The organism is Rossellomorea sp. FM04394 (genome assembly GCF_041889765.1).
In the GTDB taxonomy this organism is placed as follows: Bacteria; Bacillota; Bacilli; order Bacillales; family Bacillaceae_B; genus Rossellomorea; species Rossellomorea aquimaris_B.
Window position 1 is genome coordinate 292,501 of the sequence record NZ_CP168654.1, and the last position, 57,671, is coordinate 350,171.

52 protein-coding genes, 2 rRNA genes and 1 riboswitch (1 of these 55 running past the window's edge) are annotated in these 57,671 nt (G+C 43.8%); of the genes, 46 read left to right on the forward strand and 8 right to left on the reverse strand.

Annotated features, from left to right (window positions below; all coding sequences use genetic code 11):
• The 17 genes from ACCB35_RS01605 to purD all read left to right on the forward strand — a co-directional run.
• Positions 1–2,142 (forward strand): 23S ribosomal RNA (locus tag ACCB35_RS01605); it begins 793 nt to the left of the window's first position.
• A gap of 101 nt (positions 2,143–2,243) precedes the next feature.
• A 5S ribosomal RNA gene (gene rrf / locus ACCB35_RS01610) occupies positions 2,244–2,360 on the forward strand.
• 542 nt (positions 2,361–2,902) lie between these two features.
• Positions 2,903–3,553: a peroxiredoxin-like family protein gene (locus tag ACCB35_RS01615; RefSeq protein ID WP_374055477.1), complete on the forward strand. Its 651-nt coding sequence runs from the start codon at positions 2,903–2,905 to the stop codon at positions 3,551–3,553.
• A 238-nt stretch (positions 3,554–3,791) separates the two neighbouring features.
• Complete coding sequence (locus ACCB35_RS01620) at positions 3,792–4,343, forward strand: DUF2179 domain-containing protein (protein ID WP_044339018.1); 552 nt, start codon at positions 3,792–3,794, stop codon at positions 4,341–4,343.
• The gene (locus ACCB35_RS01625) at positions 4,340–4,540 is read left to right on the forward strand and encodes an NETI motif-containing protein (RefSeq protein ID WP_374055478.1); all 201 of its coding nucleotides are present in this window, start codon (positions 4,340–4,342) and stop codon (positions 4,538–4,540) included. Before ACCB35_RS01620 ends, ACCB35_RS01625 begins: the two co-directional genes overlap by 4 nt.
• Positions 4,541–4,626: 86 nt before the next feature.
• Positions 4,627–4,728, forward strand: a riboswitch (purine riboswitch).
• A gap of 153 nt (positions 4,729–4,881) precedes the next feature.
• Complete coding sequence (gene purE, locus ACCB35_RS01630; protein ID WP_374055479.1) at positions 4,882–5,361, forward strand: 5-(carboxyamino)imidazole ribonucleotide mutase; 480 nt, start codon at positions 4,882–4,884, stop codon at positions 5,359–5,361.
• Positions 5,348–6,508, forward strand: coding sequence for a 5-(carboxyamino)imidazole ribonucleotide synthase (gene purK / locus ACCB35_RS01635; RefSeq protein WP_374055480.1), 1,161 nt, complete (start codon positions 5,348–5,350; stop codon positions 6,506–6,508). The genes purE and purK overlap by 14 nt, the downstream gene beginning before the upstream one ends.
• Entirely contained in the window at positions 6,505–7,803 is a 1,299-nt protein-coding gene (purB, locus tag ACCB35_RS01640; protein ID WP_258263399.1) for an adenylosuccinate lyase, read from the forward strand. The genes purK and purB overlap by 4 nt, the downstream gene beginning before the upstream one ends.
• Before the next feature lie 107 nt (positions 7,804–7,910).
• Entirely contained in the window at positions 7,911–8,636 is a 726-nt protein-coding gene (purC, locus tag ACCB35_RS01645) for a phosphoribosylaminoimidazolesuccinocarboxamide synthase (RefSeq protein WP_374055481.1), read from the forward strand.
• Positions 8,624–8,878, forward strand: coding sequence for a phosphoribosylformylglycinamidine synthase subunit PurS (purS, locus tag ACCB35_RS01650; protein WP_044339023.1), 255 nt, complete (start codon positions 8,624–8,626; stop codon positions 8,876–8,878). Before purC ends, purS begins: the two co-directional genes overlap by 13 nt.
• Positions 8,875–9,561 carry a phosphoribosylformylglycinamidine synthase subunit PurQ gene (purQ, locus tag ACCB35_RS01655; protein ID WP_374055482.1) on the forward strand — a complete coding sequence of 229 codons (687 nt, stop codon included), beginning with the start codon at positions 8,875–8,877 and terminating at the stop codon, positions 9,559–9,561. Before purS ends, purQ begins: the two co-directional genes overlap by 4 nt.
• Entirely contained in the window at positions 9,545–11,779 is a 2,235-nt protein-coding gene (gene purL / locus ACCB35_RS01660) for a phosphoribosylformylglycinamidine synthase subunit PurL (protein WP_374055483.1), read from the forward strand. The genes purQ and purL overlap by 17 nt, the downstream gene beginning before the upstream one ends.
• Positions 11,755–13,176 carry an amidophosphoribosyltransferase gene (gene purF, locus ACCB35_RS01665; RefSeq protein ID WP_044339026.1) on the forward strand — a complete coding sequence of 474 codons (1,422 nt, stop codon included), beginning with the start codon at positions 11,755–11,757 and terminating at the stop codon, positions 13,174–13,176. The genes purL and purF overlap by 25 nt, the downstream gene beginning before the upstream one ends.
• An 11-nt stretch (positions 13,177–13,187) precedes the next feature.
• On the forward strand, positions 13,188–14,216 hold the full coding sequence (gene purM / locus ACCB35_RS01670) for a phosphoribosylformylglycinamidine cyclo-ligase (RefSeq protein WP_374056924.1): 1,029 nt from the start codon (positions 13,188–13,190) through the stop codon (positions 14,214–14,216).
• Positions 14,217–14,252: 36 nt separating this feature from the next.
• Complete coding sequence (gene purN, locus ACCB35_RS01675; RefSeq protein WP_044339028.1) at positions 14,253–14,828, forward strand: phosphoribosylglycinamide formyltransferase; 576 nt, start codon at positions 14,253–14,255, stop codon at positions 14,826–14,828.
• Positions 14,829–15,183: 355 nt separating this feature from the next.
• On the forward strand, positions 15,184–16,719 hold the full coding sequence (purH, locus tag ACCB35_RS01680; RefSeq protein WP_374055484.1) for a bifunctional phosphoribosylaminoimidazolecarboxamide formyltransferase/IMP cyclohydrolase: 1,536 nt from the start codon (positions 15,184–15,186) through the stop codon (positions 16,717–16,719).
• 248 nt (positions 16,720–16,967) lie between these two features.
• Entirely contained in the window at positions 16,968–18,242 is a 1,275-nt protein-coding gene (purD, locus tag ACCB35_RS01685; RefSeq protein ID WP_374055485.1) for a phosphoribosylamine--glycine ligase, read from the forward strand.
• Here purD and ACCB35_RS01690 read toward each other — a convergent pair.
• Both ACCB35_RS01690 and ACCB35_RS01695 read right to left on the reverse strand, forming a co-directional pair.
• The gene (locus ACCB35_RS01690; protein WP_367379312.1) at positions 18,220–18,333 is read right to left on the reverse strand and encodes an EYxxD motif small membrane protein; all 114 of its coding nucleotides are present in this window, start codon (positions 18,331–18,333) and stop codon (positions 18,220–18,222) included. The genes purD and ACCB35_RS01690 overlap by 23 nt on opposite strands.
• 166 nt (positions 18,334–18,499) lie before the next feature.
• Positions 18,500–18,937, reverse strand: coding sequence for a DUF2892 domain-containing protein (locus ACCB35_RS01695; protein WP_374055486.1), 438 nt, complete (start codon positions 18,935–18,937; stop codon positions 18,500–18,502).
• A gap of 125 nt (positions 18,938–19,062) precedes the next feature.
• Between ACCB35_RS01695 and ACCB35_RS01700 the strand changes: the two genes are divergently transcribed.
• The 7 genes from ACCB35_RS01700 to ACCB35_RS01730 all read left to right on the forward strand — a co-directional run bounded on the left by ACCB35_RS01700 (position 19,063) and on the right by ACCB35_RS01730 (position 28,596).
• Positions 19,063–20,802: an adenine deaminase C-terminal domain-containing protein gene (locus tag ACCB35_RS01700; protein WP_374055487.1), complete on the forward strand. Its 1,740-nt coding sequence runs from the start codon at positions 19,063–19,065 to the stop codon at positions 20,800–20,802.
• A 52-nt stretch (positions 20,803–20,854) separates the two neighbouring features.
• Entirely contained in the window at positions 20,855–21,892 is a 1,038-nt protein-coding gene (locus ACCB35_RS01705; RefSeq protein ID WP_374055488.1) for a DUF3048 domain-containing protein, read from the forward strand.
• A 21-nt stretch (positions 21,893–21,913) separates the two neighbouring features.
• Complete coding sequence (locus ACCB35_RS01710; protein ID WP_034760840.1) at positions 21,914–22,213, forward strand: YerC/YecD family TrpR-related protein; 300 nt, start codon at positions 21,914–21,916, stop codon at positions 22,211–22,213.
• 141 nt (positions 22,214–22,354) lie between these two features.
• Positions 22,355–23,041, forward strand: a complete 687-nt coding sequence (locus tag ACCB35_RS01715) for a heptaprenylglyceryl phosphate synthase (RefSeq protein WP_374055489.1) — start codon at positions 22,355–22,357, stop codon at positions 23,039–23,041.
• Positions 23,042–23,125: 84 nt separating this feature from the next.
• Entirely contained in the window at positions 23,126–25,351 is a 2,226-nt protein-coding gene (gene pcrA / locus ACCB35_RS01720; RefSeq protein ID WP_374055490.1) for a DNA helicase PcrA, read from the forward strand.
• Between the two features lie 71 nt (positions 25,352–25,422).
• Positions 25,423–27,429: an NAD-dependent DNA ligase LigA gene (gene ligA, locus ACCB35_RS01725; protein ID WP_374055491.1), complete on the forward strand. Its 2,007-nt coding sequence runs from the start codon at positions 25,423–25,425 to the stop codon at positions 27,427–27,429.
• A 15-nt stretch (positions 27,430–27,444) separates the two neighbouring features.
• Positions 27,445–28,596 carry a CamS family sex pheromone protein gene (locus tag ACCB35_RS01730; protein ID WP_374055492.1) on the forward strand — a complete coding sequence of 384 codons (1,152 nt, stop codon included), beginning with the start codon at positions 27,445–27,447 and terminating at the stop codon, positions 28,594–28,596.
• A gap of 74 nt (positions 28,597–28,670) precedes the next feature.
• On the opposite strand, the gene ACCB35_RS01735 is transcribed toward ACCB35_RS01730, so the two are convergent.
• A complete protein-coding gene (locus ACCB35_RS01735; protein WP_374055493.1) occupies positions 28,671–28,892 on the reverse strand; it encodes a hypothetical protein in 222 nt (73 codons plus the stop codon).
• Positions 28,893–29,315: 423 nt separating this feature from the next.
• Between ACCB35_RS01735 and putP the strand changes: the two genes are divergently transcribed.
• The 11 genes from putP (at position 29,316) to ACCB35_RS01790 (ending at position 44,346) form a co-directional block, all read left to right on the forward strand.
• On the forward strand, positions 29,316–30,824 hold the full coding sequence (gene putP, locus ACCB35_RS01740) for a sodium/proline symporter PutP (RefSeq protein WP_044339037.1): 1,509 nt from the start codon (positions 29,316–29,318) through the stop codon (positions 30,822–30,824).
• Between the two features lie 263 nt (positions 30,825–31,087).
• A complete protein-coding gene (gene aceB, locus ACCB35_RS01745; protein ID WP_374055494.1) occupies positions 31,088–32,680 on the forward strand; it encodes a malate synthase A in 1,593 nt (530 codons plus the stop codon).
• A gap of 199 nt (positions 32,681–32,879) precedes the next feature.
• The gene (aceA, locus tag ACCB35_RS01750) at positions 32,880–34,160 is read left to right on the forward strand and encodes an isocitrate lyase (RefSeq protein WP_374055495.1); all 1,281 of its coding nucleotides are present in this window, start codon (positions 32,880–32,882) and stop codon (positions 34,158–34,160) included.
• 222 nt (positions 34,161–34,382) lie between these two features.
• Complete coding sequence (gene argC, locus ACCB35_RS01755) at positions 34,383–35,417, forward strand: N-acetyl-gamma-glutamyl-phosphate reductase (protein ID WP_374055496.1); 1,035 nt, start codon at positions 34,383–34,385, stop codon at positions 35,415–35,417.
• Between the two features lie 14 nt (positions 35,418–35,431).
• The gene (argJ, locus tag ACCB35_RS01760) at positions 35,432–36,661 is read left to right on the forward strand and encodes a bifunctional ornithine acetyltransferase/N-acetylglutamate synthase (protein ID WP_374055497.1); all 1,230 of its coding nucleotides are present in this window, start codon (positions 35,432–35,434) and stop codon (positions 36,659–36,661) included.
• Positions 36,642–37,433 (forward strand): acetylglutamate kinase, encoded by a 792-nt coding sequence (gene argB, locus ACCB35_RS01765; RefSeq protein WP_374055498.1) that lies wholly within the window; start codon positions 36,642–36,644, stop codon positions 37,431–37,433. Before argJ ends, argB begins: the two co-directional genes overlap by 20 nt.
• A complete protein-coding gene (locus ACCB35_RS01770) occupies positions 37,430–38,590 on the forward strand; it encodes an acetylornithine transaminase (RefSeq protein WP_374055499.1) in 1,161 nt (386 codons plus the stop codon). Before argB ends, ACCB35_RS01770 begins: the two co-directional genes overlap by 4 nt.
• A 71-nt stretch (positions 38,591–38,661) precedes the next feature.
• Entirely contained in the window at positions 38,662–39,726 is a 1,065-nt protein-coding gene (locus tag ACCB35_RS01775) for a carbamoyl phosphate synthase small subunit (protein ID WP_374055500.1), read from the forward strand.
• Positions 39,719–42,796: a carbamoyl phosphate synthase large subunit gene (locus ACCB35_RS01780; protein WP_374055501.1), complete on the forward strand. Its 3,078-nt coding sequence runs from the start codon at positions 39,719–39,721 to the stop codon at positions 42,794–42,796. Before ACCB35_RS01775 ends, ACCB35_RS01780 begins: the two co-directional genes overlap by 8 nt.
• Positions 42,796–43,746: an ornithine carbamoyltransferase gene (gene argF / locus ACCB35_RS01785; RefSeq protein WP_374056925.1), complete on the forward strand. Its 951-nt coding sequence runs from the start codon at positions 42,796–42,798 to the stop codon at positions 43,744–43,746. The genes ACCB35_RS01780 and argF overlap by 1 nt, the downstream gene beginning before the upstream one ends.
• Before the next feature lie 150 nt (positions 43,747–43,896).
• The gene (locus ACCB35_RS01790) at positions 43,897–44,346 is read left to right on the forward strand and encodes a YueI family protein (RefSeq protein WP_374055502.1); all 450 of its coding nucleotides are present in this window, start codon (positions 43,897–43,899) and stop codon (positions 44,344–44,346) included.
• Here the strand turns inward: ACCB35_RS01790 and ACCB35_RS01795 are convergent.
• The 3 genes from ACCB35_RS01795 to ACCB35_RS01805 form a co-directional block, all read right to left on the reverse strand.
• Positions 44,343–45,410 carry an AbrB family transcriptional regulator gene (locus tag ACCB35_RS01795; RefSeq protein ID WP_374055503.1) on the reverse strand — a complete coding sequence of 356 codons (1,068 nt, stop codon included), beginning with the start codon at positions 45,408–45,410 and terminating at the stop codon, positions 44,343–44,345. The two genes, ACCB35_RS01790 and ACCB35_RS01795, sit on opposite strands and share 4 nt — an antisense overlap.
• Before the next feature lie 73 nt (positions 45,411–45,483).
• Positions 45,484–45,840 carry a cupin domain-containing protein gene (locus tag ACCB35_RS01800; protein ID WP_374055504.1) on the reverse strand — a complete coding sequence of 119 codons (357 nt, stop codon included), beginning with the start codon at positions 45,838–45,840 and terminating at the stop codon, positions 45,484–45,486.
• A gap of 136 nt (positions 45,841–45,976) precedes the next feature.
• Positions 45,977–46,243 carry a hypothetical protein gene (locus ACCB35_RS01805; protein ID WP_374055505.1) on the reverse strand — a complete coding sequence of 89 codons (267 nt, stop codon included), beginning with the start codon at positions 46,241–46,243 and terminating at the stop codon, positions 45,977–45,979.
• Between the two features lie 96 nt (positions 46,244–46,339).
• Here ACCB35_RS01805 and gatC point away from each other — a divergent pair, with 96 nt between their 5' ends.
• From gatC to ACCB35_RS01825, 4 genes are all read left to right on the forward strand, one after another.
• On the forward strand, positions 46,340–46,630 hold the full coding sequence (gatC, locus tag ACCB35_RS01810; RefSeq protein WP_034760864.1) for an Asp-tRNA(Asn)/Glu-tRNA(Gln) amidotransferase subunit GatC: 291 nt from the start codon (positions 46,340–46,342) through the stop codon (positions 46,628–46,630).
• Between the two features lie 12 nt (positions 46,631–46,642).
• Positions 46,643–48,103 carry an Asp-tRNA(Asn)/Glu-tRNA(Gln) amidotransferase subunit GatA gene (gene gatA, locus ACCB35_RS01815; RefSeq protein ID WP_374055506.1) on the forward strand — a complete coding sequence of 487 codons (1,461 nt, stop codon included), beginning with the start codon at positions 46,643–46,645 and terminating at the stop codon, positions 48,101–48,103.
• Positions 48,104–48,115: 12 nt separating this feature from the next.
• Positions 48,116–49,546, forward strand: a complete 1,431-nt coding sequence (gene gatB, locus ACCB35_RS01820; protein ID WP_044339049.1) for an Asp-tRNA(Asn)/Glu-tRNA(Gln) amidotransferase subunit GatB — start codon at positions 48,116–48,118, stop codon at positions 49,544–49,546.
• Positions 49,547–49,818: 272 nt separating this feature from the next.
• The gene (locus ACCB35_RS01825; protein WP_374055507.1) at positions 49,819–51,489 is read left to right on the forward strand and encodes a M4 family metallopeptidase; all 1,671 of its coding nucleotides are present in this window, start codon (positions 49,819–49,821) and stop codon (positions 51,487–51,489) included.
• Positions 51,490–51,592: 103 nt separating this feature from the next.
• Here ACCB35_RS01825 and ACCB35_RS01830 read toward each other — a convergent pair whose 3' ends face one another.
• Positions 51,593–51,748: a hypothetical protein gene (locus ACCB35_RS01830; protein ID WP_156142417.1), complete on the reverse strand. Its 156-nt coding sequence runs from the start codon at positions 51,746–51,748 to the stop codon at positions 51,593–51,595.
• A 101-nt stretch (positions 51,749–51,849) separates the two neighbouring features.
• Here ACCB35_RS01830 and ACCB35_RS01835 point away from each other — a divergent pair, with 101 nt between their 5' ends.
• From ACCB35_RS01835 to ACCB35_RS01865, 7 genes are all read left to right on the forward strand, one after another.
• Complete coding sequence (locus tag ACCB35_RS01835; protein WP_374055508.1) at positions 51,850–52,278, forward strand: DUF4257 domain-containing protein; 429 nt, start codon at positions 51,850–51,852, stop codon at positions 52,276–52,278.
• Positions 52,244–52,408 carry a hypothetical protein gene (locus tag ACCB35_RS01840; protein ID WP_156142419.1) on the forward strand — a complete coding sequence of 55 codons (165 nt, stop codon included), beginning with the start codon at positions 52,244–52,246 and terminating at the stop codon, positions 52,406–52,408. Before ACCB35_RS01835 ends, ACCB35_RS01840 begins: the two co-directional genes overlap by 35 nt.
• A gap of 429 nt (positions 52,409–52,837) precedes the next feature.
• Positions 52,838–53,404, forward strand: a complete 567-nt coding sequence (locus ACCB35_RS01845) for a thioredoxin family protein (protein ID WP_374055509.1) — start codon at positions 52,838–52,840, stop codon at positions 53,402–53,404.
• Between the two features lie 183 nt (positions 53,405–53,587).
• Positions 53,588–53,968: a helix-turn-helix domain-containing protein gene (locus ACCB35_RS01850; RefSeq protein ID WP_374055510.1), complete on the forward strand. Its 381-nt coding sequence runs from the start codon at positions 53,588–53,590 to the stop codon at positions 53,966–53,968.
• Between the two features lie 363 nt (positions 53,969–54,331).
• Positions 54,332–55,111, forward strand: a complete 780-nt coding sequence (locus ACCB35_RS01855; protein WP_374055511.1) for a class I SAM-dependent methyltransferase — start codon at positions 54,332–54,334, stop codon at positions 55,109–55,111.
• A 50-nt stretch (positions 55,112–55,161) separates the two neighbouring features.
• On the forward strand, positions 55,162–55,923 hold the full coding sequence (locus ACCB35_RS01860) for an arylamine N-acetyltransferase (protein WP_374055512.1): 762 nt from the start codon (positions 55,162–55,164) through the stop codon (positions 55,921–55,923).
• A 350-nt stretch (positions 55,924–56,273) separates the two neighbouring features.
• Positions 56,274–57,188 carry a diacylglycerol kinase gene (locus ACCB35_RS01865; RefSeq protein ID WP_044339053.1) on the forward strand — a complete coding sequence of 305 codons (915 nt, stop codon included), beginning with the start codon at positions 56,274–56,276 and terminating at the stop codon, positions 57,186–57,188.
• Positions 57,189–57,243: 55 nt separating this feature from the next.
• Here ACCB35_RS01865 and ACCB35_RS01870 read toward each other — a convergent pair whose 3' ends face one another.
• Entirely contained in the window at positions 57,244–57,594 is a 351-nt protein-coding gene (locus ACCB35_RS01870; RefSeq protein WP_374055513.1) for a hypothetical protein, read from the reverse strand.
• Between the last annotated feature and the right edge of the window lie 77 nt (positions 57,595–57,671).

The window sequence follows — 57,671 nt, forward strand, 5'->3', positions numbered from 1 at the left end:
TGAAAAGTGCGGGGATGAGGTGTGGGTAGCGGAGAAATTCCAATCGAACTTGGAGATAGCTGGTTCTCTCCGAAATAGCTTTAGGGCTAGCCTCATGTGTAAGAGTCTTGGAGGTAGAGCACTGTTTGGACTAGGGGCCCTCATCGGGTTACCGAATTCAGACAAACTCCGAATGCCAAAGACTTATCCATGGGAGTCAGACTGCGAGTGATAAGATCCGTAGTCGAAAGGGAAACAGCCCAGACCACCAGCTAAGGTCCCAAAGTATACGTTAAGTGGAAAAGGATGTGGAGTTGCTTAGACAACCAGGATGTTGGCTTAGAAGCAGCCACCATTTAAAGAGTGCGTAATAGCTCACTGGTCGAGTGACTCTGCGCCGAAAATGTACCGGGGCTAAACGTATCACCGAAGCTGTGGATTGACACCTCTAGGTGTCAGTGGTAGGAGAGCGTTCTAAGGACTGCGAAGCTAGACCGTAAGGACTGGTGGAGTGCTTAGAAGTGAGAATGCCGGTATGAGTAGCGAAAGATGGGTGAGAATCCCATCCACCGAATGCCTAAGGTTTCCTGAGGAAGGCTCGTCCGCTCAGGGTTAGTCGGGACCTAAGTTGAGGCCGATAGGCGTAGACGATGGACAACAGGTTGATATTCCTGTACCACCTCTTTTCCGTTTGAGCAATGGGGGGACGCAGGAGGATAGGGTAAGCGCACTGCTGGATATGTGCGTCTAAGCAGTTAGGCTGATGATGAGGCAAATCCCATCATCGTGAAGGCTGAGCTGTGATAGCGAGCGAATTATAGTAGCGAAGTTCCTGATTCCACACTGCCAAGAAAAGCCTCTAGCGAGGAAAAAGGTGCCCGTACCGCAAACCGACACAGGTAGGCGAGGAGAGAATCCTAAGGTGAGCGAGAGAACTCTCGTTAAGGAACTCGGCAAAATGACCCCGTAACTTCGGGAGAAGGGGTGCTCTGGTAGGGTGCAAGCCCGAGAGAGCCGCAGTGAATAGGCCCAGGCGACTGTTTAGCAAAAACACAGGTCTCTGCGAAGCCGTAAGGCGAAGTATAGGGGCTGACGCCTGCCCGGTGCTGGAAGGTTAAGAGGAGTGCTTAGCGCAAGCGAAGGTGCGAATCGAAGCCCCAGTAAACGGCGGCCGTAACTATAACGGTCCTAAGGTAGCGAAATTCCTTGTCGGGTAAGTTCCGACCCGCACGAAAGGCGTAACGATCTGGGCACTGTCTCAACGAGAGACTCGGTGAAATTATAGTACCTGTGAAGATGCAGGTTACCCGCGACAGGACGGAAAGACCCCGTGGAGCTTTACTGTAGCCTGATATTGAATTTTGGTACAGCTTGTACAGGATAGGTAGGAGCCTTGGAAGCCGGAGCGCCAGCTTCGGTGGAGGCATCGGTGGGATACTACCCTGGCTGTATTGAAATTCTAACCCGCGCCCCTTATCGGGGTGGGAGACAGTGTCAGGTGGGCAGTTTGACTGGGGCGGTCGCCTCCTAAAGAGTAACGGAGGCGCCCAAAGGTTCCCTCAGAATGGTTGGAAATCATTCGCAGAGTGTAAAGGCACAAGGGAGCTTGACTGCGAGACCTACAAGTCGAGCAGGGACGAAAGTCGGGCTTAGTGATCCGGTGGTTCCGCATGGAAGGGCCATCGCTCAACGGATAAAAGCTACCCCGGGGATAACAGGCTTATCTCCCCCAAGAGTCCACATCGACGGGGAGGTTTGGCACCTCGATGTCGGCTCATCGCATCCTGGGGCTGTAGTCGGTCCCAAGGGTTGGGCTGTTCGCCCATTAAAGCGGTACGCGAGCTGGGTTCAGAACGTCGTGAGACAGTTCGGTCCCTATCCGTCGTGGGCGCAGGAAATTTGAGAGGAGCTGTCCTTAGTACGAGAGGACCGGGATGGACGCACCGCTGGTGTACCAGTTGTCTTGCCAAAGGCATCGCTGGGTAGCTATGTGCGGAAGGGATAAGTGCTGAAAGCATCTAAGCATGAAGCCCCCCTCGAGATGAGATTTCCCATCACGTAAGTGAGTAAGATCCCTAGAAGATGACTAGGTAGATAGGTCAGAGATGGAAGCATGGCGACATGTGGAGTTGACTGATACTAATCGATCGAGGACTTAACCACAAAGAGTCATTTTTAAATGAACAACATTGGTCGATATTCGGCTTTCTTGACATCAATTCTTTATCTAGTTTTGAAGGAACAACCCTTCAATTGAATATTCGTCTGGTGACAATGGCGAAGAGGTCACACCCGTTCCCATGCCGAACACGGAAGTTAAGCTCTTCAGCGCCGATGGTAGTTGGGGGATCTCCCCCTGTGAGAGTAGGACGTCGCCAGGCGAATGTGAAGAAAGAGTAGCTCTTAGGAGTTGCTCTTTTTTTGTTGTGTGTGGATGTGGATATGTGGTTTGCAATTTTCTCTCCACCTCTGTGTTAGAGTTAGGAGGTGTTTGGAAAAAGACGCATAAGTGAGTGTAACTGACGCATAAAATGAAAATTAGACGCAAAAACTGTCGGAGAAGACGCATAAATTTATAAAAATGACGCAATTCCTATCCATTTAGACGCAATTAGTTAAGTCAGCACAAAGAATCAACGAAATAAAGGGCATCATTGGAACCAAGAGGTACTAAATTTCCATAGACTCTAACTATATTTCATTCATTCTCAATTAAAACCTTAAAAAAAGCAATTCTACCATTTATCACATCCCTCTTTCACACCTTGCCAAAGTAATCCCTACATTCGAAAACAAACTAAACATCTAAGGTGTCACACCATCACCCATCCCTCTCCATCACCATACTCAACCAAGCACATCGCTTTTCTTTTGAATAACCTGCTTTTATACTATAAATAAATTCTAAAGGGAGGTTTTTCAAATGACAGCAACCAATATGCTAGAACAGTACAATGAATATATTTCTAAATTTAAGCAGAATGCATCACAGGAAGTACAGGATAAAATGGGAAAAGCAATCAACGAATTGGAGCGCTCTGATGATGGTAAAGGTCTTCGTGCAGGGGAGAAAGCACCGAATTTTACCTTACCGGATGCGACAGGCAAAGGAGTCACACTGGAAGATGTGCTAAAAAAAGGTCCGGTCATTCTTACGTTTTATCGTGGCGGATGGTGTCCATATTGCAATATGGAGCTGCGTGCATACCAACAGCTAATGGAAGACATTAAATCAGCAGGTGCCGAGCTGATTGCGATCAGTCCACAAACACCTGATGCATCCCTTTCTACAAAAGAGAAGAATGAATTGGATTATTTCGTGTTAAGCGATGAAGGAAATAAAGTGGCAGATGAATACAAGCTTGTTTATAAGCTTCCTCCTTACTTAGTAGAGATATATAAAGAGAAAGGTCTGGATCTGGAGAAAGCGAATGATAGTGATTCATGGACGCTTCCTGTTTCAGCGACATATATTATTAATCAGGACGGAACGATTGCTTATGAATATACCAAAGCAGATTACAAAGATCGTGTGGAACCTTCAGAAGTGGTTGAGAAGCTGAAATCTTTATAAATTGTACTATGAAAAAGGCTAAATGGTTGCGAGAGATGGCAACCATTTAGCCTTTTTGTGTTTTAAGATAGTGAAAATAGGAAAGACACAGAATAGGAAACCTGACTTTTTCTAGAAATTGTCACTGGTTCATCCACGTTTATTTTACTTGTAATGGTTCATATTCCGATTCTTTTCTAGTAAAATAGATACTTAATTTGAGCATACTACAAGTAGTAGTGGAGAGAGGAGCATCTCGGTGTTAGACAATAGCTTTGTGATGGTAGCGATTATTTTGATTATCAATGTTGTATATGTATCCTTTTTTACGATCAGAATGATTTTGACGTTGAAAGGTTATCGATATATTGCCGCTTTTGTAAGTACATTTGAAGTAGTGATTTATGTTGTGGGTCTTGGGCTGGTACTGGACAATTTGAATGAGATTCAGAATCTGATTGCGTATGCGGTCGGTTATGGTCTCGGTGTGATTGTGGGAATGAAGATCGAGGAGAAGCTTGCTCTTGGTTATATTACAGTCAATGTGATCACGAAAGAGTATGATAAGGCCCTTCCTAATGAACTCCGTGCAAGGGGTTACGGGGTGACGAACTGGGAAGCGAATGGATTGGAAGGGAACCGGATGGCTTTGCAGATCCTGACTCCTCGAAAGTATGAGATGAAGCTGTATGATACAATTAAAGAGCTGGATCCAAAAGCATTCATCATTGCCTATGAGCCGAAAGCGATTCACGGTGGATTCTGGGTGAAGACAGTCCGAAATATACGTAAAGGAAAGTTAAAACAATGAGTAAAAAGAAATTATTATTCGAAGTGCAGGAGAATGAGACGATTGCAGACTGCTTGGACCGTATGAAGGAAATGGGTTATATGCCGGTAAGACGGATGGAAAAGCCTGTATTTGAAGAGCAGAAAGAAGGCAATAAAACGGAATATGTCCCTATTAGACAGACAATTGTCTTTGAAGGGAAGAAGGTTGAGGAGTAAACGCTTCAAATCCGAACATTAATTTTCAGACTTTTATTATCGTTCGATTATTCGTTGACAGAGCCTCTATATCAGGTTATGATGGAGACAAATAAACCGAATACCCTCATATAATAATGGGAATAAGGCCCATGAGTCTCTACCTGACTACCGTAAATGGTCGGACTATGAGGGAAAGTAGCTGTCTGGATACGAGCTCGTTTGTGGACCTTATCGGATGAAACGGGACCATTCTCTGTAAAATACCCAGATCAATTGCTTTCTCTCAATAAGTAGAGAACAATTGATCTGGGTATTTTTTGTTAAGAGGGATTAAACTAGGGGAGGTGCCTGTCACCATTATGATATCAGTGATCATGGGAAGTACATCGGACTGGGAGACAATGAAGCATGCTTGTGAGGTATTGGAAGAGTTAGAGATTCCGTTTGAGAAACGAGTTGTATCGGCTCACAGGACACCCGATTATATGTTTGAGTTTGCGGAAGGTGCAAGAGATCGCGGAGTGAAGGTCATTATTGCAGGTGCAGGCGGGGCTGCTCATCTGCCGGGAATGGTGGCTGCGAAGACCACATTGCCTGTGATCGGGGTACCGGTTCAGTCTAAGGCCTTGAATGGATTGGATTCACTGTTGTCGATCGTGCAGATGCCGGGCGGCGTTCCGGTGGCGACTGTGGCGATCGGGAAGGCAGGAGCTACCAACGCAGGACTCCTTGCCGCACAGATTCTTTCGATAGAAAATACAGAGTTGGCTGCAACTTTGGAAAATAGAAGAGATGCACTACGGGAAAAAGTGATGGAAAGCAGTGATGACCTTGAATAAAAAAACGATTTTACCAGGACAGATGATCGGGATCATCGGCGGAGGACAGCTTGGACGAATGATGGCCCTTGCTGCGAAACAAAATGGCTTTCGTGTGGCCGTTTTAGATCCGGCACCACAATCACCATGTGCCCAAGTGGCAGATCTTGTGATCACGGCCGGCTTTGACCAATATGACGCCCTTTATAGATTGGCAGAAGAGTGTGACGTGATCACATATGAATTTGAAAACATCGATTATGAAGCACTTAAATGGTTGTCGGAGCGTGCCTTTTTACCTCAAGGAGCAGAGCTCATCCGAATTACACAGGATCGCATCATGGAAAAGGAAGCCCTTACACTTGCAGGGGTGAAAGTAGCTCCTTATGCTGTGATTAAACAACAACAGGATATCTATGATAATATAGAAAAGCTTGGCTATCCAGTGGTTCTGAAAACATCAAGAGGTGGTTATGACGGGAAAGGACAGTATGTGATCCGTGAAGAGAGCGGAATAGAAGAAGCCGCTGTTTTATTGGAGAACGGTCCATGTGTGTTAGAAAAATGGATACCTTTTAAAAAAGAGTTATCTGTCATTGTGACACGAAATCCCGATGGACAACAAACCAACTTCCCGGTAGTGGAAAATATTCATGTGGATAATATCTTACACGAAACGATTGCGCCGGCAAGGGTGAGTGAAGAAGTAGCAGATAAAGCGATCGAGATGGCGAAGAGAATCAGTGAGACTCTTGATCTAGTCGGGACGCTTGCAATTGAAATGTTCCTGACGGAGGATGGAGACATCTACATCAATGAGCTGGCTCCAAGACCTCATAATTCCGGTCACTACTCAATTGAAGCATGTGACTTCTCACAATTCTCCCAACATATCAAAGCTGTTTGTAACTGGCCTCTTGTTCAACCAACCTTATTAAAGGACGCTGTGATGGTTAACCTATTAGGAGAGCATATCGAGCCTATTATGAAGGCTGTTCCAAAACATCCAGACTGGTTCATTCATCTCTACGGCAAGGATGTACCAAAGCCGAAACGTAAGATGGGGCATGTCACTCTTTTAACAAATGATATTGAAGAGACATTGACAACTATAAACGAAGCTGGAATTTGGAAGGTGCAAGAAAAGATCGGAGGACGACTGGTATGATAGAACGTTATACACGCCCTGAAATGGGTGCAATTTGGACAGAGGAAAATCGTTTTCAAGCATGGCTTGAAGTAGAAATTTTGGCTTGTGAAGCGTGGGCTGAAATCGGGGACATTCCGAAAGAGGATGTTGCGAAGATTCGTGAGAACGCGGGATTCAATGTAGATCGCATTAAGGAGATCGAAGAAGAAACGCGACACGATGTTGTAGCTTTCACCAGAGCGGTTTCTGAAACCCTCGGAGAAGAAAGAAAATGGGTTCATTACGGATTGACTTCTACAGACGTAGTGGATACGGCACTTTCTTATCAATTAAAGCAGGCTAACGAGATCATTCTAAAAGACTTAGAACGATTCGTGGAAATTCTAAAAAACAAAGCAATCGAGCACAAACATACGGTCATGATGGGGCGTACCCATGGTGTTCATGCTGAACCGACTACGTTCGGTTTAAAGCTTGCCCTTTGGTATGAAGAAATGAAGCGTAACGTAGAACGTTTCAAAGCAGCGGCAGATGGAGTGGAATTCGGTAAGATTTCCGGTGCCGTTGGAACGTATGCGAATATCGATCCATTCGTCGAGTCTTACGTATGTGAAAAGCTTGGCATTAAGCCGGCTCCGGTTTCTACACAAACATTACAACGTGACCGTCACGCTCATTACATGGGAACACTTGCATTGATTGCGACGTCCATTGAAAAGTTTTCTGTTGAGGTCCGCGGCCTGCAGAAGAGTGAAACACGTGAGGTGGAAGAGTTTTTTGCGAAAGGTCAAAAAGGATCATCAGCCATGCCTCATAAACGCAACCCGATCGGTTCTGAGAACATGACGGGAATGGCGCGCGTGATCAGAGGATACATGCTGACAGCTTATGAGAACGTGCCTCTATGGCATGAGCGTGATATCTCTCACTCATCAGCAGAGCGTGTAATCCTGCCCGATGCGACGATCGCTCTTAATTACATGCTGAACCGTTTCGGAAATATCATCAAGAACTTAACGGTATTCCCGGAGAATATGCAGCGCAATATGGATCGTACACTTGGATTGATTTACTCTCAACGAGTTCTTCTGGCCCTTATCGATAAAGGGATGACGCGTGAAGAAGCGTATGATACGGTTCAGCCGAAAGCGATGGAGGCGTGGGAGAAGCAAGTGGCCTTCCGTTCTCTCATTGAAGAGGATGCAACCATCACATCCAAGCTAACACCTTCTGATATTGATGACTGCTTCGATTATAACTATCACTTAAAGCATGTGGATACAATTTTTGAACGTTGCGGCTTGGTGGAATAAGTCCTTCTGATAATTGAATAGGGCAGGGGTTTTAGCAGAATCCCTCCCTTTTTTTATGGAAATATAGACTGAAGATTGGCAATATTACGTTAACGGGGGGATTTCGCATGGAAAAAGGGACACTTTTATATGAAGGCAAAGCGAAACAAATCTTTGCAACACAGGATGATGATGTTGTTTGGATTCAATATAAGAATTCTGCCACTGCTTTTAACGGGGAGAAAAAAGCGGACATTGACGGCAAAGGGGTTTTAAATAATAAGATTTCGAGCTTGCTATTTTCAAAGCTTGCTGAAAAAGGAATACAGAGTCACTTTATTAAACAGTTATCGGATTATGAGCAGCTGGTCAAACGTGTACGTATCATCCCGCTTGAAGTCGTGGTCCGCAATGTGATAGCGGGAAGCCTTTCAAAGCGACTCGGTAAAGAAGAGGGCACGCCACTTCAAAAGCCGATCATCGAATTTTATTATAAGGATGATGATCTCGGGGATCCACTCATCACGGATGATCACATTGATTTCCTTGAGATTGCTTCTCGGGAAGAACGTGCTGAAATAAGGGAAATGGCTCTTGGAGTAAATGAGGTCCTTCAAGGGATTTTCAAGGAAGCGGGAGTCACGCTTGTCGATTTCAAATTAGAGTTTGGGAAAGATCGCAACGGTTCAATTTTACTAGGGGATGAAATTTCGCCTGACACATGCCGATTATGGGATGCAGAGACCAACCAAAAGCTGGATAAAGATGTTTTCAGAAGAGATTTAGGCAGTTTAACAGAAGTATATTCAATTATTTTAGAACGCTTAGGAGGAAACAAGCTATGTACAAAGTAAAAGTTTATATCACATTAAGAGAAAGTGTATTGGACCCTCAAGGAAGTGCTGTTAAACATGCTTTACATTCAATGGAATTCAAGGCTGTTGAAGATGTGCGCGTCGGGAAGTATATGGAGCTTACTCTTCCATCAACTGTTGAAAACGTGGAGGCTGCGGTTGAAGAAATGTGTCATCGACTACTCGCAAACCCTGTCATCGAGGATTACAGATATGAGATTGAGGAGAGTGTGGCTCAATGAAGTTTGCAGTAATTGTATTCCCAGGTTCTAACTGTGACATCGATATGTACCATGCGATTAAAGACGAAATCGGCGAAGAAGTCGAATACGTTTGGCACGATGCTGATAATCTGGAAAACTATGATGCTATTTTATTACCAGGCGGATTCTCTTACGGGGATTACCTGCGTTCAGGTGCGATCGCCCGCTTCTCAAACGTCATGAAAGAGGTCGTGAAAGCGGCAGAGCAAGGAAAACCGGTTTTAGGTGTATGTAATGGATTTCAGATTTTACTAGAAACAGGCTTACTTCCGGGAGCTATGCGCAGAAATGATAGCTTGAAGTTCATTTGTAAAACCGTTCCGTTGACGGTCGAGAACAATGAAACGATGTTTACGAATGGCTATGAGAAGAATGAAGTAATCCAGATTCCGATAGCACACGGAGAAGGAAACTACTTCTGTGATGAGGATACAATGAGCACTCTTAAGGAAAACAACCAAATTGTGTTCACATATTTTGATGAAAATCCGAACGGCAGTGTGGAGAACATTGCGGGGATTACAAATGAGGCTGGAAATGTCCTCGGTATGATGCCTCACCCGGAACGGGCCATGGATACTTTATTAGGTAGTGAAGACGGGAAGAAACTATTTCAATCGATTGTGAAACACTGGAGGGAAAAACATGTCGTTAATGCTTGAACCAACTTCAACCCAAGTGAAAGAAGAACAACTTTATCGTGAGATGGGTTTAACAGACGAAGAATTTTCAATGGTGGAAAACATTCTGGGAAGAACACCTAACTACACAGAGACCGGCCTTTTCTCTGTTATGTGGTCAGAGCACTGCAGCTATAAAAATTCGAAGCCTGTACTGATGAAATTCCCAACGACAGGTGAACGAGTTCTTCAAGGACCTGGAGAAGGAGCTGGAATTGTTGATATTGGCGATGATCAAGCAGTGGTGTTCAAAATCGAGAGTCACAATCATCCGTCAGCCATCGAGCCTTTTCAAGGAGCGGCAACGGGTGTCGGAGGTATTATACGGGACGTATTCTCGATGGGCGCAAGACCTATCGCACTCCTCAACTCTTTACGCTTTGGAGAGTTGGATTCTCCTCGTGTTCAGTATCTATTTAAAGAAGTCGTAGCAGGTATCGCAGGATATGGTAACTGTATCGGAATCCCGACCGTCGGAGGGGAAGTTCAATTCGATGCTTCTTACGAAGGAAATCCCCTTGTAAACGCCATGTGTGTCGGGTTGATCGACCATAAGGATATTAAAAAAGGTCAGGCACACGGTGTCGGGAACACTGTGATGTACGTTGGGGCAAAAACAGGTCGTGACGGCATTCACGGAGCCACTTTCGCATCCGAGGAATTAAATGAAGGGTCAGAAGAGAAGCGTCCAGCGGTTCAAGTAGGAGATCCATTCATGGAAAAATTACTTCTTGAAGCATGTTTGGAACTGGTTCAGAATGATGCCCTTGTTGGGATACAAGATATGGGTGCGGCTGGTCTTACAAGTTCATCAGCAGAAATGGCAAGTAAAGCAGGATCCGGGATCGAAATGAATCTTGACCTTGTGCCGCAGCGTGAAAGAGGAATGACGGCATATGAAATGATGCTGTCAGAATCCCAGGAGCGTATGCTGATTGTCGTTGAAAAAGGCCGTGAGCAAGAAATCGTTGATCTTTTTTCAAAATATGACTTAGAGGCAGTTTCGATTGGAAAGGTAACAGATGATAAGCGCCTTCGCCTTCTTCATAAAGGAGAAGTAGTGGCAGATGTACCGGTCGATGCACTTGCTGAGGAGGCACCTGTTTATCACAAGCCTTCTAAAGAAGCAGCGTATTATAAAGAGTTTCAAGAAATGGAAACTCATGTTCCAAAAGTAGAGGATAATAAAGAAACTCTCAAGGCGCTCTTGCAGCAGCCGACAATTGCGAGTAAAGAATGGGTATACGATCAATATGATCATCAAGTAAGAACAAGTACGGTTGTAAGCCCGGGTTCTGATGCAGCAGTCGTACGGGTACGCGGTACTAGAAAAGCCCTTGCCATGACAACGGATTGTAATTCCCGTTACCTTTACCTGGATCCGGAGGTCGGAGGGAAGATTGCGGTAGCTGAAGCAGCACGGAATATCGTTTGTTCTGGAGCGATTCCACTGGCGATCACGGACTGCTTAAACTTCGGAAATCCGGAGAAACCGGAAATCTTCTGGCAAATCGAGAAGTCAGTTGATGGCATGAGTGAAGCATGTCGTGAGCTGTCCACTCCAGTCATCGGTGGGAATGTGTCCCTCTATAACGAATCAATGGGTACTGCCGTTTACCCAACACCGGTCGTTGGAATGGTTGGATTGATCGAGGACGTCGATCATATTACAACGCAAAGCTTCAAGGAAGCGGGAGACTATATCTTTGTCATTGGTGAAACCCATGATGAGTTTGGCGGGAGTGAGCTTCAAAAGCTTACAGAAGGAAAAATCTTCGGTAAGGCTCCAAAGATCGATTTGAAAACAGAGCTTCGTCGTCAAATGCAGTTACTTGAAGCAATCCAAAAAGGGCTTGTAGCTTCAGCTCATGATATCGCTGAAGGTGGTTTCGCCGTCGCTCTTGCAGAATCCACGTTTGGAACAAAAGGATTGGGAGCAAACGTTGAGCTTTCGGGCGAAAACAATGTGGCGGACCTATTCAGTGAAACACAATCCCGTTTCATCGTTTCAGTTAAACCTGAAAACAAAGATGAATTCGAGAAACTTGTTCCGGATGCAAAGGCAGTAGGAACCGTAGCAGATCATGGAGCAATCGACGTGTCATCAGGAAGCGGAGAAGTCATCTTACATGCATCCGTTAAGGAATTAGAGTCAGCTTGGAAAGGAGCCATCCCATGCCTGCTGAAATCAAAGGCTTAAACGAAGAATGTGGAGTGTTTGGCATTTGGGGACATCCTAATGCCGCACAAATTACGTATTATGGACTTCATAGCTTGCAACATAGAGGACAAGAAGGAACAGGGATTGTCGTTTCTGACGGTGATAAGTTACGCTGCCTAAAAGGGGAAGGCCTTGTAACGGAAGTGTTCCAGGAAGGCACGATCGAGAAGCTGGAAGGGGATTCGGCCATCGGGCACGTGCGCTATGCGACTGCTGGAGGCGGAGGCTACGAGAACGTTCAGCCTCTTCTCTTCAATTCGCAGAGCGGAAGCCTTGCTCTTGCCCATAACGGGAATCTGGTTAATGCGAACGCCTTGAAGCATCAGCTTGAAGGACAGGGGAGTATTTTTCAAACTAGCTCGGATACAGAAGTACTGGCTCATTTGATTAAACGAAGCGGTTATTTCAACTTGAAGGATCGCGTGAAAAATGCGCTGACCATGTTGAAGGGCGCCTATGCATTTGTGGTGATGACGGAAACAGAAATGATGGTGGCCCTGGACCCGCACGGGCTACGCCCACTATCACTTGGTAAGCTCGGGGATGCTTACTGTGTTGCGTCTGAAACATGTGCCTTCGATATTGTGGGAGCTGAATTTGTACGGGATATCGAGCCGGGGGAGCTTGTGATCATCAATGATGAGGGATTGACCTCAGAACGGTTCAGTTTTTCAGGTGGGAATGCGATGTGTACGATGGAGTACGTATACTTCTCAAGACCAGACAGCAATATTCAAGGGATCAATGTCCATTCCGCGAGAAAAAGAATGGGAATGGAACTTGCGAAAGAAGCACCGATTGAAGCGGATGTTGTAACGGGTGTACCTGACTCCAGCATTTCAAGTGCGATCGGCTATGCAGAAGCATCAGGAATTCCATACGAATTGGGTCTTATTAAGAACCGCTACGTAGGGCGCACGTTTATACAGCCTTCTCAATCTCTTCGTGAGCAAGGTGTGAAGATGAAGCTTTCACCAGTCAGAGGAGTGGTAGAAGGGAAACGCGTGGTAATGGTGGACGATTCGATCGTTCGCGGAACAACAAGCAGACGAATCGTCAGCATGTTGAAAGAAGCCGGAGCCAAGGAAGTTCATGTGTGCATCAGTTCGCCGCCGATCAAGAATCCTTGCTTCTACGGCATTGATACATCGACTCATGAAGAACTGATCGCGTCTTCCAATTCAGTGGAGGAAATGCGTCAGATCATCGGCGCCGACTCCCTGACCTTCTTGAGTACAGATGGTGTGTTAAAAGCCATCGACCGGAATGATTCGTCAGAAAATCGCGGTCAATGCCTGGCTTGCTTTACAGGGAAGTATCCAACCGAAATCTACCCGGATACACTTCATCCACATGAAAAAGAGTTAGTGAAATAGGGGGAATCATGATGGCAAACGCGTATCGTCAAGCAGGAGTAGATATCGAAGCGGGGTACGAATCAGTCGACCGCATTAAAAAGCATGTGAATAGAACCGCACGAGAGGGGGTTCTTGGTCAATTGGGCAGTTTTGGCGGGATGTTCGATTTATCTTCTTTGAATTTGAAAGAGCCTGTTCTTGTATCAGGTACGGATGGAGTCGGGACGAAGCTGAAGCTTGCCTTCATGGCAGACAAACATGATACGATCGGGATCGATTGTGTGGCCATGTGTGTGAATGACATTGTCGTTCAGGGAGCGGAACCACTGTATTTCTTAGATTATATAGCGACTGGAAAAGCACTTCCAGAGAAGATAGAAGGTATTGTAAAGGGTATTGCGGACGGATGTGAAATGGCTGGCTGTGCGTTGATCGGTGGCGAAACTGCCGAGATGCCTGGTATGTATTCCGATGAAGAATATGATATCGCCGGCTTTGCTGTAGGAGCTTGTGAAAAAAAAGAGATCATCACAGGCGAAAAAATTTCTGAAGGAAATGTGTTAGTCGGACTGGGTTCCAGTGGTATACACAGTAATGGGTACTCTTTAGTACGAAAAGTATTCTTCGAAGATCAGTCGTTCTCTTTGGAAGAATCATTACCGGAAATCGGGACCACACTAAAAGAAGCGTTACTTACACCTACCAAGATTTACGTGAAACCAGTGTTAGCTGCACTGAAGCAATTCTCCATCAAGGGTATGTCCCATATTACTGGCGGCGGTTTCATTGAAAATATCCCGCGGATGCTGCCGGATCATTTGCAAGCGGACATTACAGAAGGAAGCTGGGATATCCCAAGCATTTTCACGGCCCTTGAGCACTATGGGGAAATTCCCCGCAGCGAAATGTACAACATTTTTAATATGGGAATTGGATTTGTATTAGCGGTTGAGGAAAAAGAAGCAGAAGACATTCTTCAATTCTTCAACGAACAGGGAGAAGAAGCCTTTATCATCGGACGTGTGGCAACTGGAAATGGAGTGCGTTTCGTTCGTTGAAATGAAGGATGAGTAAGTCAATATCGGGGGCGAGTCATGAGACAGATTGCCATTTTTGCATCAGGAAGCGGAAGTAATTTTCAAGCGTTGGTAGATGCCGTACAAGGCGGAACACTGAAAGCGAATATTAAACTTCTTGTCTGTGACCAGCCGGGAGCGTTTGTGATTCACCGAGCTCAATCAGCAGGGATTCCGACATTCGTCTTCCGTGCAAAAGATTACGAAAACAAGCAGGCATTTGAACAGGAAATCCTAAATGAACTGGCTCATTTGGGTGTTGATTTTATTGTATTAGCAGGTTATATGAGATTGATTGGTCCAACATTACTGGAAAGCTTCGGAGGACGGATCGTGAATATCCACCCTTCTCTTCTCCCTTCCTTTCCAGGAAAAGATGCCATCGGTCAAGCGATCGATGGTGGAGTGAAGATCACTGGCGTCACCATCCACTATGTAGATGCCGGGATGGATACAGGCGAAATCATCGCGCAGGAAATCGTCCGGGTCACAACAGGCGAAACCAAACAATCACTCCAGGACAAAATCCAGCACGTCGAACACCACCTATACCCAACCATCCTGAATCACCTCTTCCTTACTACCGGCCACTAAAGCCGGGGAGAGGTGGTTGCTTTATTGTGGTAGTGTGGTAAAGTGATGAGGGACGGACCTTGTGATTAGATTTATTTTGGTGAAGCGGTAGAAGAGTGAGTGCACAGTATAGTATGGTCAGGGCGTGTTTGTTGTTTGTACATAATTTGGCACAACAAACATCGAAAGTGGCACAAGTTCAACAAAAACGAAAAAGTGCTGCAACCCACAGAATAAAACAGCCATGATACACGAAATCCCCAACCACTCACTTACTTTTACACCATTAAACCCTCAATCCCATCCTCAATTCAACAACAAAATAATAAATAATGAAATAAAATCAGCATTACATAAGGCAGAGGAGGATCAGACATTGAAAAAGAGAGCATTGATCAGTGTTTCAGATAAAAGCGGAGTCATCGAATTTGCGAAAGAGTTAAAGACACTTGGGTTTGAAATCATTTCGACGGGTGGCACAAAGAAGCTTCTCTTAGAAAATGAAGTGGACGTCATGGGAGTGGAAGAAGTAACGGGTTTTCCTGAAATTTTAGAGGGACGTGTAAAGACCCTTCACCCTAACATCCACGGTGGGCTGCTTGCAAAACGCGGGGAAGATAGCCATCGCCAGCAGCTTCAGGAACAAGGAATCGAAGGGATCGACCTGGTATGTGTGAACCTTTATCCATTTCAACAAACCATCTCTAAGCCGAATGTCGGTGTAGAAGAAGCCATTGAGAATATCGATATCGGCGGTCCAACGATGCTTAGGGCGGCTGCGAAAAATCATCAATACGTTACAGTCGTAGTCGATGCTTTGGACTATGATGAAGTCATTGCAGAGTTAAAGCTTCATGGCGAACCATCATTGGAAAAACGTCGTAAATTAGCGGCCAAGGTGTTCCGTCATACGGCAGCTTACGATGCATTTATCGCTGAGTACATGACAGACATCTCAGGGGAAGAGCACCCAGAGCGTTTTACGAGAACGTATGAGTTAAAACAAACATTACGCTACGGGGAAAACCCTCATCAGCAGGCTTCTTTCTACCGTGCACCACTTGGATCTGAATTCTCTGTAGCCATGGCGAGACAGCTTCACGGAAAAGAGCTTTCTTATAATAATATCAATGATGCGAATGCGGCTCTTCAAATCGTGAAAGAGTTTACGGAACCAGCGGCAGTCGCTGTAAAGCATATGAACCCATGTGGAGTCGGCGTTGGCTCTACTATTAAAGAAGCCTTCTCGAAAGCCTATGAAGCCGATTCTACATCTATTTTTGGTGGGATCGTGGCTCTGAATCGTGTCGTGGATGAAGAAACAGCCAAGCAGCTTCATGAAATTTTCTTAGAGATCGTCATCGCTCCAGCTTTCAGTGATGAAGCGTTTGAAATCCTTTCAGGCAAAAAGAATATCCGCTTATTGACGGTTCCATTTGAGTCCACAAACAAAATCGAACGTAAATTAACGACCGTTGAAGGTGGATTGCTTGTTCAGGCGGATGACACATTTACCCTTGAAGATGCGGATTTGAGAGTGGTAACAAAACGTCAGCCAACTGAAGCAGAGTGGGCAAGCATGAAATTAGGCTGGAAAGTTGTGAAACACGTGAAATCCAACGCAATCGTTGTAACGGATGCTCATATGACAGTGGGGGTCGGGGCAGGTCAAATGAACCGCGTAGGAGCTGCTAATATTGCCTTGGAGCAAGCAGGCGAAAAAGCAAAAGGAGCAGCGATGGCATCTGACGCATTCTTCCCAATGGACGACACCGTAGAAGCAGCAGCCAAAGCAGGCATAACAGCCATCATCCAGCCAGGAGGCTCAATCCGTGACGAAGACTCCATCAAAAAAGCCGATCAATACGGCATCACCATGGTCTTCACCGGAATCCGCCACTTCAAACATTAATTTGAGGGACGGACCTCCAATTATACAAGGAAGTTTTGTAATATTACCGTTTAAACCATGTGGGGAACGAAATGTTGGGAACTGGGTGATTAGAAAGAGTGCGGATTGAGGGACGGACCTCAACCAAACTACTGCCTACCCATTGCCAATTCATCAAACCCACCTAACCATAGATCCATTCCACATACAACCTCTCCTCAACTTCAACTCTGGTAGGAGAGGTTTTCTTAAAAAGGGGGCTTTTCAAGATGAAAGTACTTGTTATCGGTCGCGGTGGTCGTGAACATGCCATATGTAAGAAGTTAGCGGAAAGTGAAAGTGTGACAGAGGTATTCTGTGCACCCGGGAATGCAGGGATTGCAAGCGTTGCGACTAATCTCCCATACACTGAATCCGATGTGAATGAACTCATTGCTTTTGCCAAAAAAGAGCATATCTCTTATACCTTTGTAGGTCCTGAAAACCCATTATTGGAAGGGATCGTTAACAGCTTCCAAGCTGAAGGGCTGCAAATCTTTGGTCCAACCAAAGAAGCTGCCATCATAGAGGGAAGCAAATCGTTTTCAAAGGATTTAATGAAAAAATATAGCATTCCTACGGCAAAATATGAGGTGTTCACAAGTGTTGAGAAAGCAATTGAATATGTAAAAGAAGTTGGCGCCCCTATTGTTGTGAAGGCGGATGGATTGGCAGCAGGAAAGGGTGTCGTGGTTGCTGAAACAGAGGAAGAAGCGATCAGTGCATTGGAAGAAATGCTTCTAGATGAAAAGTTTGGAGATGCTTCTTCTAAAGTGGTAGTGGAAGAGTGTCTGTTTGGGGAAGAGTTTTCTTTGATGGCCTTTGTACATGGAGAATCCGTTTATCCGATGGTGATTGCACAGGATCATAAGCGTGCCTTTGATGGTGATCAGGGACCGAATACTGGCGGAATGGGTGCGTATTCCCCGGTACCTCATATTTCGGACGATGTCGTGCAAGAAGCGATTTCAACTGTTCTGTATCCGACAGCTCAAGCGATGGTACAGGAGAATCGCTCGTTTACCGGGATTCTTTATGCAGGTCTGATGCTGACAGATGAGGGTCCCAAGGTCATCGAATTTAATGCGCGATTTGGCGATCCGGAAACACAGGTGGTACTGCCGCGGTTGACTTCTGATTTCGGTCTCGTTGTAAAAAACATGATCGAAGGGAATCCGGTGCAATTAGAATGGTCGGATGATGCAGTTCTTGGAGTCGTTTTGGCTGCAGAGGGTTATCCCGGTAAATATGCAAAAGGGATTGCCCTCCCAAATCTTGATAAGTCATTAGATGAAGAAACCCTTGTATACCACGCTGGAACTGAGCTGAATGAAGAAGATTCATTAGTTTCTAATGGTGGAAGAGTGTTACTTGTAGCTACCTCTGCAGCTTCTGTGGAAGAAGCGCAGGCTAAAGTGTATAAAGAATTAGACAAGGTAGACTGTAAAGGATTGTTCTATAGAAGGGACATCGGGAAGAAAGCTATCGAACACGTCTCTTCCTAGTTCTGCGAACATAAACAAAAGCAATGGCAACAATGCCGCCAATTAGCGAAAATAACACATACGACATATCCGTTAAATACTCCCAAAACATAAATGAACAACTCCTTTATTAAAAAATAGATTAAATCAAGAGTGCCAGGTCCTATCCCATTTAAGGGACGGACCTCGGCACTCTTGCCATTAGCGGATTTCAAAGGCGGAATTCACTGCAGGAGAACATGCCTTTGAATTTGGAAAGGGAAGGAGAGGTCCGTCCCTCAGCGGAGGTCCGTCCCTTCGATATTCTCACCATTCAATGCTGCCTGGACTTCTTTGTTGGTGAGTTCTTCTGGATTGAAGTTTGATTCTTTTTTGGTATTGTCGAGCGGGTCTTGTTTGTGTTCGCTTGTTGGGTGGTGGTCTTTGTGTTCTGGTGATTTGTCTGATTTCAGCATGTCTTTAAAGTTCATCATATCCTTCGCTTTGAATCCGCCGAAACCACCGTTTCCGTCCCCGCTTTTCTCAAATAGGGCTGTAACAGGGCAGTAGCGAAGAATTCCTTCTCCTACTTTCATGGCACCAATTACGGCCATCACGAGATAAGAGTCTCTCCAAGGGCGTCTCGCAAGCTTGGATGTGCTCCAGGCAAGAATCGTGAAACCAACGGTAATGCGGATAAGGGCATTGATAATCCCAATGTTTGATGATACTTTCATTTGTAAACTCCTCCTTAATAGAAAATTCACATAATTGTTGTAAACCTTTAATGCGTTAAATAGCAAAATATGTTAACATAAAATGAAACTTAAACTAATACCATTCCACTAGAGGAGTGTTCACATTGGAACAGCGCTACAGATGGAAGAACAAACAACTACGAGAACATGTACAAGTACTGAACGGAGAAAGATCTCCGAGCCTTCTTTTGAAGAATGCAACGTACCTTCACTCGACTCTAAAGAAATGGGTGCAGGGACACATTTGGGTTTACCGTGACCGGATTGTCTATACAGGCGATCAGCTCCCGGAAAACCTTGAGAAATGCGAAATAGTGGACTGTAAATCACAGTACCTCGTTCCCGGATATATCGAACCGCATGTACATCCGTTTCAGCTTTATAATCCCCAATCTTTTTCCAAGTATGCATCCCAAACTGGTACAACGACATTCGTAAATGATAACCTGATGATGTTTTTACAATTGGAAAAAAAGAAAGCGTTTTCTTTATTGGGAGAATTCAATAAGCTGCCTGTCACCATGTATTGGTGGACTAGGTTCGATTCGCAAACGGAGATGGCGAATGAAGAGGTAACCTTTTCAAATGGTGAAGTGAAATCATGGCTGGAACATGACTCCGTGCTTCAAGGAGGGGAACTGACCGCCTGGCCGAGACTGCTCCAGGGAGATGATCTAATTCTCCACTGGATGCAGGAAGCGAAAAGAATGGGCAAGATCGTTGAAGGACATCTGCCGGGAGCATCTGACAAAACCATTGCCAAGCTTCGCTTATTGGGAATTGATGGTGATCATGAAGCCATGACGGGTGAAGATGTCTATAAGCGACTTATTCAAGGACTGACCGTCACATTACGCCACTCCTCCATCCGACCGGATTTACCGGTCCTTTTAGACGGATTAAAAGAAAAAGGCATCGATTCGTATGATTCCTTACTGTTTACAACGGACGGGTCGACACCGGGCTTTTATGAACAAGGTGTATTGGATTTCATGATAAAAATGGCGATTGATAAGGGCATACCCCCAATCGAAGCATATAATATGGCTAGCTATAACGTTGCCAATTACTATAACATCACTCATTTGCATGGGATGATTGCTACAGGCAGAGTGGCAAATATTAACTTCCTATCGACAATTGATGACCCTACTCCGATTTCCGTTCTCTCAAAGGGGACTTGGGTACGCAGAGATGGCGGGGAGATGGAAGATTCCACAGAAATAAACTGGTCATCAAACGGATTCAAGCCATTGACCCTGAACTGGGAAGTGGGATACGATGACCTTCAGTTTTCCATGCCTTTTGGAATTGAAATGGTGAACGATGTCATCACCAAGCCTTACTCCATTTCCATCAATCCTTCTACGGATGAGCTCGATCTTGATCATGATCAATCGTTCCTCATGCTTCTGGATCGAAAGGGAGAATGGAGAATCAGCACCATGATCAAAGGATTCTCAACGGGTGTCATGGGCTTTGCTTCCTCCTATTCGAATACAGGGGACATCATCTTAATTGGTAAAAACAAGTCAGATATGATTGCTGCCTTTAAAAGAATGAAAGAAATCGGTGGCGGAATTGTTTTAACGGAGAAGGGTGAAGTCCTTCATGATATACCACTTCCATTAAGCGGCCTGCTCTCTCATAAAGAGATGCCGGACCTTATCGAGGAAGAAAAAACACTAAAAGGGTTGTTAAAAGAAAGGGGCTATCGCTTTTCGGATCCCATTTATACATTGCTATTCCTTCAGTCTACTCATCTGCCTTATATACGGATGACACAAAAGGGAATCTATGATGTAATGAAGAAAACGGTACTCTTTCCAACGATAATGCGTTAAAATAGTAAAGTATAGGGAAAAGGATTTCTATATAATAGGGGTGTCTAAAAACATGCTGAAAAGAGCTTTGATCATTGCTTTAAGCTCGTTTACACTTGTCGCATGTAGTTCAGATAAAGAGATAAAGAAAGAATCTGATAAAGAATCTGCAACTCCGGTTGTAAAAGAGGAGACAGGCGTAGAAACGGAAGAGAAAAGCCAATCACCGTTAACTGGTGAGGTACAAGAGATAGAATCCACGGCGCGAGCGGTTGCGGTCATGGTGAATAATCACCCGAAGGCCCGTCCCCAATCAGGCCTTTCAAAAGCAGACATTGTGTATGAAGTCCTGGCAGAAGGTGATGTGACTCGGTTCCTCGCTATATTTCAAAGCCAAAAGCCTAAAGAAATCGGACCTGTACGAAGTGCCAGAGATTACTATGTAGAGCTTGCCAAAGGATATGATAGTCTATATGTAGCTCATGGTTATAGTCCTGAAGCACAAGAAATGCTGACTAGCGGTTTCATTGACAATTTAAACGGCATGAAATATGATGGAACGCTGTTCAAGCGCGCAAGCTTCCGTAAAGCTCCTCATAATTCCTATATCTCCTATGAGCATATCAAGGAGGGGGCGGAGCAGAACGGCTTTGACATGAAACGTCCGCCGGAAGCATTGAACTTTAGTGATAAAGGGCCTGTTAACGGGGAAGCATCCCAATCGGTCATGATTTCGTATAATGATAATCCGCTGTTTAACGTAGTGTATGATTTCAACGAAGAAGAGGGTAAATACGAGCGTTACTCAAATGGTGAACAGACCATCGATTACGATTCCAAAGACCCTGTTTTAGTAGAAAATCTCTTTATAGTGGAAGCGTCTCATAAAATAGTTGATGATACAGGCAGACGAAACATTGATTTTGAATCCGGCGGGAATGCGTACTTGATTCAAGAAGGAAAACTCCGGGAAGTTCAGTGGAAGAACGTAGAAGGCAGAATCCTTCCTTTTGAAAATAATAAACCTGTCAGTTTGCGAAAAGGATGTACGTGGATCAATATCATTCCAAGTTCTGAAGGATTGGCGGGGTCGGTATCGTATCAAGAATAGATTGAAAAAGGAGTCTTTTTAATGCAAATAAATAAACTAAGAGGCAAGGAGCTGGATCAGTTATTCAATGCTGTTCTATCTCTACAAGATCTTGAAGAGTGTTATCGTTTCTTCGATGATCTTTGCACAATCAATGAAATTCAATCTCTTGCTCAGCGCCTTGAAGTAGCTCGTATGCTGCAGGATGGGAAAACCTATCATAAGATTGAAACTGAAACAGGTGCAAGCACTGCAACCATTTCCCGTGTGAAGCGTTGCCTAAACTACGGAAATGATGCGTATCAGCTAGTATTGGACCGTGTACATCAGGAAGAAAAATAATAGAAGGGACCGCTGTCGTCATGATGAGCGGTCTTTGTTTTTTTGTTGGAATAGAAATTGTTAACATCGGAGGAGTTAATGCGACTCCCATCCACAAATGATATAATACGTTAGATGGATGTAAGAATGGAGGAACAAAGCATGTATGATGTCCAAAAGTGGAGCCATGTATTTAAACTAGATCCGAATAAGACAATCGATGATGGAGATTTGGAAGCTATATGTGAATCAGGGACAGACGCCATTATTGTAGGGGGAACGGACGGTGTAACCCTTGAAAAGGTTCTTGATTTGATGGCACGGGTGAGACGATATACTGTTCCTTGTATTCTGGAGGTATCAAATTTGGAGTCGATTACTCCGGGCTTCGATTTATATTTCATTCCGATGGTGATGAACAGCCGGGACATGAACTGGGTAACAGGATTGCATCACCAGGCTGTAAAGGAATATGGGGAAATTATGAATTGGGATGAAATCCTTGTAGAAGGATATTGTATATTAAACAAAGACTGTAAGGCGGCACAGGTTACGGAGGCCGATACAGATATTTCAAGTGAAGACGCGGCAGCCTATGCCATGATGGCGGAAAGAATGTTTAACCTGCCGATTTTTTACCTGGAGTACAGTGGTACATATGGGGATGTTGAGACGGTGAAAGAAGTAAGAGATTCACTTGAAAATACTACATTATTCTACGGTGGAGGCATCAAAACCGTCCAGCAGGCGAAGGAAATGGCTGCAGTGTCAGATGTTGTAGTTGTAGGAAATGCTGTATATGACAATCTGAAAGAGGCGTTAAAAACAGTAAAAGCTGTGAAGGGATAAGGATTAAACTGGAGGTCCGTCCCTAAGTAGGATATAATAGAAATACAAATATAGAACGTACGTTCGTTATGGTGGTGAGAGTGTATGCAATTTTTGACTGATCGATTGTTAAATGGAATGAATCCCGAGCAGGCAGAAGCTGTGAAGGCGACAGAGGGACCGCTACTGATCATGGCAGGGGCAGGCTCCGGGAAGACGAGAGTATTGACGCATCGAATTGCGTATTTAATGGTGGAAAAAGGGGTCAATCCTTATAATATTTTAGCGATTACCTTTACTAATAAAGCGGCGAGAGAGATGAGGGATCGTATTGAAAACATCCTGGGCGGGGCTTCCGAGAACATTTGGATCTCAACCTTTCACAGCATGTGTGTACGAATCCTGAGACGTGATATTGATCGCATAGGGATGAACCGTAATTTTACCATCCTTGATTCTACCGATCAGCAGTCGGTGATCAAAGCAATTTTAAAAGAAAAGAATATAGACCCGAAAAAATTTGATCCACGTTCGCTTTTGGGATCCATCAGCTCTGCCAAAAATGAGCTGACCACTCCTGAAGAATTATCCAAGCAGGTAGGGGGTTATTACGATCAAGTTGTCTCTGATGTATATACGGAATATCAGAAGCGTTTACGGAAGAATCAGGCCCTCGATTTTGATGATTTGATCATGACGACGATCCAGTTGTTTCAGCGTGTACCGGAAGTATTGGAATTCTATCAAAGAAAGTTCCAATACATCCATGTCGATGAATATCAGGATACGAACAGGGCTCAATATATGCTCGTTAAACTGCTGGCTTCCCGATTTCAGAACTTGTGTGTAGTAGGGGATTCGGATCAATCGATTTATCGCTGGCGTGGTGCGGACATTGCGAACATCCTTTCCTTTGAAAAGGATTATCCACGGGCAACCGTTATTTTCCTCGAACAAAACTATCGTTCTACGAAGAGGATTTTACAAGCAGCAAACGAAGTGATCCAGAAGAACTCGAATCGTAAACCGAAGAATCTATGGACGGAAAATCATGAAGGTGAAAAGATCTCGTATTTCAGAGCGGATACCGAGCAGACCGAGGCTCAATTTGTGACAGGTAAAATCAAGGAAATGATGGAAAGCGGTAAGAGGAAGTACTCTGATTTCGCCATCCTTTATCGCACCAATGCTCAGTCCCGTGTGATGGAGGAAGTTTTACTGAAATCGAATATTGAATACTCCATTGTCGGCGGCATCAAGTTCTATGACCGTAAAGAGATCAAGGACATATTGGCTTACCTGAGACTCATCTCGAACCCTGATGATGACATCAGCCTTCTTCGTGTCATTAACGTTCCAAAGAGGGGTGTAGGAGCAACCTCTGTAGATAAAATTGCCCGTTATGCACAAGATCACGATATTTCCATGTTCAGTGCCTTGGAAGAAGCAGATTTTATCGGCCTAAGTCCGAAAATCACGAAAGCTGTCATTGAATTCAAGGAAATGGTGAAAGGCTATACAGCCATGCAGGAATATCTGTCTGTAACCGAGCTCGTAGAAGAAATTCTGGAGAAATCCGGCTACATCGATATGTTAAAAGTAGAAAAGTCGATCGAGTCTCAAAGTCGCTTGGAGAACTTGGACGAGTTCCTGTCTGTAACAAAAAGCTTCGAGCAATCCAACGATGACAAGAGTCTTGTCGCATTTTTAACGGATCTGGCATTAGTGGCGGATATCGATAAGCTTGATGAAGACGATCAGCCAAAAGACTCGGTTATCCTGATGACCCTTCATGCTGCAAAAGGTCTTGAGTTCCCTGTCGTATTCTTGATGGGAATGGAGGAAGGGGTTTTCCCTCACAGCCGCTCCCTCATGGAAGAAGATGAGATGGAAGAAGAGCGCCGACTGGCTTATGTAGGAATTACCCGAGCTGAAGAGCAACTCTATTTAACCAATGCACAAATGAGAACCCTCTTCGGGCAAACGAAGATGAACCCTGTGTCCCGTTTCATTCAGGAGATTCCAGCTGAACTGCTGGATGACGTGATGGCAGAAAAGAAGAGTGCCTTCACACCTTTCGGGAAATCAGCGGCGAAAGCACCAACGCGTCCTGCCCCGCGCAAGCCTGTTTCACGACCGGTTCAAACGACAACCGGTGGAGAATCTGTTGCATGGCAAGTAGGGGACAAAGCCCAGCATAAGAAATGGGGGACAGGGACGGTTGTCAGTGTGAAAGGCTCTGGAGACAGTGTAGAGCTTGACATTGCGTTCCCAAGTCCGATGGGAATCAAGCGTCTTCTTGCGAAATTTGCTCCTATTGAAAAAGCCTAGCTTGTCGGGAGGGAATTCCCTCCCGGCTATGTTTAAATAACTGATCACTTTAGCAAGAAAGGGTTGTGGAAATGGATCGACAATCAGCCGAAAACCGTATAAGTGAATTACATGAACTGTTAAATCAATACAATTATGAGTACCATGTGCTCGACAAACCTTCCGTGCCCGATTCCGAGTATGATCAACTACTGAGGGAACTCATCGGACTCGAGGATCAATTTCCTGATTTGAAAACATCCGATTCCCCTTCTCAACGGGTGGGAGGTGCGATACTCGATGCCTTTGAAAAAGTGGAACATCGCACTCCGATGCTCAGCTTGGGGAATGCCTTCAATGAAGAGGATCTTCGGGACTTCGATCGTCGTGTCCGTCAGGCAGTCGGAGAGGATTTCTCCTACGTTTGTGAGCTCAAGATCGATGGGTTGGCAGTCTCCCTCCGTTACGAAGATGGGGTGTTTGTTCAGGGAGCAACAAGGGGAGATGGCTCGATAGGTGAAGATATCACTTCGAATCTGAAGACAATACGCTCCATTCCTCTGAAGATATCTGAAAGGATTTCCTTTGAAGTCCGCGGTGAAGCTTTTATGCCAAAAAGATCCTTTGAGGCATTAAATAGAATCAAAGACGAAAAAGGAGAAGAGCCTTTTGCCAACCCACGCAATGCAGCGGCAGGTTCACTTCGTCAGTTAGATCCTAAAATTGCGGCTTCACGAAATCTTGATATCTTCTTATATGCTTTAGCAGACATTGGGGATACAGGAATTCATTCGCATAGTGAGGGATTAGATAAATTAGAAGGTTTGGGATTTAAAACAAACCCTGAACGAAAACAATGTGCCACGATTGAAGATGTGATTGAATTTGTTGGAAAGTGGACCGATCAACGTCCGAATCTTTCCTATGATATTGATGGGATTGTCATTAAAGTCAACTCTTTAGAGCATCAGAAGCAGCTCGGAACGACAGCAAAAAGTCCACGCTGGGCCATTGCCTTCAAATTTCCTGCTGAAGAAGTGGTCACCGTGTTAAAAGAAATTGAATTAAGTGTCGGCCGTACCGGAGTGGTGACACCGACGGCGATTTTGGAACCGGTCCGTGTCGCAGGTACAACGGTTCAACGTGCGTCTCTTCATAATGAAGATCTTATTCGAGAAAAAGATATCAAAATCGGCGATCATGTCGTGATTAAAAAAGCAGGGGATATCATTCCTGAAGTGGTCAATGTATTAGAAGAAAAGAGAACCGGTGACGAACAGGATTTCCATATGCCCACCCATTGTCCTGAATGCGAAAGTGAGCTGGTCAGACTTGAAGGAGAAGTCGCCCTTCGCTGTATCAATCCCAAATGTCCTGCTCAAATCAGGGAGGGTCTGATTCACTTTGTGTCCCGAAACGCCATGAACATCGATGGTCTTGGAGAAAAAGTGATCAGCCAGTTATTCAGAGAGAAATTAATCGAAGATGTTGCCGACTTATACCGATTAGAGCGCGATCAATTGCTTCGACTGGAGCGCATGGGTGAAAAATCCGCTGATAATTTATTGACAGCCATTCAAGCATCAAAAGGAAACTCACTGGAGAAGCTGTTGTTCGGACTTGGTATCCGTCATGTAGGGGCCAAAGCTGCGAAAACATTAGCACAAGAGTTCAATACGATGGATAAGCTTATGGAAGTTAGCAAAGAAGAGCTGACCAATGTAAACGAAATCGGCGATAAAATGGCAGATGCCATTGTGGCCTATTTTGAAAATGATGAAGTGAAAGAACTGATCCGGGAACTGAAGGATGCCGGTGTCAATCTTGAATACAAAGGACCTAAGCCGGTAGCAGTAAGTGAAGTCGACTCTTATTTTGCAGGGAAAACCATTGTGTTAACCGGGAAAATTGAACGATTAAGCAGAAATGAAGCAAAAGAAAAAATAGAAATGCTCGGTGGAAAAGTAACTGGCAGTGTCAGTAAGAAAACAGATCTTGTCATTGCAGGGGAAGAAGCAGGATCAAAGCTTACGAAAGCCAATGAACTGAACATCGAAGTATGGGATGAGGACAAGCTGATGGAAGAACTTAACCGATAAGAGGTGTAACGAGTAATGAAAAAAGGGATCTCGGTCGCTCTCTCCGCACTATTGTTATTAGGGGGCTGTGCTCCGACATTTGAAAAGCAGGATCAGGTCGTGCAGGAAAATCAAGATAACGAAGCAAAAAAAGCGATCATTCCAAGCTTCCAGATATCCAAGGAATACTACAAGACGATGCTTCCGTATGAAACGAGTAAAACCCGTGGAGTCGTCGTCAATGATTTAGGTTCAAGATATGATATCAATGAAATCGAAACGGGCTTGCTGCGGGTAGCCCAAAATCGTTTCTCAACGGATGAATATTTTTTCAAAGAAGGCCAATTCCTGACCAAGAAAACAGTCGATAGTTGGCTTCAACGAAAATATACAAGTGAACAGCTGAAAGAAAAAGGAATTCAAGAATCTGAGAATGCAGGCCTTAATCCTGTCCAGGCAAAGGGCGAGAACGCACCCATCTACCTTGCACATGTGATTGAGCATAATTATTTGATGAAAAAACAAGACAACAAGGTTCAACTTGGGGGAGTGGCCATCGCCCTATCCATGAATTCCGTTCAGTACGAAACCAACCTTTCAACTGGAACAAGAACAGTAAAAAACATTAGTAATGATGTCTTAAAGGAACAAGGTGCCAGAATCGCCGACGAAGTCCTCAATCGTCTGCGTCAGAATAAAGAACTCCAAAATGTTCCTATCATGATCTCACTTTATAAACAGGCTCCGAAAGAACAGGTCGTCCCTGGTCAGTTCTTTGCCTACACAACCGTTGAAGCGAACGAAACCAGCATCCAAAATTGGGAAGGGATCAATGAAGAATTTTACCTATACCCTTCCCCGGAAGCACAGGAGAATCATCCGAACGATTACAAAGTTTTCAACGAGCTGAAAACGGACATTGAGAAATACTTTCCTGTTTACACAGGCCTAACGGGACAAGCACTTTATCAAAATCAAAAGCTGTCCAACATGAAATTCGAGGTAGCTCTGTCCTTTCAGGGAAAAGCTGAAACCATCGGATTTGCCCAGCATCTTTCCAGCATGATCAGCAAGCAGACACCGGACAATTGGGACGTAGAACTGCTCGTCTCATCGTCCTATGGACCGGAAGCCCTGATTGTTAAGAAGTCGGGCAGTAAAGAAACATATATGCACATTTATGAATAGAAGAGGATAGAAGGACTAATCTTATATAGGTTAGTTCTTTTTTTGAGGATAGGACTGTTGAGGTGTCTGAGAAATTAGTCGAATTTTTGTAGAACGGTAGATATCTTGAAAGTTAGGTCGATAAAATGAAAATCAGGTTGATAAAACTTTTTAACAGTGGATAATTCTGAATAACGGTTGATAAATCTCCTTAACGGTTGAAATCCTTCTCCTTCTCCAATCTGCCCACCAGTTCCTTCATTCACAACGATTTCAGAAAAAAGAAACCAATCGCACCATGTATATGAATGTTTCATTTGTTGCAAAATAAAGATGCTAACGTTAGTGAAAAACTGTAATCTTAACAAAATGGTGAACAAAAAGTAACTTAATTTTATAAATTTTTATGAATAGATATAGCTAAAAAAGCGCTTTCATAAAAATATATGCATTTTAAATGAATATTTATTCATATAGGTGAATGTATTTAGAAAATTCCGTCTGTTAATGGAGTGAATGTATGTTAGTATTAATAACGTTGTGAACTTGTTACGGAACGCAGCTTCGCAGAAAAAACTTTTTCAAACATTATTGAGTGAATAAGTTTACAACCCGTATGCATGGGGTAAAGAACTGTTGGATTTACAATTTGAGAGGTCTTTTAGCATGGTTCGAAAGTTAGATTAAGCACCTAACGAAAAGCAATACAAATTTCTTGAAAGGAGAATGCTAACTACACAATGGATATAGCTACTTTAGTCACCTTTATCGTATATTTAGTTGGAATGCTCGCAATCGGTATTATTTCTTACAAATTAACAAGCAATTTATCGGATTACGTTCTTGGAGGACGTAGTTTAGGACCGGGGGTAGCAGCATTAAGTGCTGGTGCTTCGGATATGAGTTCATGGTTATTACTGGGACTGCCGGGCCTTGCTTATGCAATTGGTTTAGGTTCGATCTGGTTAAGTATTGGGTTAGTAATTGGTGCTTATTTAAACTGGAGATTCGTCGCTTCAAGACTACGCGCTTACACGGAGGTTGCAAACGATTCTATTACGGTTCCGGACTTCTTTGAAAATCGTTTTAGAGATGGTTCCCGTCTCCTTCGTGTCATTTCAGCAGTGATCATCTTGGTATTCTTTACCTTCTACACATCTTCAGGTCTTGTAGGCGGAGCGTTATTATTCCAGGAAACGTTCGGAATGTCTTACAATCAATCACTTTGGATTGGTGCCACTGTAATCATTTCTTACACATTCCTTGGAGGATTCTTAGCAGTAAGTTGGACTGACTTCGTACAAGGTATTCTAATGTTCCTTGCACTGATCATTACACCAATCGTTGCTATTACAGAGCTGGGTGGATGGAATGCTACAGTTGATGCTGTTCGTTCTGTTGACGCAGCCAATCTGGATACAATGAACACAATGACGGTTATGGGAGTCGTTTCACTCCTTGCATGGGGACTTGGTTACTTCGGTCAGCCGCATATCATCACCCGCTTTATGGCACTTAAATCCACCAAAGATGTACCAAAGGCACGTTGGATTGGTATGAGCTGGATGACATTATCAATGATTGGTGCTGTACTGGTTGGTTTCTCCGGTATCGCCTATTTCGCTGATATGCCGTTGATTACAGGTGATGTTGATAATTCTGAGAAAGTATTCATCTTCTTTACAGATGTTTTATTTAACCCATGGGTTTCCGGTATTCTGTTAGCAGCGATTCTATCTGCTATCATGAGTACGATTGATTCCCAATTACTTGTTTCTTCCAGTGCGCTAGCGGAGGATTTCTATAAAGCGATCATCCGTAAGAATGCTTCTGATAAAGAACTTGTATGGGTAGGTCGTATCGGAGTGCTTCTGATCGCATTCATCGCGATCATGCTTGCCATTCAAGGTAACCCTGCGAATGGCGGCGGTACGAAGATCCTTGATCTGGTAAGTTACGCTTGGGGTGGATTTGGTGCCGCATTCGGACCAATCGTCCTGTTGTCGCTTTACTGGAAAGGTATGACACGAAACGGTGCATTAGCCGGTATGATCACTGGTGCTGTAACAGTCGTCGTTTGGAAACAGCTGACTGCAGCTGGAGTTATTCCATTCGAACTGTATGAAATTGTTCCAGGATTCTTCCTTGCTATGCTGGCAATCGTGATCTTCAGTAAGGTTGGACCACAGCCAAGTGCTGAGATCCAAGCTGATTTCGACGAAGCTGTTGCCAAAGACATCGTAAAATAATTTCAATATCTAAAAGAGGTCCGTCCCTCGTCACTTAAAAGTGGCTGAGGGACGGACCTCTTTTTTGTTGTGCTTTCTCTTTTTTATTAAAGGAGAAATCGTGATGAATGTCCTCTTTAAGAGCGTTGCGAAATTTGTCGAAAAAAAATCACCAAAAAGTTGTTCCAAAACCAAATACTCTGTTATATAATACAAACATGTTAAATAATCTGTATTATAACAATGAAGACTTGTTTAATACTGCTAAGGAGTGATGGTGTTCAATGTCTACAAAAATGGTTGGTATCAAGGTAACTGGGGAGCTTCAGCCAGGCTTTGATGAAATCTTATCCAAACAAGCTTTGCAGTTTTTGGAACAACTGGAGCGCCGATTCGGAGCAAAACGGAGAGAACTGTTACACAACAGAGAGAAACAGCAGGAAAGAATCAATGGAGGAGAGCTTCCTCACTTTTTGTCTGAAACAGAATCGATTCGACAAAGTGAATGGAAAGTAAGTCCGATTCCTCAAGCTTTACAAGATCGAAGGGTAGAGATCACTGGACCGGTTGATCGAAAAATGGTCATCAACGCATTGAACTCAGGCGCAAAATGTTTTATGGCATGTTTTGAAGATGCCACTTCACCTACATGGACGAACCTCATAGAAGGACAAATCAACCTCAGAGATGCAGTACATCAAACAATAGACTTCACGAATCCAAATGGTAAGCGTTATGAATTAAACAAAGAACATGCTGTATTGATTGTCCGGCCCAGAGGATTACATCTGGAAGAGAAACATATCGAACTGGATGGGGAATCACTATCAGCAAGCCTTGTCGACTTTGGATTATTCTTTTATCATAATGCGACTCATTTAACCTCAACGAACAAAGGTCCTTATTTTTACTTACCTAAATTAGAAAGTCACCTGGAAGCGCGCTTCTGGAATGATGTGTTTATATTTGCCCAGGAGTATATCGGGATTCCTCAAGGAACGATTAAAGCGACTGTACTGATTGAAACCATCACGGCCGCGTTTGAAATGGATGAAATCCTCTATGAGCTAAAGGAGCATTCATCAGGGTTGAACTGTGGAAGATGGGATTATATTTTTAGTTATATTAAAAAACTCCGGGAGCAAGAGGATGTTATCTTACCGGACCGTTCAACGGTCACAATGACAGCACCTTTTATGAGATCGTATTCTTTGCTCACGATTAAGACCTGTCACAGAAGGGGCGCACCAGCAATCGGAGGGATGGCCGCACAAATCCCTGTTAAGAACGATCCTGTGAAAAACGAAGAAGCGTTTAACAAGGTGAGAGCAGATAAAGAAAGAGAAGCGCGGGATGGTCATGATGGCACTTGGGTGGCTCATCCTGGTCTTGTACCGGTGGCCATGGACGTTTTCAATCAGGAAATGAAAAATGATAATCAAATTGCAGAGAAAACATTGGATGATCTCGAAGTGTCAGAGCAGGATCTTCTTGAAGTTCCTCAAGGGACGATAACAGAAGAAGGTGTCCGCTTAAATATTAACGTCGGAATTCAATATATATCTTCCTGGCTGAGCGGCCAAGGAGCAGCACCGATCCACAACTTAATGGAAGACGTGGCAACCGCTGAAATTTCCCGGGCTCAGCTATGGCAATGGATCCGTCATCCTAAAGGAGTTCTTAACGACGGCCAAAACATCACCATAGATCTCTATGAACGACTAAAGCAAGAAGAGCTAACCAAACTCAAAGCCCAAATGGGAGAACAACTGTACAAAGAGCGCCGGTTCTCAGAAGCGGTCCAACTATTCGATCAACTCATCCAGAACGACCAATTCACAGACTTCCTCACCATCCCTGGTTACCGAATCCTTTAAGGGGACGGACCTGCAAAAAGCATCATCAAAGCAAAAAAGTTGAATACACAAGCCTAATCACTTTAATAAATTACCGCTGCAGTGAATGGAGGGACGGACCTCAAACTAACTGCACATCAGATAAATACAACTTCACCAAAGAACTTCACTTAATGCTTAGAATCAAAACCGATAAACAAACAAAAGGGAGAGATTTATAATGGTAAAGGCAAATAACGAACGCGTAAAAGCACTACAGGAAAATTGGGAATTGGATCAAAGATGGAAGGGTGTATCCCGACCGTATTCAGCTGAAGATGTCATTCGTTTAAGAGGATCAATTGATATAGAGCATACTCTTGCCCGACGTGGATCTGAAAAGCTGTGGGATCTGCTTCACAAAGAAGACTATATCAATGCTCTTGGTGCCTTGACTGGAAACCAGGCTGTCCAACAAGTAAGAGCCGGTCTGAAAGCGATTTACTTAAGCGGATGGCAAGTGGCGGCCGATGCTAACCTGGCCGGGCAAATGTATCCTGATCAAAGCTTATATCCTGCGAACTCAGTACCATCCGTGGTAAAGAGAATCAATCAAGCCCTGCAGCGTGCAGACCAGGTTCATTATGTTGAAGGGGATGAATCGATTGATTGGTTTGTGCCGATTGTAGCCGATGCAGAAGCGGGCTTTGGAGGACAGCTTAATGTATTCGAACTCATGAAGGGTATGATCGAAGCAGGGGCTTCAGCCGTCCACTTTGAAGATCAGCTTTCTTCTGAGAAGAAGTGCGGACACTTGGGAGGTAAAGTATTACTGCCGACACAAACCTCCGTGAAAAATTTAATTTCAGCACGTCTGGCAGCAGATGTAATGGGTGTTCCAACATTAATCGTAGCCCGTACAGATGCGAATGCCGCAGATTTGATTACGAGCGATGTTGATCCGTACGATGCGCAGTTCATTACAGGGGAACGCACTCCTGAAGGGTTCTTCCGTACAAAAGCGGGCCTTGATCAGGCGATTGCAAGAGGCTTGGCTTATGCTCCTTATGCAGATCTTGTGTGGTGTGAAACATCAGAACCGAGCCTTGAAGAAGCCCGCCAATTTGCTGAGGCGATTCATGCTGAGCACCCAGGGAAATTATTGGCGTATAACTGCTCACCATCCTTTAACTGGAAGAAGAAGCTGGACGATGAAACGATCGCTAAGTTCCAAAAGGAGCTTGGGAAAATGGGCTATAAGTTCCAGTTCGTAACGCTTGCAGGATTCCACGCGCTGAACCATAGCATGTTCGAGCTTGCGAGGGGGTACAAAGAGCGCGGGATGGCTGCATATTCTCAGCTTCAAGAAGCGGAATTTGCCAGCGAGAAGTATGGATATTCAGCTACGAGACATCAGCGCGAAGTAGGAACAGGCTACTTTGATGAAGTATCGATGGTGATTTCAGGTGGAACATCCTCTACAACAGCCCTTAAAGGTTCTACAGAGGCTGCTCAATTCTAAGAAATTCAATTGCATAAAAATATAAATGAAGGTCCGTCCCTCGGGGGTTGCTATACCCCGAGGGACGGACCTTTTTTTAGGGTGCATCCCCGTAGTACTATCGATGCAAATTTGTGAATAGATTAACTTTATAGAAAATATTTATAAATATACTATTGATTTTATTAATATACATACATATAATTAGAGCTAATTTAAATTTAATCTGTGTGGTGAATAGTTATGAATGTTGGTATCGTTGGTAGTACCGGTTATGGTGGAGTGGAGGTTCATCGGTTGTTATCAAATCATCCAAATGTAGATAATTGTATTTTGTATTCATCTTCTTTGGAGGGGGCACCTTATGCAGATCAATATCCTCACCTCTTTAACCTGTCACATGAAGTAGTGAATCCTATTAATATCGAGGAAATGAAGCAGCTTGATTTCGTCTTTTTGGCTGTTCCTTCTGGTGTATCGAAGGAATTATCCCAGAAACTCCTCGGTGAAAAGGCGAAAGTAATCGATCTTTCAGGGGACTTGCGTTTGAAGAATCCTCAAGAATACGAAGATTGGTATAAAGGGGAATCAGCATCTTCAGATGTTTTAAAGAAAGCGGTGTATGGTCTCACAGAATGCAATCGACAATCCATTCAAGAGGCGGAACTGATTGCGAACCCAGGCTGCTTTCCGACAGCCACCCTTCTAGGATTGGCCCCGCTTTTTCACCATGAGCTTGTAGAGCCCCATTCCATCATTATTGATGCCAAAACGGGATTATCGGGAGCAGGGAGAAAAGCGACTCAATCCAGTCACTTTTCTGAGACCCAGGAAAATCTACGAATCTATAAAGTTCATCAACACCAGCACACCCCTGAAATTGAACAGCAATTGAAGGAGTGGAACAGCGAAGCGGGACCCATTACCTTTACGACTCACCTTATTCCCATGACCCGTGGGATTATGGCTACGATGTATACGGAATTAAAAAGCACATACACCACTGAGCAGCTACACAACATCTATCAAGACTATTACGAGAAGCACCCCTTCATCAGGATTCGTCCTATTGGCCAGTTCCCAGGTACAAAAGAAGTGTTTGGAACGAATTTCTGCGATATTGGCATAAAAGTAGATTCACGGACGAATCGCCTGACGATTGTGTCTGTGATCGATAACTTACTAAAAGGAGCAGCTGGCCAGGCGGTTCAAAATATGAATGTAATGCTGGGGTTAGACGAAACAACAGGACTCTATCACTATCCAATTTATCCATAAGAGGAGGAGAATCAATGAAACTAGTAAAAGAAAAGGCTGTTCAGCACATACCTGGAGGAACGATTCTTTCACCTCTTGGATACAAGGCAGGGGGGATGCATACCGGTCTTCGATACTCAAAGAAAGACTTTGGCATCATCTTCAGTGAGAAACCTGCACAAGTCGGAGCGGTTTATACGCAAAGCCATTTTCAAGCTGCTCCCTTAAAGGTCACACAAGAAAGCATCTTGAAATCTCACACTCTACAAGCGATTGTGGTCAACAGTGCGATCGCAAATGCTTGTACGGGTGAACAAGGGCTAAAGGATGCATATCAAACAAGGGAGTGGGCGGCTAAAAGATTTCAAATTCCGGAAGAGTACGTAGCGGTTGCTTCGACAGGAGTCATTGGTGAGTGGCTTCCTATGGAGAAGATTGAAAAGGGCTGCAAAGAAATCGAGGTTGATTCCACGGAGCAGAGTGCAGAGTCTTTTCAACAGGCCATTCTAACGACGGATCTTATCGAAAAAACTTCATGCTATGGAGTGAAAATAGATGGAGAAACGGTCACAATCGGAGGATGTGCGAAGGGATCTGGTATGATTCATCCCAATATGGCGACGATGCTCGGCTTCATTACAACGGATGCATCGATTTCATCCACCGACCTTCAAAAAGCACTTAAAACAGCGATTGATCAATCCTTTAATCAAATCACTGTAGATGGGGAAACGTCTACGAATGATATGGTCATTGCGATAGCGAACGGGATGGCAGAGAACGACACGTTACATGAAAGCCATCCTGATTGGCACCACTTTCAAGAGGGGTTAATTCACGTATGTCAAGATCTGGCCAAACAAATTGCCCGGGATGGTGAAGGAGCAACCAAACTCGTGGAAGTGGACGTTAAAGGAGCTCATTCCCATCAAGAAGCCAATATTTTAGCAAAAAAGATCGTCGGTTCCAATTTAGTCAAAACGGCACTCTTTGGCGGGGATCCAAACTGGGGAAGAATCGTCGGTGCAATGGGACACAGTGAGGTGAAGATCGAGCCCTATCAATGTGAGATTTATATTGGAGAAACACTCGTGTTTTCGAATGGTACTCCTCAGCCGTTCAATGAAGAGAGTGTAAGTCAGTATTTGCAAGCTGAACATGTGATCATATCTGTCGGGTTGCATGGTGGAGAAGGAAAAGGAAAAGCCTGGGGGTGCGATCTTACGTATGATTACGTCAAAATCAATGCAAGTTATCGAACATAAGCCAGTGATTGCGATCAAACTGGGAGGAAGTGTCCTATCTAAACTCTCATCACTTTTCTATGAAAGTATAAAAGATCTTCAGCAGCACTACCATGTGGTACTTGTTCACGGGGGAGGTCCTGAGATCACGGCTATGCTGAACAAACTGGCCATCGAATCCACCTTCATCCATGGCCAGCGAAAAACGACAAAGGAGGTTTTTGGTGTCGTTGAACAGGTGTTAAAGGGCAAAGTGAATAGCGAATTAACACATCAACTCAATCTGGCAGGGATAAACGCAATCGGTTTAAGCGGGTACGATGCCCATTTGTTAAAGGCCGGCATCATGGATGAAGGATCCCTAGGTTATGTTGGTAAGATTGAAAAGGTTAACCTTACCTTATTAAACAATCTGCTTTCGCTGAACTACGTGCCCGTCATCGCTCCCCTTGCCACTACAAACGATGGGGAAAAGCTCAATGTGAATGCAGACCTGGCTGCATCAGCGATAGCAGAAGGCCTGCAAGTAGAGAAGCTGGTCTTTGTCACAGACGTTCCCGGAATTTTAAAAGAAGGGGAAATTGTTTCACGTGTAACAAAGGAAGAAATCCTTCATTATATAGAAACCGGAATCATCCACGGCGGAATGATCCCAAAGGTGCAGGCAGCCCTGTCGGTTCTAGAGCTTAACATTAAAGAAGTAATGATCGTCGGGTGTCAGGATACGATCATTCAAGACGGAGTGATGCTTGGCACACGTATAACAGACGGAGGAGGAGTGAGGGCGGTATGAGTCATTTATTTCCCACTTATAATCGGTTGGATATAGAATTGGTTTCAGGAAACGATACGGTTGTTCAAGATCAAAACGGGCAATCCTATTTGGATTTCATTTCAGGTATAGCAGTTTGTAATTTAGGTCACTCTCCTTATACTGTGAAAGAGGCTCTTGAAAAACAATTGGATAAACTGTGGCATGTATCCAATCTGTTTCCGATTACGTTACAGGAAGAGGCAGCTTCACTCCTTGCCTCCGCCAGCGGCTTAGATGCTGTTTTCTTCTGTAATAGTGGAGCTGAAGCAAACGAAGCAGCGATTAAGTTAGCCAAAAAGCATACGGGCAAAACGAAGATTCTGACCTTCAAGCAATCGTTCCATGGGCGGACCTTTGCGACCATGAGTGCAACGGGGCAGGAGAAGATTCATAGCGGCTTCGGTCCATTGGTTCCAACCTTTGACTATCTTCCCTATAACGATGAACAGGCTCTTTCGAACGTGGAAGGAAATGATGTTGCGGCCATCATGGTAGAAGTGATTCAAGGGGAAGGCGGGGTGAATCCTGGTATTCTTTCATTTTTACAGGCAGTAGAAATGAAGTGCAAGGAGATGGATGCTTTACTCATTGTCGATGAAGTCCAAACAGGGATCGGCCGCACGGGAGTTCCATTTGCTTATCAGCATTATTCCCTGCAACCGGATATCGTCACGACGGCTAAAGGACTGGGAAGCGGTTTTCCAGTAGGTGCGATGATAGGCAAAAATGATCTTGTTTCCTCCTTTTCGCCAGGAACTCACGGGTCGACATTCGGAGGGAATCCATTAGCGATGGCAGCAGTGAAAGCGACTCTTGAAACGATTTTTGATGAAGTGTTTCTAAAAGAAGTACAAAGTAAATCTGAGTACTTTATGCAAAAGCTGAAGAATCAACTACAGGAATTTCGTTGCGTAAAAGAGGTAAAAGGGATAGGCTTTATGATCGGCATCCAATTCGATATGGAAGTAAAAGAAATCATCGATGAGCTACGGGAAAATGGATTATTGACGCTGCCGGCAGGTACGCATGTGATCCGTCTATTACCACCTTTAACGGTCACCTATGACGAGCTCGATCAGGCACTTCACATACTGGTCGATACGCTGAAACAGCATCAATCAGCTGATGTATACTAATCTATTTTTTTAGGAATAAATGCATAAAAATACTTTAATTTAAATAAAAATTCAATTTAGGAGGCGATCTCATGACAGGTTACTTATGTTTAGAAAACGGAAAGACCTTTATAGGTGAAGTCACAATGGATGAAGAAGAGCCCGTTCAGGGTGAGATTGTGTTTTTCACAGGGATGACGGGATACCAGGAAGTGCTGACCGATCCTTCCTACAAAGATCAAATCGTAGTTTTCACGTATCCGCTCATCGGTCAATATGGCGTGAACGAAGATGACTACGAGAGCTTACAGCCGCAGGTGAAAGGGGTCATCATGCTCCAATCACCGGAGTTGTATTCCCATTATCATGCCACTTCTTCCCTTAAAGACTATCTCGGGAAGTGGAAGATCCCATTCATGACAGGTGTGGATACGAGGCAGGTAGTGAAGGCCATCCGAGATGTTGGAACTCAAAATGCGTGTATATCTTATACAGAAGTGCTTCCTTCAAAAGAGAAGCTCACAGGCCAAATTGAGAAGGTAGCCCTTTCTCAGCTCCGCAAGATGGGAAGTGGAAACAAGCATATAGCCGTCGTCGATTTCGGTGTGAAGAAATCGATTGTATCCAGTCTGTTAAAGATGGGTTGTCTTGTTACCATCATTCCCTATCATCAGCTTGAGATGTTGGATTTGTTAAATGTTGATGGACTTGTGCTATCGAACGGTCCGGGAGATCCGAAAGAAATGATGAGTCTTTTACCAAAGTTGAAGGAGAAGATCATGGAGCTTCCGACCCTTGGAATATGTTTAGGGCATCAACTAATCGCACTGGCACTTGGAGGGGATACCGAACGATTATTATTCGGTCATAGAGGAGCAAATCATCCTGTCATCGACAACCAAACCGGAGACGTGTTTATCACATCACAAAATCATAATTACGTCGTGAACGGGGCCAGTTTAGCAGGAACCGGGTTGGAACCCCGTTTCATGAACGTCAATGACGGTTCCCTTGAAGGGCTTCAACATATAAGCAAGCCTATCCTTTCGGTTCAATTCCATCCTGAAGCGCGTCCGGGTCCGGAGGATGCTTCTTGGATATTCCAGCAATTCTATCAAACGATTACACAACCAGGGAGAGAGAAGATGTATGCCTAAAGATTCCAGTATTCAAAAAATCCTCATAATCGGATCAGGTCCCATCATCATCGGGCAAGCGGCAGAGTTTGATTACTCAGGTACACAAGGCTGCCTTGCCCTGAAGGAAGAAGGGTATGAAGTGATTCTCGTGAATCACAATCCGGCTACGATCATGACAGATACGACCTATGCTGACAAAGTTTACTGCGAGCCCTTAACGGTCAAAACGTTAACTGCGATTATCGCTAGTGAACGCCCCGACGGATTAGTAGCCAACCTTGGAGGTCAAACAGCCCTGAATCTTGCAGTGGAGCTGGATGAAAGCGGAGTTCTCGCGGAGTATGGAGTGACACTCCTCGGAACCTCTGTGGATTCGATTCAAAAAGGGGAAGACAGAGAGAAATTTCGAACCTTGATGGACACATTGGGACACCCAACGGCAGAAAGTGATATCGTACACGATCTTCAAGGGGCTATCCGCTTTTCTGAAAAGATTTCCTTCCCGATCATTGTCCGCCCGGCTTATACACTGGGGGGAAGAGGCGGCGGCATCGCTTCAACCAGGGAGGAATATAGTAAACTCGTTCAAACCGGATTGAAGGCGAGCCCGATTCATCAAGTGCTGGTGGAAAAAAGCATCGCCGGGTTCAAAGAGATTGAGTATGAAGTCATGAGAGATTCGAAAGGAAATTGTATATCCGTCTGTAATATGGAAAATTTCGATCCCGTTGGTGTCCATACGGGTGACTCCATTGTTGTCGCTCCGTCCCAAACCCTGACAGATCAAGAGTTTCATATGCTGCGTACAGCGGCTTTCAATATTGTCAGTGCATTAGAAGTGGTGGGAGGATGCAATATACAATTTGCTTTAGACCCTAACAGTAACCAGTACTATGTGATTGAAGTGAACCCCCGGGTGAGCAGGTCTTCTGCTTTGGCATCGAAGGCAACGGGCTATCCCATCGCCAAGATAGCGGTTAAGCTTGCTGTCGGCTATACATTGAACGAAATCATCAATCCGCTGACGAAAACCACTTATGCAAGCTTTGAACCTGCCCTTGATTACGTGGTCGTCAAGTTTCCAAGATGGCCATTCGATAAATTTCCTGAGGCGAATCGGGTGCTCGGAACGAAGATGAAAGCAACGGGAGAAGTGATGTCGATCGAGCGTTCGTTAGAGGCTGCCTTTCATAAAGCTCTTCAGTCGTTGGATCTGTCCTTAGAAAACATTTATAGCGAACTGGCCGGCTTGTCTCAGGAAGAGCTGGAAAAGAGGATTGGAACACCAACGGATCTTCGCTTTTTTGAACTGTTGGAATTGTTGAGACGAGACCTTTCAATTCACCATCTTCATGAAAAGACAGGAATTGATAAGCTGTTCTTGTCCAACTTGAGTAACCTAGTATTCATGGAAAATAAGCTAAGAACATCCGACTTCACTTCTGATCTTTTAAAAGAAGCAAAGCAATTCCGGTTTGAGGATAAAACCATTGCCAGATTAATGGGGAAACCGGAAGAGTCCATCGAAATAATGAGAATGAAGGCAGGAATCGTGCCCGCCTTTAAAATGGTGGATACATGTGCAGGTGAATTCGAAGCGATCACCAATTATGCCTATTCTACTTATTATGGAGACAATGAGATTCAACCGTTACCGGGAGAGAAGAAGGTCCTGATTGTGGGAGCTGGTCCGATTCGAATCGGTCAGGGAGTCGAGTTTGACTACAGTGCCGTTAAGGCGATTCAGCGATTGAAAGAGCATGGATACATCACCATTATGGTGAACAATAACCCGGAAACAGTGAGCACGGATTATGAGACGGCAGATCGATTGTACTTTGAACCTATTACGAAAGAATCGGTCCTTTCCATTATCCAGCATGAGAATGTCGATACCGTACTCGTTCAATTCGGAGGACAAACGGCATTAAACCTGGCTTCTATATTAGAGAAGGAAGGTATCCGATTATTTGGGACGTCTTCAGATATCATTGACCATGTAGAGGATCGTGAACGTTTTTATCAACTGCTTGATGAACTGGAGATCCCCCGTGTAAAAGGAGATATCTGCCACAGTAAAGAGGAGGCATTACAAGTAGCACACAACTTAACCTTTCCTCTTCTTTGCCGTCCATCCTATGTGATTGGAGGAAAAGGGATGGTGAAAGTAACGACACAAACCGAGCTGCAGAAGTTCATACAGGAAGCGGATGCAGACTACTATCCTATTTTAATGGATGAATTCAAAGAAGGTCAGGAAATCGAAGTTGACTTGGTGGGGGACGGAGACGGAGTGTATGTACCCGGAGTGATGGAGCATATTGAACGGGCAGGCGTCCATTCAGGGGACAGCATGTCTATTTTCCCTTCTGAATCCCTGTCCGGTGAAATCAAGAGAACGATTGAAGAATATGCCCGGAAGATTGTGTCTTCCCTTCATTACAAAGGGATCATGAATATTCAATTTTTGCTGCAGGGTGAAGAGGTATTCGTGTTGGAAGTAAACCCGAGGGCAAGCCGGACAGTTCCGGTGGTCAGTAAGGTCCTTGGTTACTCATTAATCGATATGGCCACAGACCTCATGTGCGATGAGACGTTGAAGATAGACACCTTTAACCCTCCTTCTGAAATAGAGGTTGTTGGAGTGAAATATCCTGTATTTTCATCACATGCCCTGCCGGAAATCGATCAAACACTCGGGGCCAATATGAAATCAACGGGAGAAGGGTTATGCCTGGGTAAAACGGTTGAAGAAGCGCTATATAAAGTATTTGAAGGGCTGCATGAGGCTGTAGAGAGCGGTGGAACGGTTTATGTCGATAGTAAGCAGAAAGTATTAAAACAGTACCAGACTTCTTCGGAAACTTCGTTTAATGACTGGATTGAAACAAGCAATGCCTCTATATATTTCAGTCATGAAGGTACGGACGAAATGAAGAAGAGAAGAATTGCTGCTTTAGAAGCGGGGGTCACCGTTCTAACGGAAGCAGAGACCTTGTTGGCCTTTATTCGAAGTATGAAAGTGAATAAAGTGAACCCTATTCCATTGGCACCATCAAAATCGATACAGGGAGTGAGCAGAGTATGATGAATTCAAATGTTGCGACGTCGCCGGTAAAGGTTTCTTTAAAAGGGAGAGATCTTGTCACTTGGTTAGATTACACAACGGAAGAAGTACATGAGCTCTTATCACTGGCACAGTACTTGAAGAAAAATCCTTATTCAAAGGCGTTGGAAGGGAAAACCCTTGGAATGATCTTTGAGAAGTCGTCCACAAGAACCCGTGTTTCATTTGAAGCGGGAATGCTCCAGATGGGAGGTCATGCCATCTACCTGAATGCCCGTGATATACAGCTGGGTAGAGGAGAGTCAATCGCAGATACGGCAAGGGTCCTTTCCTCTTACGTGGATGGAATCATGATCCGTACGTTTGAAACTGAGAAGGTCATGGAACTTGCACAGTACGCGAATGTACCTGTCATCAATGGACTATGCGATACGTACCATCCTTGTCAGGCGTTGGCGGATGTACTCACGATTTTGGAGCTTAAGGGAACGCTGAAAGGATTGAAGGTTGTGTATATAGGGGACGGGAATAATGTGGCACACTCCTTTATGATTCTATGTGCGAAGCTTGGAATGGACGTCGTCATTTCTTGTCCTGAAGGCTATGAACCCGTTAAAGAGATTGTCGGGAAAACGGTTGAGCTTGCCGGAATGAACGGCGGAAGCTTTACGCTTTCTTACGATCCGCTTGAAGCGGTAAAGAATGCTGACATCGTATACACCGATGTATGGGCAAGCATGGGGCAGGAGGAAGAAGCGATTAAGCGTCTTAAAGATTTCAAACCTTATCAGGTGAATGAACAGCTTCTACAGCATGCTGCACCCGAAGTGAAATTTCTTCATTGTCTCCCGGCACACCGTGAAGAAGAGGTGACAGCGGCTGTCATTGACGGACCTTGTTCTGCCGTATTCCAGCAAGCGGAGAATCGATTACATGTACAGAAGGCTATACTGCAATCACTATTTGTATAAAGCTATTAGGTCCGCTTCTGATGTGAGGTGGACCTTTTAGTTGCCTGAAAGCATTTCCATAAGAGAAAATAGGGCTGAACCAAATGAACACATGTAAACATATAGTGTAGGAGAAACTGTAATTAGACCGTTTTGGAGGTGCTTGTGGTTTTGAGTAAACCAACGATTGATGACTACCTGGATAATGGAATATATGGCCAGAAGCAAACGAAGCCTGATGAAAGAAGAAAGTTTCTCGGGAGCTTGCGGGAACGAATCGTCATTGCCCTGACTCAGAGTCAGGTAAGGGAAAAGGGAGTGTACAAGGAAGTTCAGGAGAGTCTGAAGAAGCATCCTGATGCGAAGCTTTTATTAAATGGTAATATGAGCTACTCCTACTTATCTAAGTATATCAAGCTCGCTGATACGTATCATGTCTCATTTTCAATGGTGACCAATAAGGAGATCGAAACCGATATCGGCCTCGTCCTCGCGTATGATCATGCCATTGATAAAGAGGAAATCTATGTGAAGAAAAAAAGTGAAAAAGCCCCTGAAGCCAAAACGAAGCAAAAGACAAAGAAAAGCCTCTTTTCCTCGATTAAAAAGAAGCTTTTCTAATACTGTTTGCTCTTTTGGAAGAAAGAGAGTTTAAACAATCCTTTCAATATCGCTGGGATGATAAACAGAATAAATAATATCCGAAACAAGTGATATCCGGTAATGATGGAAAGGTCAGCGTTGACAGCTTGTCCGACTAAGGCCATTTCTGCCATTCCCCCGGGAGCCAAGCTAATAAAGGCAGTAAGAAATGTCATGTCATGCCAGCGACTTAATACAAAGCTAAGACCCGCGCAGCATAATATCAGAGAGACGGAAGTAAACAAAGACCAGACAATGAAATTGGACAAACCTTTAGATGACGAAAAATTCATCATGAAACTAAAATAAATGCCCAATGATAATTGAGCCAGAATAATGAACGGATCAGGCATATGGGGAATTGAAAACCCAGCCACCGAGAAGCCGCCAATGACTAAAATCGGTCCAAGCATGGCTGGGGTGGGTAAATGGATTCTTTTGGCCACAATCCCTGATACAATAGCAATGATGAAGAATAAAAAGAAAATCCACTGGAAAGAAGGTGCTTCTAAGGAAGGTACAGCACTCCCGGCATTGGATCCACCCCTGCCTTCTAAAAGGGGACTGAAGACGAGGAATGGTACAACAAAGATAACGGATAACAGTCGTATGACTTGAAGGATTGTCACCACCGTTAAGTCTATATTCTTCATTTCTTCTCCAAGAGCCACCATTTGAGAAAGCCCGCCCGGTATACTCCCTGTAATGGTTGAGGAAAAACCGATCCCCGTCATTTTAGACGTAATATAAGCAAGCACCATACTGAAGGCGATGATGGCAACCGTCATCGTAAGCATTGAAGGGAGCTGGGTAACGATTTCAATCATGGTTTCCTGACTAAAGGATTGGCCAATGGCATAGCCTACAATGATCAATCCTAGATCTCTGAAATAAGAGGGCCATGAGAGATCAAGCTTCGTCCATTTGTTGATGAGGAAGACTGAAGTCATAGAACCGAGAAGCCAGGATAGGGGAAGGTGAAGGAGTGTGAATACCCCTCCGCCCATAATCCCGACGACAAAGGCTAATAAAATAGGATGCATGTTGAAAATCCTCTCCATTTATGTACTATATTTAAAGGTAATCAAATGGTGAAGAGGAAGCAAATGGAATGCATTAACTGATAGTGAGATAACGGTCTGGATCGAGCCTGCTTCCTTCTGCTGCAATAGCCGTCATGCCATCTTCTGATCCGGATTCATGCATTTCTCCTTCCTGCCAAAAGATGGCCATGCCCGGTTTGACCATGATTTTCTCTTCCCCTTCGACCCTAACCCATCCAGCTCCAGACGTAATCATCAGGAGCTGATCGCACATAGCGGGATGCATTCCCAGTACGCTCTTAGCTCCTAAATAAAAGTACCCGATCTGTAATGGCTCATCAGGCTTTAATAAAGGATGGATGGTCACGTTTTGACTGTTGAATTGTTGAATGGATTTTCCGGTATTTTGTTTGAAGCTATAAATTTTCATGGAATCACCTCTTTTTATAGGTTCGGTTTTGTGAATGAGAAATCCTTTAATGGGAAGGTGAGAATGACATTATATGGGAAATAGCGCGATTATAAGGATATTGACGCAATTATCCCAAAAAAGACGCAATCGAAGCCTAAAACGACGCAATTCCCCGCGCACTGGTCCACGTTGACAGTCCTTCGTCCATCAGACCATACAAATATGGACAAGTTTTCCCCTTTGAAACTCCTCCCAAAATCGTGTCCAACTCATCGATTGCCACCATCTTGAATCCTCGATTCTTCTTGGGGATCATACAGAGAACCCCCACCCAAGGTCCGTCCCTCACAAAATGCACATACCCTCCCTGATTCGTGGTAGAATGAATGGAGGTATGGACAGGAATCAGCCATGCTCCCAACAATCGTTATCTCTTTATCATAGTTGCTTTAATGAAGCGAATTTTGGTATTATCAATAGTATTGTGAGTGTTCGAACATATACGGAGGTGAAGAAGATGTCTAGAATTTCTGAAGAGCAAGTAAAGCATGTTGCCCACCTTGCACGACTAGCCATCACAGAGGATGAAGCGAAAAAGTTTACAACTCAATTAGATGCGATCATCGGGTTTGCCGAGCAGCTGAATGAATTGGATACTTCAAATGTGGAAGCAACGAGCCATGTGTTGGATATGAAGAACGTTATGCGTGAAGATAAGCCTGTTGAAGGATTACCGCGTGAAGAAGTATTAAAGAATGCACCAGACAAACAAGATGGACAAGTGCGCGTTCCATCGATCTTGGACTAAGGAGGGTACCTCATGTCATTATTTGACCATAAATTATCAGAGCTTCATGAGCTTTTACATAAGAAAGAAGTATCTGTGACAGATCTAGTAGACGAATCATACAAGCGTATTGATGAGGTCGAAGATAAAGTAAAGGCATTTTTAACTTTAGATGAAGAAAATGCACGCAATAAAGCGAAGGAAATGGATGCAAAGCTTGGTACAGATGAAAGCAAAGGCCTTCTATTCGGCATGCCGATCGGGATCAAAGATAATATCGTAACAAAAGGACTTCGTACTACATGTGCCAGTAAAATCCTTGAAAACTTCAATCCGATTTATGATGCTACGGTAATCAATAAATTACATAGTGCCGATACGATTACGATCGGTAAACTGAATATGGATGAATTCGCGATGGGTTCATCTACTGAGAACTCCGGCTTCCAAAAGACGAGCAATCCATGGAATCTTGATACGGTTCCCGGGGGATCTTCAGGTGGTTCCGCAGCATCTGTTGCAGCTGGAGAAGTACCTTTCTCACTTGGTTCGGATACAGGTGGATCGATCCGTCAGCCAGCTGCATTCACGGGTACCGTCGGTTTAAAACCAACGTACGGACGTGTATCCCGTTTCGGTCTTGTAGCATTCGCATCTTCACTGGATCAAATTGGACCGATCACTCGTAACGTAGAAGATAATGCATATTTACTGCAAGCGATCGCCGGTCTTGACCCGAATGATTCCACTTCAGCGAATGTTGAGGTTCCGAACTACGCGGCAGCTCTGACAGGTGATGTGAAAGGCTTGAAGATTGCTGTGCCGAAAGAATATTTAGGTGAAGGTGTCGGCGAAGAAGCCCGTCAAGCAGTGCTTGCTTCATTGAAAGTGTTGGAAGGCATGGGAGCTACATGGGAAGAGGTTTCACTGCCTCATTCTAAATTTGGTGTTTCAACGTACTACCTATTAGCATCGTCTGAAGCATCTGCCAACCTTGCACGTTTTGATGGTGTCCGTTACGGTTATCGCACTCCGAACGCAGAGAACCTGCTAGATCTTTACAAGAAAACCCGTGCAGAAGGTTTCGGGGACGAAGTGAAGCGTCGTATTATGCTTGGAACGTTTGCATTAAGTTCTGGATACTATGATGCTTACTACAAAAAAGCACAGCAGGCACGTACGCTGATCAAGAAAGACTTTGAAGATGTATTTGCGAAATATGATGTCATCATCGGACCGACAACACCGACTCCAGCGTTTAAAATCGGGGAAAAAATCGATGATCCATTAACGATGTATGCCAATGATATTTTAACGATCCCAGTAAACCTTGCAGGAGTGCCGGGAATTTCTGTTCCTTGTGGATTCTCTTCAACTGGACTACCACTTGGACTGCAAATCATCGGGAAGCATTTTGACGAAAGCACGATTTATCGCGTAGCGCATGCATTCGAGCAAGCTACAGATTTCCATACAAAGAAACCACAACTGTAAGGGGTGAAATCAATGAACTTTGAACCAGTAATAGGACTAGAAGTCCACGTAGAATTAAAAACGGACAGTAAGATGTTCTCTCCGGCACCGAACCATTTCGGAGCAGAGCCGAATACCAATACGAACGTGATAGACCTTGGGTATCCCGGTGTACTTCCAGTGGTAAACAAGCGTGCCATCGAGTTCGGGATGAAAGCAGCGATCGCATTGAACTGTGAAATCGCCACGGATACGAAGTTTGACCGTAAAAACTATTTCTATCCGGATAACCCTAAAGCGTACCAGATTTCTCAATTTGACAAGCCGATCGGTGAAAACGGCTGGATTGAAATTGAAGTGAACGGTGAGAAGAAACGCATTGGAATCACTCGCCTTCATCTGGAAGAAGATGCTGGAAAGCTGACGCACTCAGGCGACGGTTATTCCCTTGTCGACTATAACCGCCAGGGAACTCCACTGATCGAGATCGTATCTGAGCCGGATATCCGCACACCGGAAGAAGCTTATGCGTATCTTGAGAAATTGAAATCCATCATTCAATACACAGGTGTTTCCGATTGTAAGATGGAAGAAGGGTCGCTTCGTTGTGACGCCAACATTTCCCTCCGTCCAATCGGTCAGGAAAAGTTCGGAACAAAAGCTGAGCTTAAAAACCTGAACTCCTTTAACTTTGTTAAAAAGGGATTGGAGTATGAAATCGTCCGTCAGGAGAAGGTTCTTTTATCAGGAGGCTTGATCCAACAGGAAACGCTTCGTTTCGATGAATCAACAGGAAAAACGATTCTAATGCGTGTCAAAGAAGGATCGGATGATTACCGTTACTTCCCTGAACCTGATCTATTAAATCTCCACATCGATCAGGAGTGGATGGACCGCATACGTGCTGAGATCCCTGAGCTTCCGGACGAGCGTAAAAAGCGCTATGTAGAAGATTTAGGCTTACCTGCGTACGATGCCATGGTTCTGACATTAACGAAAGAAATGTCTGATTTCTTCCAGGAAACCGTTGAGGCAGGAGCGGATGCGAAGCTTGCATCCAACTGGCTGATGGGAGAAGTTTCCGCCTACTTAAATGCACAGCAAAAAGAACTTGAAGACGTCAAGCTGACTCCTCAAGGACTGGCAGGCATGATTGAGTTAATCGAAAAAGGAACGATTTCTTCCAAGATTGCGAAGAAAGTGTTCAAGGAACTAGTGGAAAACGGTGGAGATCCAGAACAAATCGTGAAGGATAAGGGTCTCGTTCAAATCTCTGACGAAGGTGCCTTACTCAAAATCGTGACGGAAACGCTTGATGCCAATCCTCAATCAATCGAAGACTACAAGAACGGGAAAGACCGAGCCATCGGCTTCCTTGTCGGTCAAATCATGAAAGCGACTAAAGGACAGGCCAACCCGCCGCTTGTAAACAAATTACTGCTTCAAGAAATTCAAAAACGCTAAAAATATAGGCGAAACCCCTGGAAACCTTATATTTCCAGGGTTTTTTGTGCGGAAGAGGGACGGACCTTGATTTAAAATCAAGGTCCGTCCCTCTTTTTAGTTCAAGTTTTCCTGAAAAACATGATTTTCCTGTGTTTTTCGTAGGTATTTTAACCCGATGTTGAAAAAAGAAGTATATAGGCCTTTTAACTCATTCGTTGTGCAGGATGCTTGTACTATAGTATATCTAATGTTTTAAATAGTTTGAAAATTCTTATAAAGGGGTGTTGTAATTGAAGAAAAAAGTCGTAGCATTAGGTTTGACAGCCGGGTTAATGATGAGCCCTGTATTTTCACCGGAAGCATTGGGTGCATCAAATGTGAGTGAAAAGGTGAACTTCAATGCGAAGTTGGGGACTCCACAATTTATATCCGGGAAATTAACAAAGGCATCTACAAATGCCCCTGAAACAATCGTGTTTGATTATTTGATGGAAAAACAACAGTCATTCAAGTTCAAAGGAGACGCAAAACTATCTTTTCAAGTGAAAGAAAAGCGTAAGGATGACTTAGGATATACATATCTACGCATTCAGCAAGTATATAAAGGAACACCTGTATATGGAGCCGTCCTGACTGCCCATGTGAATAAAGAAGGTGTCCTGACTGCGTTATCCGGGGCTCCGATAGCTAATCTAGATGAAAAACAAAACTTAAAGCAAACCAAAAAATTATCTAAAAAAGAAGCCGTTTCAAAAGGGGAAACTGATTTAGTAAAACACGTAGGCAGTCAGCCTGACTATGAATATGAACCTAAATCCGAATCAGTGATTTATGTGAAAGATGGGGAAGCCCATTATGCCTATCTCGTAAACTATAATTTCCTTGCTCCAGAGCCTGGGAACTGGAATTATTTCGTTGATGCGGTCACAGGGGAAATCCTGGGCAAAGTAAATGATATTCATGAAGCGAACAACGGAGCCGGTAAACCTGGCGGCGGAGGTGGAGCTGCTGGAGGAACCGATACTGTCGGATCTGGTAAGGGAGTACTGGGAGACACGAAATCACTGAACACGTATCTGTCATCTTCAACTTATTATTTACAGGATCGTACGAGAGGTGACGGAGTGTTCACGTATGACGCTTCGAACCGGACACGTCTGCCGGGATCACTGTGGGCGGACAGCGACAATCTTTTCAACGCAAGCTATGATGGAGCGGCTGTTGATGCTCACTATTATGCTGGACAGACATACGATTACTATTTGAACACACATAATCGGAATAGCTATGATGGCAATGGGGCAGCACTGAAGTCGACTGTCCACTATGGAAGAAACTATAATAATGCATTCTGGAATGGGCAGCAAATGGTATATGGCGATGGTGATGGAACGACATTCGTTGCATTATCAGGAGGATTGGATGTCATTGCCCATGAACTGACACATGCTGTAACGGATACAACAGCTGATCTGATTTATCAAAATGAGTCCGGGGCTATCAATGAATCTATGTCAGATATTTTTGGGACATTGGTAGAATACGATACAAATAATAATCCGGATTGGGAGATCGGGGAAGACATTTACACACCTAATAAGAGTGGGGATGCACTTCGCTCCATGTCAGATCCGGCAAAATACGGTGATCCTGACCACTATTCTGTAAGATACACAGGGACGCAAGACAATGGCGGGGTTCATATCAATAGTGGAATAGGAAATAAAGCGGCCTATCTGCTAAGTCAAGGTGGTACTCACTATGGTGTGAAGGTAACTGGAATCGGAACTGATAAAACAGGAGCGATCTATTACCGTGCATTAACTCAATACTTAACACCATCTTCAACATTCAGCCAGCTTCGTTCAGCAGCGGTTCAAGCGGCTACGGATCTATATGGTGCAGGAAGTGCTGAGGTGGCGAGTGTGAATGCCGCGTATAATGCGGTAGGCGTTAACTAAATATGCTGAATGAAGAGAAGGGCTGTCATGGCTCTTCTTTTCTTTTTGTCCTTTTTTGTTCTTTATGAGGCGGTTTTTATCTGAATCCTCCATGTGGTCATGGTTATATTTGTTTCCTTTTTGCTTTTTCCAGAATCTGCTTGGCTAAGCGGTAATACGTATCTGCTTCAACTTTCGATTCAGCTCTCTTTAACTGTATCATGTAGTTTTGGAATCGAAGTTTGTCGACTGACGAGACTTTCATCACAATTTTTCTCATTTCGGCACTCCTTTTGTGGACAAAATTGCGTCCAAATATCTATTCTGAATTTTCTGTAAATAATATATAATATTAGTAAATGATTCCAGAGGGTGGATAGAATGTCCTTATTCGAAGTGATCTTGTTGCCAATGTTAATGGGTGGTATTGGAGGCTTAGGACATATTCTGGTTTTCAAAAATGGTCATTTCACTTTTCCACGAAAATTTATCGACGATCAAGGTGAGAAGCACTATCTTTTTGGCTCAACAAAGGATATTATCATAGGCATTCTAGCAGGGTATCTGTCAGTATTACCGGTAGTTGATACAGTCCCCATCTGGTATGTGATCTACATTAGTTTATTATCGGGAATCGGGGGAAGTTCCGTCATCACACGAAAAATCGAACAAAATTTAGCAAACACCAAAGCATCCTATATCCAAGAGCTATCTCATTATCAGCTCGAACTGACCTCTAAGGGAGGATCTTCAAACCATAATGAGGTGAAACCTGTTGGCGAAGTGGAAGAAAAAAAGAATCAAGGTTGAACTGCCACCAGAAGACTATGAAAAAGCAAATCATTATTTAAAAAGACTGAAGGAGGCAGATAGCCTAGTCGAGCTGAACTACTACTATAATAAAGTGGCAAAAATAATTGAGAAATCACAAAATGTTTAAGATGGGTCAATTGAAGAGTAGTCCTATAACACTCTACTTTAACCAAAAAATGTGAGGATGAAACTGACAATTGAGTCAGCTTTTTTTCTGTTAAGGAAAGATGTATGTAAGGTACTTCTCCTATCATACTTCCTTCTTTCCATCCCCCTCTGGAAAGATAGCCTGATGAGGAGTAGCGTTATGCTATTCCTTTTTTTAGATTGCAAGGCGTTAAATGATAGAGTTCATAAGAACCTGTAAATCTGTCCGGAATGGTGCTTTTCTTATATTATATTCCTACAGGCATAATCGTACAATTGAAAATTGAATTAGAATGAAAACTATATTTTCCTTGTGAAATATGAGAAACATGAATATGCTATAAGGAGAATTTAAGAGAATATATGTTTGTGCTTCACGGAAATGTGTGGGGCTGGAGGAGGAAGAAACATGAACTTAGAACAATGGTTCAATAAAGGAATGGCATCTGAAGATTACCTGGAGTATATGAGTGTACATAAAGAAAATTCCGAAGTTATCAGGAAGAACTTTACCATTCCACAAGAAGATATAGAAGTCTTGAATAAACTGGGAGAACACTCCTTACGAGTGATTGCCATCACGGAAGATTGGTGCGGGGATGCCATGCTGAATATCCCCATCTTGCTAAAAGTGGCAGAGTCCGCTGACATGGAGGTTCAAATGGTTTTACGGGACGAAAACCTTGAATTGATGGATCAATATTTAACGAATGGAATATCTAGAGCGATTCCCATTTTTATTTTTATCGATCGTGATGGTAATGAAAAGCTGGTATGGGGACCCAGAGCACCTATGGTAAAGAAGATCGTCGATGATGAACGGGCGAAGCTGCCACCGAAGGATCATGAGCTTTTCCCGGAAAAGCAGAAGGAAATGATTCAACGCTTAACCACTCAATATACGAAAGATAAAGAAATATGGCAGGAAGTGTATGAAAGCTTGAAAACGAGTCTTGTCCAGAATGTGCTGATGTAAAAAAAGATTGTAATAGTAGAAGTCATCCGGTCGTTTCTGGAGTCTTCTTTTTTAAACGGCATGATGTCTTCATACTCACTCAAAATTGAATGGTAAAAAGTACCCGTCGTCATGGGATTTTTTGCCGGTTCACGAATGACGGAATTCGAGTTAATATGGTATAGGATGAGGAGTTGAAGCATCATGATTCACCAAAAGACAAATACAATTGTGATAGAAGCGCTAAATAAATTTCCCCATAAAATTCACATTAAATTGGGAGAAATCCTGCGTGAACGAGGATTGACACAAGGCGATCTTCATCGCTTAACAGGGCTAAGAGTGGCTACGATCAATGAGCTGGTTAATTTCAAGAAGAAATCCTTAACGGTGGCTCATCTTGTTTCCATTATGATCGCCCTTAGAATTACAGATATCCGTGATCTCATCGAAATAGAATTTGATCAAGAAGTTCAGGACTACTTCAATGAAGAAAGTCAACGAATGAAAAACGGATTTACTCCGGACCTGACAAAAACCGCTGAACAAAACGTAAAGCGAATCGCAGCTGGAGCCAACAACTAAATATCATTACATCTCAAACGGTCATTTTTGATGACCGTTTTTTTTAGGTTAGGGACGGACCTCTATTTCTTATTTGAATTCCCATATCAAATGATAGAAATATAATATATTTAAAGGTTTACAACCAATCAAAACAGGATAATTCCTTAAAGTAAGAGATGATTCAGCAGGTTTTTAACTATTTTTAACTATAATGATATAAAAACCTTGGAGGTCCGTCCCTCTATCATTCAGACAGGAGGATTTTTGGGACAGGATACAGAATGTAGTATGTAGGTTGTCGGAAGGCTTTTGTGATGGAGTTGAAATGAAATCGTAACGTTCATTTTAGGGAAAATCAATTATGATAGGGGAAGAGAGTAAATGGAAGTTAATTTTGGTCATGTGTCCTCTCGTTATGCTGTGTCTTGTGAAGATATTCCGCATCAATTCTTTGATACGTTAAAAGTCAGGGGAATTGTGTGGGAAGGGAGAAAAGTGGCTGAAATTGGTGCTGGCACCGGTGCTATGACACGAAAGCTTCACAAGCGTGGAGCCGAAGTGATCGGGGTCGAGCCGTCTATCGAGCTCAGGAAAGCTGCCAAGGCATTAGAGAGTAAGCAATACTTGGAAATCCCATATCTTACTGGCACAGCCGAATCTACGAATCTGCCGGATCAATACTATGATATCACCATAATCCACAGAAGCTGGCATTTATTCGACCGCCCGAGAGCGATTAGCGAAATGAAACGGATACTGAAGGAAAAAGGAACGTTCATTGTGAGTGATTCCAGCTTCCTGCCACATCACGAGGTGGTAAAGGATACGATGACGTTTTTAAATGATTATATAGAGATAACTCCACCCGGATCAAAAGCCGATTCAGTGAAACAATTGAATGGATTTCCGGTGGAATGGCTGTTAGAATGGCAGGAAGCTGACTTTAACTTGAAAGATTTTTATACATTTTATTACCCAGTCGACTTTACGTTACAGTCTTGGTGTGAGCGAGTAGGCTCCTTATCCTGGCTCACTCATTTAGAGAATAGTGAGAAAGAGGGATTATTGCAATCATTACATACGTTCCTGTCAGGGCGTTACGATGCTCTTCATGAGTTTACTCTTCAGCACCAGTTTACAGTCTGCCTGATGAAAAAGTAGAAAGAGTGATCGGATTGGAATCAGCGGAAAAATATGTAAATTATTTAAATATGGATATAGAGCCCCCTACGTTAAACTATTTGCAACGACTTATCCAGCAGCACTTAATCAGGATTCCATATGAGACCTTCAGTAAATTTTATTACTTCTCTCAGGGTGAATCCTTTGTGCCTTCCTTACACACCTTCGCAGAAAATCTCCACTCTAAAGGGTGGGGAGGCACCTGTTTTACATTAAACATTAACTTTGGGAGACTATTGAAAAAATTAGGCTTCGATTGTCAGTTTGTCAGAGTGCAGCCGGGCCACCTAGGATTAATGATTACCATTGATAACCGTAAGCTCTACGTGGATGTGGGATATGGGTCACCGATCATGAAGCCCGTCGAGCTTGAAGCGAGGCAGAGGCATCTTCTTCACGGCTTCGGGGAAGAAATTATTTTCACCCAGAAAGACATTCGGGAATTTGAAGTGGATCGCCGTTCAAATGGCAAATCCTTTGTAAAAAAAATCATTGAGTGGATCCCATTAGAGGAAGAAGAATTAGAAGCCGACATAGAAGCATCCTACTTGGATTCCGATGACAACATAACAATGAGAAGAATCACCGCCGTTCGCTTCCAGGGCAATCAGTGCTACTTCCTGCGTAATGAGACATTGAAAGTGATGACCTACCGAAACATCCGTGAATATCAGATGAAGGATCTTGATAAGTGGAAAGATATCGTCGGGGAAGTCTACCACTTTGATTCATCGTCCCTTCAGGAATCCATCCAGTTTTTACAACAGCGGAATATCAAACTGTTCCCATAAACCGTCTGGAATATCAAGTTGATATTCGGGATGGTTTTTTTTGCTTATACAAAAGGTTTCTTAAAATCAACCGTGTAAACATGAGTCAATGACAAACATTACGAAAGAGAGTGCCGATTTATGTATTTTTTTTAACAATGATCGGGGGAGATTGCTTTATGAGTTTACAATTTTCAATTTCCATTAGATTTTTCCAGCGAAAAGAGTTATGATATTGACCGGTAGACGCTTTATAATAGATTTCCAATTGAATAAACATTGCATGAAAAAAAATAATTAGTATATGATGTTAAAAGATGGAATATAACAGGACGAGTTTTTGGAATTAATACAGATTAGGATGATGGGGTATGAAACGAGCAAGAATTATTTATAATCCAACTTCTGGTCGAGAGCTATTCAAAAAGCACCTTGCAGAAGTATTAATTAAATTAGAACAAGCTGGATATGAAACCTCTGTTCACGCAACCATTTGCGAAGGAGATGCGACAGAAGCTGCGCGCATTGCTGTAGAACGGAAGTACGATATTGTTGTCGCTGCAGGAGGAGATGGCACTCTAAATGAAGTAGTCAACGGGTTAGCCGAGCAGGATTACCGACCGAAACTAGGAATTGTTCCAATGGGCACAACGAACGACTTTGCACGTGCTCTTCATATTCCAAAGGATATTGGATCAGCTATTGATGTCATCACGAATGGTGATTCCATCCCTGTCGATATCGGACGGATGAACGATCGATATTTCATTAACATCGCCGGTGGAGGAAGAATAACCGAATTGACTTATGAAGTGCCAAGCAAGCTTAAAACGATGATGGGGCAGCTGGCCTACTATTTAAAAGGAATTGAAATGCTTCCATCCATCAAGCCGACGGATGTTTCAATAGAGTATGATGGAAAGCTATTTGAAGGAGAAGCGATGCTATTCCTCATTGGTTTAACGAACTCTGTCGGGGGCTTTGAAAAGTTGGCACCGGATGCCTCGATCAATGATGGCTTATTTTCTCTCTTAATTTTAAAGAAAACCAATCTGGCTGAGTTTATCCGCATTGCGACATTAGCCGTTCGTGGCGAGCACGTAAATGATCCCAACGTCATTTACACACAGGCCAATCGAATTAAAATCAAAGCAAAAGAAAAAGTACAGCTGAATGTAGATGGTGAGCTGGGCGGTGTCCTTCCAGCAGAATTCGAAAACCTTTACCGCCATTTGCAAGTATTTGTCCCTCTTGATAAGATTCGCCCTGAAGATAAAGCTGAATAATGATAAAAGGAATGCCATGGGGGTTATGGCATTCCTTTTTTGTATATTTGATTCTCTAGTTAACGAACAAAAACACACTAAAAGACAATGGGAAACCAATTAGAAAACCCCATCCAATCTGTTGTTTATGACGGAAAGGAACTTTTCTCACAATCCAAGACAGAATGTGGGCCACAATCACAAATGTAAAGACCCAAATGAGTTGTCCCACCACAAACACAAATAGATAAGCAAGGATGGACTCTTTATTAAGTAAGAGGGAAATCCCAAAACCAAAGGTCAATGTTAAAAAAGTGACTGCAATCAAGATGTAGGGTAGCCACCACCTTCTTGACTTGAGAGCGAATAACACTCCAAGAAAAACATTTCCTACGAGGATAAGGTTTACTAAGAAGTCTGGGTTCATATTTATCTACCTTCTCTTTCTAGAATTGTTGCACATACCATTTTACCCTTTGTTCATCGGATAAAACGAGGTAAGTT

Excerpts from the sequence above, each read along its gene's own strand:
- ACCB35_RS01615 (WP_374055477.1), top strand. The coding sequence starts at position 2,903 with ATGACAGCAACCAATATGCTAGAACAGTACAATGAATATATTTCTAAA.
- ACCB35_RS01625 (WP_374055478.1), top strand. The coding sequence starts at position 4,340 with ATGAGTAAAAAGAAATTATTATTCGAAGTGCAGGAGAATGAGACGATT.
- purE (WP_374055479.1), top strand. The coding sequence starts at position 4,882 with ATGATATCAGTGATCATGGGAAGTACATCGGACTGGGAGACAATGAAG.
- purK (WP_374055480.1), top strand. The coding sequence starts at position 5,348 with ATGACCTTGAATAAAAAAACGATTTTACCAGGACAGATGATCGGGATC.
- purB (WP_258263399.1), top strand. The coding sequence starts at position 6,505 with ATGATAGAACGTTATACACGCCCTGAAATGGGTGCAATTTGGACAGAG.
- purC (WP_374055481.1), top strand. The coding sequence starts at position 7,911 with ATGGAAAAAGGGACACTTTTATATGAAGGCAAAGCGAAACAAATCTTT.
- purS (WP_044339023.1), top strand. The coding sequence starts at position 8,624 with ATGTACAAAGTAAAAGTTTATATCACATTAAGAGAAAGTGTATTGGAC.
- purQ (WP_374055482.1), top strand. The coding sequence starts at position 8,875 with ATGAAGTTTGCAGTAATTGTATTCCCAGGTTCTAACTGTGACATCGAT.
- purL (WP_374055483.1), top strand. The coding sequence starts at position 9,545 with ATGTCGTTAATGCTTGAACCAACTTCAACCCAAGTGAAAGAAGAACAA.
- purF (WP_044339026.1), top strand. The coding sequence starts at position 11,755 with ATGCCTGCTGAAATCAAAGGCTTAAACGAAGAATGTGGAGTGTTTGGC.
- purM (WP_374056924.1), top strand. The coding sequence starts at position 13,188 with ATGGCAAACGCGTATCGTCAAGCAGGAGTAGATATCGAAGCGGGGTAC.
- purN (WP_044339028.1), top strand. The coding sequence starts at position 14,253 with ATGAGACAGATTGCCATTTTTGCATCAGGAAGCGGAAGTAATTTTCAA.
- purD (WP_374055485.1), top strand. The coding sequence starts at position 16,968 with ATGAAAGTACTTGTTATCGGTCGCGGTGGTCGTGAACATGCCATATGT.
- ACCB35_RS01690 (WP_367379312.1), bottom strand. The coding sequence starts at position 18,333 with ATGTTTTGGGAGTATTTAACGGATATGTCGTATGTGTTATTTTCGCTA.
- ACCB35_RS01695 (WP_374055486.1), bottom strand. The coding sequence starts at position 18,937 with ATGAAAGTATCATCAAACATTGGGATTATCAATGCCCTTATCCGCATT.
- ACCB35_RS01705 (WP_374055488.1), top strand. The coding sequence starts at position 20,855 with ATGCTGAAAAGAGCTTTGATCATTGCTTTAAGCTCGTTTACACTTGTC.
- ACCB35_RS01710 (WP_034760840.1), top strand. The coding sequence starts at position 21,914 with ATGCAAATAAATAAACTAAGAGGCAAGGAGCTGGATCAGTTATTCAAT.
- ACCB35_RS01715 (WP_374055489.1), top strand. The coding sequence starts at position 22,355 with ATGTATGATGTCCAAAAGTGGAGCCATGTATTTAAACTAGATCCGAAT.
- pcrA (WP_374055490.1), top strand. The coding sequence starts at position 23,126 with ATGCAATTTTTGACTGATCGATTGTTAAATGGAATGAATCCCGAGCAG.
- ligA (WP_374055491.1), top strand. The coding sequence starts at position 25,423 with ATGGATCGACAATCAGCCGAAAACCGTATAAGTGAATTACATGAACTG.
- ACCB35_RS01730 (WP_374055492.1), top strand. The coding sequence starts at position 27,445 with ATGAAAAAAGGGATCTCGGTCGCTCTCTCCGCACTATTGTTATTAGGG.
- ACCB35_RS01735 (WP_374055493.1), bottom strand. The coding sequence starts at position 28,892 with ATGAAACATTCATATACATGGTGCGATTGGTTTCTTTTTTCTGAAATC.
- putP (WP_044339037.1), top strand. The coding sequence starts at position 29,316 with ATGGATATAGCTACTTTAGTCACCTTTATCGTATATTTAGTTGGAATG.
- aceB (WP_374055494.1), top strand. The coding sequence starts at position 31,088 with ATGTCTACAAAAATGGTTGGTATCAAGGTAACTGGGGAGCTTCAGCCA.
- aceA (WP_374055495.1), top strand. The coding sequence starts at position 32,880 with ATGGTAAAGGCAAATAACGAACGCGTAAAAGCACTACAGGAAAATTGG.
- argC (WP_374055496.1), top strand. The coding sequence starts at position 34,383 with ATGAATGTTGGTATCGTTGGTAGTACCGGTTATGGTGGAGTGGAGGTT.
- argJ (WP_374055497.1), top strand. The coding sequence starts at position 35,432 with ATGAAACTAGTAAAAGAAAAGGCTGTTCAGCACATACCTGGAGGAACG.
- argB (WP_374055498.1), top strand. The coding sequence starts at position 36,642 with ATGCAAGTTATCGAACATAAGCCAGTGATTGCGATCAAACTGGGAGGA.
- ACCB35_RS01770 (WP_374055499.1), top strand. The coding sequence starts at position 37,430 with ATGAGTCATTTATTTCCCACTTATAATCGGTTGGATATAGAATTGGTT.
- ACCB35_RS01775 (WP_374055500.1), top strand. The coding sequence starts at position 38,662 with ATGACAGGTTACTTATGTTTAGAAAACGGAAAGACCTTTATAGGTGAA.
- ACCB35_RS01780 (WP_374055501.1), top strand. The coding sequence starts at position 39,719 with ATGCCTAAAGATTCCAGTATTCAAAAAATCCTCATAATCGGATCAGGT.
- argF (WP_374056925.1), top strand. The coding sequence starts at position 42,796 with ATGAATTCAAATGTTGCGACGTCGCCGGTAAAGGTTTCTTTAAAAGGG.
- ACCB35_RS01795 (WP_374055503.1), bottom strand. The coding sequence starts at position 45,410 with ATGCATCCTATTTTATTAGCCTTTGTCGTCGGGATTATGGGCGGAGGG.
- ACCB35_RS01800 (WP_374055504.1), bottom strand. The coding sequence starts at position 45,840 with ATGAAAATTTATAGCTTCAAACAAAATACCGGAAAATCCATTCAACAA.
- gatC (WP_034760864.1), top strand. The coding sequence starts at position 46,340 with ATGTCTAGAATTTCTGAAGAGCAAGTAAAGCATGTTGCCCACCTTGCA.
- gatA (WP_374055506.1), top strand. The coding sequence starts at position 46,643 with ATGTCATTATTTGACCATAAATTATCAGAGCTTCATGAGCTTTTACAT.
- gatB (WP_044339049.1), top strand. The coding sequence starts at position 48,116 with ATGAACTTTGAACCAGTAATAGGACTAGAAGTCCACGTAGAATTAAAA.
- ACCB35_RS01830 (WP_156142417.1), bottom strand. The coding sequence starts at position 51,748 with ATGAGAAAAATTGTGATGAAAGTCTCGTCAGTCGACAAACTTCGATTC.
- ACCB35_RS01835 (WP_374055508.1), top strand. The coding sequence starts at position 51,850 with ATGTCCTTATTCGAAGTGATCTTGTTGCCAATGTTAATGGGTGGTATT.
- ACCB35_RS01845 (WP_374055509.1), top strand. The coding sequence starts at position 52,838 with ATGAACTTAGAACAATGGTTCAATAAAGGAATGGCATCTGAAGATTAC.
- ACCB35_RS01850 (WP_374055510.1), top strand. The coding sequence starts at position 53,588 with ATGATTCACCAAAAGACAAATACAATTGTGATAGAAGCGCTAAATAAA.
- ACCB35_RS01855 (WP_374055511.1), top strand. The coding sequence starts at position 54,332 with ATGGAAGTTAATTTTGGTCATGTGTCCTCTCGTTATGCTGTGTCTTGT.
- ACCB35_RS01860 (WP_374055512.1), top strand. The coding sequence starts at position 55,162 with ATGGATATAGAGCCCCCTACGTTAAACTATTTGCAACGACTTATCCAG.
- ACCB35_RS01865 (WP_044339053.1), top strand. The coding sequence starts at position 56,274 with ATGAAACGAGCAAGAATTATTTATAATCCAACTTCTGGTCGAGAGCTA.
- ACCB35_RS01870 (WP_374055513.1), bottom strand. The coding sequence starts at position 57,594 with ATGAACCCAGACTTCTTAGTAAACCTTATCCTCGTAGGAAATGTTTTT.